The 49,402-nt window shown below is 58.5% G+C and carries 44 protein-coding genes and 2 pseudogenes; 22 read left to right on the top strand and 24 right to left on the bottom strand.

The window, feature by feature from the left end:
• Positions 1-189 (top strand): hypothetical protein (locus tag ACVWYY_RS09520; RefSeq protein WP_457440366.1); only part of this gene is annotated, 189 nt, incomplete at its 5' end.
• Here ACVWYY_RS09520 and ACVWYY_RS09515 read toward each other — a convergent pair.
• Positions 186-1,265, bottom strand: a complete 1,080-nt coding sequence (locus ACVWYY_RS09515; protein ID WP_457440364.1) for a VOC family protein — start codon at positions 1,263-1,265, stop codon at positions 186-188. The genes ACVWYY_RS09520 and ACVWYY_RS09515 overlap by 4 nt on opposite strands.
• 413 nt (positions 1,266-1,678) lie before the next feature.
• Between ACVWYY_RS09515 and pflB the strand changes: the two genes are divergently transcribed.
• From pflB to cysW, 10 genes are all read left to right on the top strand, one after another.
• A complete protein-coding gene (pflB, locus tag ACVWYY_RS09510) occupies positions 1,679-3,985 on the top strand; it encodes a formate C-acetyltransferase (RefSeq protein ID WP_457440363.1) in 2,307 nt (768 codons plus the stop codon).
• A gap of 81 nt (positions 3,986-4,066) precedes the next feature.
• On the top strand, positions 4,067-4,477 hold the full coding sequence (locus tag ACVWYY_RS09505; RefSeq protein WP_457440361.1) for a pentapeptide repeat-containing protein: 411 nt from the start codon (positions 4,067-4,069) through the stop codon (positions 4,475-4,477).
• Positions 4,478-4,701: 224 nt separating this feature from the next.
• The gene (gene pflA / locus ACVWYY_RS09500; RefSeq protein ID WP_414415746.1) at positions 4,702-5,451 is read left to right on the top strand and encodes a pyruvate formate-lyase-activating protein; all 750 of its coding nucleotides are present in this window, start codon (positions 4,702-4,704) and stop codon (positions 5,449-5,451) included.
• A gap of 182 nt (positions 5,452-5,633) precedes the next feature.
• Complete coding sequence (locus tag ACVWYY_RS09495) at positions 5,634-6,044, top strand: OsmC family protein (protein ID WP_414343934.1); 411 nt, start codon at positions 5,634-5,636, stop codon at positions 6,042-6,044.
• Between the two features lie 92 nt (positions 6,045-6,136).
• The gene (adhE, locus tag ACVWYY_RS09490; protein ID WP_457440359.1) at positions 6,137-8,767 is read left to right on the top strand and encodes a bifunctional acetaldehyde-CoA/alcohol dehydrogenase; all 2,631 of its coding nucleotides are present in this window, start codon (positions 6,137-6,139) and stop codon (positions 8,765-8,767) included.
• 10 nt (positions 8,768-8,777) lie between these two features.
• Positions 8,778-11,564, top strand: a complete 2,787-nt coding sequence (locus tag ACVWYY_RS09485; protein ID WP_457440357.1) for a bifunctional acetate--CoA ligase family protein/GNAT family N-acetyltransferase — start codon at positions 8,778-8,780, stop codon at positions 11,562-11,564.
• A gap of 258 nt (positions 11,565-11,822) precedes the next feature.
• A complete protein-coding gene (locus ACVWYY_RS09480) occupies positions 11,823-12,827 on the top strand; it encodes a sulfate ABC transporter substrate-binding protein (protein ID WP_457440368.1) in 1,005 nt (334 codons plus the stop codon).
• Between the two features lie 174 nt (positions 12,828-13,001).
• Complete coding sequence (locus tag ACVWYY_RS09475; protein WP_414343938.1) at positions 13,002-14,045, top strand: sulfate/molybdate ABC transporter ATP-binding protein; 1,044 nt, start codon at positions 13,002-13,004, stop codon at positions 14,043-14,045.
• A gap of 6 nt (positions 14,046-14,051) precedes the next feature.
• Positions 14,052-14,864 (top strand): sulfate ABC transporter permease subunit CysT, encoded by an 813-nt coding sequence (cysT, locus tag ACVWYY_RS09470; RefSeq protein ID WP_011431904.1) that lies wholly within the window; start codon positions 14,052-14,054, stop codon positions 14,862-14,864.
• Positions 14,854-15,693, top strand: coding sequence for a sulfate ABC transporter permease subunit CysW (gene cysW / locus ACVWYY_RS09465; RefSeq protein ID WP_414389084.1), 840 nt, complete (start codon positions 14,854-14,856; stop codon positions 15,691-15,693). The genes cysT and cysW overlap by 11 nt, the downstream gene beginning before the upstream one ends.
• 16 nt (positions 15,694-15,709) lie before the next feature.
• On the opposite strand, the gene msrA is transcribed toward cysW, so the two are convergent.
• Positions 15,710-16,378, bottom strand: coding sequence for a peptide-methionine (S)-S-oxide reductase MsrA (gene msrA, locus ACVWYY_RS09460; RefSeq protein WP_414330118.1), 669 nt, complete (start codon positions 16,376-16,378; stop codon positions 15,710-15,712).
• Between the two features lie 81 nt (positions 16,379-16,459).
• Positions 16,460-17,392 carry an ABC transporter permease gene (locus tag ACVWYY_RS09455; RefSeq protein ID WP_457404102.1) on the bottom strand — a complete coding sequence of 311 codons (933 nt, stop codon included), beginning with the start codon at positions 17,390-17,392 and terminating at the stop codon, positions 16,460-16,462.
• A gap of 279 nt (positions 17,393-17,671) precedes the next feature.
• On the opposite strand from ACVWYY_RS09455, the gene ACVWYY_RS09450 reads away from it, so the two are divergent.
• Entirely contained in the window at positions 17,672-18,133 is a 462-nt protein-coding gene (locus ACVWYY_RS09450) for a sigma-70 family RNA polymerase sigma factor (protein ID WP_457404100.1), read from the top strand.
• Here the strand turns inward: ACVWYY_RS09450 and ACVWYY_RS09445 are convergent.
• The 4 genes from ACVWYY_RS09445 to sfsA form a co-directional block, all read right to left on the bottom strand.
• Positions 18,088-19,281 carry an RNA-guided endonuclease InsQ/TnpB family protein gene (locus tag ACVWYY_RS09445; protein WP_457404099.1) on the bottom strand — a complete coding sequence of 398 codons (1,194 nt, stop codon included), beginning with the start codon at positions 19,279-19,281 and terminating at the stop codon, positions 18,088-18,090. The genes ACVWYY_RS09450 and ACVWYY_RS09445 overlap by 46 nt on opposite strands.
• A gap of 264 nt (positions 19,282-19,545) precedes the next feature.
• A complete protein-coding gene (gene xth, locus ACVWYY_RS09440) occupies positions 19,546-20,331 on the bottom strand; it encodes an exodeoxyribonuclease III (RefSeq protein WP_414408236.1) in 786 nt (261 codons plus the stop codon).
• A gap of 12 nt (positions 20,332-20,343) precedes the next feature.
• Positions 20,344-21,603: a GTP cyclohydrolase II gene (locus tag ACVWYY_RS09435; RefSeq protein ID WP_457440355.1), complete on the bottom strand. Its 1,260-nt coding sequence runs from the start codon at positions 21,601-21,603 to the stop codon at positions 20,344-20,346.
• 98 nt (positions 21,604-21,701) lie between these two features.
• A complete protein-coding gene (gene sfsA, locus ACVWYY_RS09430) occupies positions 21,702-22,421 on the bottom strand; it encodes a DNA/RNA nuclease SfsA (RefSeq protein ID WP_457440353.1) in 720 nt (239 codons plus the stop codon).
• A 302-nt stretch (positions 22,422-22,723) separates the two neighbouring features.
• Between sfsA and ACVWYY_RS09425 the strand changes: the two genes are divergently transcribed.
• The gene (locus ACVWYY_RS09425) at positions 22,724-23,326 is read left to right on the top strand and encodes a LabA-like NYN domain-containing protein (RefSeq protein ID WP_414332504.1); all 603 of its coding nucleotides are present in this window, start codon (positions 22,724-22,726) and stop codon (positions 23,324-23,326) included.
• 46 nt (positions 23,327-23,372) lie between these two features.
• On the opposite strand, the gene cbiE is transcribed toward ACVWYY_RS09425, so the two are convergent.
• The 3 genes from cbiE to ACVWYY_RS09410 are packed head-to-tail and all read right to left on the bottom strand — an operon-like array spanning position 23,373 to position 26,066.
• Positions 23,373-24,632, bottom strand: coding sequence for a precorrin-6y C5,15-methyltransferase (decarboxylating) subunit CbiE (cbiE, locus tag ACVWYY_RS09420; RefSeq protein ID WP_414424347.1), 1,260 nt, complete (start codon positions 24,630-24,632; stop codon positions 23,373-23,375).
• Complete coding sequence (locus ACVWYY_RS09415) at positions 24,633-25,379, bottom strand: coiled-coil domain-containing protein (RefSeq protein WP_414419862.1); 747 nt, start codon at positions 25,377-25,379, stop codon at positions 24,633-24,635.
• A 33-nt stretch (positions 25,380-25,412) separates the two neighbouring features.
• Positions 25,413-26,066, bottom strand: a complete 654-nt coding sequence (locus tag ACVWYY_RS09410; RefSeq protein ID WP_457404138.1) for a cobalt-precorrin-8X methylmutase — start codon at positions 26,064-26,066, stop codon at positions 25,413-25,415.
• A gap of 117 nt (positions 26,067-26,183) precedes the next feature.
• Between ACVWYY_RS09410 and ACVWYY_RS09405 the strand changes: the two genes are divergently transcribed.
• Positions 26,184-27,272, top strand: a complete 1,089-nt coding sequence (locus ACVWYY_RS09405) for an alpha/beta fold hydrolase (protein WP_457440351.1) — start codon at positions 26,184-26,186, stop codon at positions 27,270-27,272.
• Between the two features lie 126 nt (positions 27,273-27,398).
• Here the strand turns inward: ACVWYY_RS09405 and ACVWYY_RS09400 are convergent, their stop codons facing one another.
• The gene (locus tag ACVWYY_RS09400; protein ID WP_414356563.1) at positions 27,399-28,046 is read right to left on the bottom strand and encodes a flavin prenyltransferase UbiX; all 648 of its coding nucleotides are present in this window, start codon (positions 28,044-28,046) and stop codon (positions 27,399-27,401) included.
• A 166-nt stretch (positions 28,047-28,212) separates the two neighbouring features.
• Positions 28,213-28,752 carry an ATP synthase subunit B family protein gene (locus ACVWYY_RS09395; RefSeq protein WP_414380997.1) on the bottom strand — a complete coding sequence of 180 codons (540 nt, stop codon included), beginning with the start codon at positions 28,750-28,752 and terminating at the stop codon, positions 28,213-28,215.
• 532 nt (positions 28,753-29,284) lie between these two features.
• Here ACVWYY_RS09395 and ACVWYY_RS09390 point away from each other — a divergent pair.
• From ACVWYY_RS09390 to ACVWYY_RS09380, 3 genes are all read left to right on the top strand, one after another.
• Positions 29,285-29,527 carry a DUF751 family protein gene (locus ACVWYY_RS09390; RefSeq protein ID WP_041436092.1) on the top strand — a complete coding sequence of 81 codons (243 nt, stop codon included), beginning with the start codon at positions 29,285-29,287 and terminating at the stop codon, positions 29,525-29,527.
• A gap of 581 nt (positions 29,528-30,108) precedes the next feature.
• Complete coding sequence (locus ACVWYY_RS09385; RefSeq protein WP_457440349.1) at positions 30,109-31,644, top strand: site-2 protease family protein; 1,536 nt, start codon at positions 30,109-30,111, stop codon at positions 31,642-31,644.
• 44 nt (positions 31,645-31,688) lie between these two features.
• Positions 31,689-33,539 carry an aspartate kinase gene (locus ACVWYY_RS09380; protein ID WP_457404133.1) on the top strand — a complete coding sequence of 617 codons (1,851 nt, stop codon included), beginning with the start codon at positions 31,689-31,691 and terminating at the stop codon, positions 33,537-33,539.
• A 6-nt stretch (positions 33,540-33,545) separates the two neighbouring features.
• Here the strand turns inward: ACVWYY_RS09380 and psbA are convergent, their stop codons facing one another.
• The gene (gene psbA, locus ACVWYY_RS09375; protein ID WP_457404131.1) at positions 33,546-34,601 is read right to left on the bottom strand and encodes a photosystem II q(b) protein; all 1,056 of its coding nucleotides are present in this window, start codon (positions 34,599-34,601) and stop codon (positions 33,546-33,548) included.
• A gap of 339 nt (positions 34,602-34,940) precedes the next feature.
• Positions 34,941-38,189 carry a carbamoyl-phosphate synthase large subunit gene (gene carB / locus ACVWYY_RS09370; protein WP_457404130.1) on the bottom strand — a complete coding sequence of 1,083 codons (3,249 nt, stop codon included), beginning with the start codon at positions 38,187-38,189 and terminating at the stop codon, positions 34,941-34,943.
• Between the two features lie 278 nt (positions 38,190-38,467).
• Between carB and ACVWYY_RS09365 the strand changes: the two genes are divergently transcribed.
• Both ACVWYY_RS09365 and ACVWYY_RS09360 read left to right on the top strand, forming a co-directional pair.
• Positions 38,468-38,701 carry a FitA-like ribbon-helix-helix domain-containing protein gene (locus ACVWYY_RS09365; RefSeq protein ID WP_071818136.1) on the top strand — a complete coding sequence of 78 codons (234 nt, stop codon included), beginning with the start codon at positions 38,468-38,470 and terminating at the stop codon, positions 38,699-38,701.
• A pseudogene (locus ACVWYY_RS09360) lies at positions 38,673-39,086 on the top strand (PIN domain-containing protein); the annotation flags it as partial. The gene ACVWYY_RS09365 and the pseudogene ACVWYY_RS09360, both read left to right, overlap by 29 nt.
• 318 nt (positions 39,087-39,404) lie before the next feature.
• Here the strand turns inward: ACVWYY_RS09360 and ACVWYY_RS09355 are convergent.
• From ACVWYY_RS09355 to ACVWYY_RS09325, 7 genes are read right to left on the bottom strand one after another with little or no spacing between them, the layout of a single operon-like run.
• Positions 39,405-40,085 carry a Na(+)/H(+) antiporter subunit B gene (locus ACVWYY_RS09355; RefSeq protein WP_457404128.1) on the bottom strand — a complete coding sequence of 227 codons (681 nt, stop codon included), beginning with the start codon at positions 40,083-40,085 and terminating at the stop codon, positions 39,405-39,407.
• On the bottom strand, positions 40,082-40,603 hold the full coding sequence (locus ACVWYY_RS09350) for a DUF4040 domain-containing protein (protein WP_414357736.1): 522 nt from the start codon (positions 40,601-40,603) through the stop codon (positions 40,082-40,084). Before ACVWYY_RS09350 ends, ACVWYY_RS09355 begins: the two co-directional genes overlap by 4 nt.
• Positions 40,604-40,612: 9 nt before the next feature.
• Positions 40,613-40,894 (bottom strand): monovalent cation/H(+) antiporter subunit G, encoded by a 282-nt coding sequence (locus ACVWYY_RS09345; RefSeq protein WP_011431879.1) that lies wholly within the window; start codon positions 40,892-40,894, stop codon positions 40,613-40,615.
• A 19-nt stretch (positions 40,895-40,913) separates the two neighbouring features.
• A complete protein-coding gene (locus ACVWYY_RS09340; protein ID WP_011431878.1) occupies positions 40,914-41,165 on the bottom strand; it encodes a hypothetical protein in 252 nt (83 codons plus the stop codon).
• A complete protein-coding gene (locus ACVWYY_RS09335; RefSeq protein WP_041436089.1) occupies positions 41,162-41,566 on the bottom strand; it encodes a Na+/H+ antiporter subunit E in 405 nt (134 codons plus the stop codon). Before ACVWYY_RS09335 ends, ACVWYY_RS09340 begins: the two co-directional genes overlap by 4 nt.
• Positions 41,550-43,022, bottom strand: a complete 1,473-nt coding sequence (locus ACVWYY_RS09330) for a cation:proton antiporter (protein ID WP_457393236.1) — start codon at positions 43,020-43,022, stop codon at positions 41,550-41,552. The genes ACVWYY_RS09335 and ACVWYY_RS09330 overlap by 17 nt, the downstream gene beginning before the upstream one ends.
• Positions 43,015-43,377 (bottom strand): cation:proton antiporter subunit C, encoded by a 363-nt coding sequence (locus ACVWYY_RS09325; protein WP_414357739.1) that lies wholly within the window; start codon positions 43,375-43,377, stop codon positions 43,015-43,017. The genes ACVWYY_RS09330 and ACVWYY_RS09325 overlap by 8 nt, the downstream gene beginning before the upstream one ends.
• 332 nt (positions 43,378-43,709) lie before the next feature.
• Here ACVWYY_RS09325 and ACVWYY_RS09320 point away from each other — a divergent pair, with 332 nt between their 5' ends.
• Positions 43,710-44,969 carry a molybdopterin molybdotransferase MoeA gene (locus tag ACVWYY_RS09320; RefSeq protein ID WP_457404124.1) on the top strand — a complete coding sequence of 420 codons (1,260 nt, stop codon included), beginning with the start codon at positions 43,710-43,712 and terminating at the stop codon, positions 44,967-44,969.
• A 68-nt stretch (positions 44,970-45,037) separates the two neighbouring features.
• Here the strand turns inward: ACVWYY_RS09320 and ACVWYY_RS09315 are convergent.
• From ACVWYY_RS09315 to ACVWYY_RS09305, 3 genes and pseudogenes are all read right to left on the bottom strand, one after another.
• Positions 45,038-45,942: pseudogene (locus ACVWYY_RS09315) on the bottom strand (IS630 transposase-related protein).
• Positions 45,943-46,108: 166 nt separating this feature from the next.
• Entirely contained in the window at positions 46,109-47,572 is a 1,464-nt protein-coding gene (locus ACVWYY_RS09310; protein ID WP_457440347.1) for a cryptochrome/photolyase family protein, read from the bottom strand.
• 122 nt (positions 47,573-47,694) lie between these two features.
• Positions 47,695-47,910 (bottom strand): hypothetical protein, encoded by a 216-nt coding sequence (locus ACVWYY_RS09305; RefSeq protein ID WP_238376842.1) that lies wholly within the window; start codon positions 47,908-47,910, stop codon positions 47,695-47,697.
• A gap of 191 nt (positions 47,911-48,101) precedes the next feature.
• On the opposite strand from ACVWYY_RS09305, the gene rbfA reads away from it, so the two are divergent.
• Positions 48,102-48,536, top strand: coding sequence for a 30S ribosome-binding factor RbfA (rbfA, locus tag ACVWYY_RS09300; protein ID WP_414328963.1), 435 nt, complete (start codon positions 48,102-48,104; stop codon positions 48,534-48,536).
• Positions 48,537-48,888: 352 nt separating this feature from the next.
• The gene (locus ACVWYY_RS09295; protein ID WP_457440345.1) at positions 48,889-49,347 is read left to right on the top strand and encodes a hypothetical protein; all 459 of its coding nucleotides are present in this window, start codon (positions 48,889-48,891) and stop codon (positions 49,345-49,347) included.
• Positions 49,348-49,402 lie beyond the last annotated feature (55 nt).

The following is a 49,402-nucleotide window of genomic DNA, read 5'->3' as shown; positions in this document are numbered from 1 at the left end:
GTCGGAAGCAGGAACCCGCCGAGACGACTGCGCAAGGAGCCATCCATGCGCAGCGTGGTAGGAATCTCCGGCCTTCAGGCCGGGGAGGATGTCAACGCCTTCCGCATACCCGAATATTGGCTGGAAACTCAGGGGCAATCAATCGTGTTGATTAACTGGAGACATTCCCCTGGTGCTCAAGGGTGTTAGCAGACCAGGGCTTGCTGCCGTTGTCGCTGTTGGCGTTCTAGAGCTTCAAACAGGGCTTGAAAGTTGGCTTCGCCAAAGCCTGTGGCTCCACCCAACCGTTGGATGACCTCGAAAAAAAACGTGGGCCGACCAAACAGAGGCTGAGTGAAGGTTTGCAACAACAGGGGGGGGTGTGGGGAATCAGAAGCAGGCAAGGTGGCATCCAAAAGGAGCTGCTGCTCCACCAAGTCGTGCCAGGAGATGGCGGGGGGCAACCCACCAGAACGGAGTATTGCTCCAGAAGCCAGCTCCCTTGCCAGGTTTGTGTAGTACTCCGGTGGCACCTGCAGAAAGTTTACGCCTCCCTGTCGCAGCCGGCGCACACTGGCGAAGACATCTGAGCTGTGCAACGCCGCATGTTGCAGGCCAGGGCCATGATGGGCATCCAAAAACTCCTGGATCTGGGAAGCGGCACAGGTGGGCTCGTTGATGGCCAACTGGATCCCGGCTTCAGGATCTCCCACCACCACACTTTCTAGGCCAGAGGTGTTGGTGCGGATGCTATAGCGATACAGAGACCGCCAACCCAGCACCTGCTCATACCAATCCGCCGCTGCCTGCAGGGATCCCTGCTCCACGTTCAATACCAGGTGATCCCAGTGGGAAAACAGGTTCTCCTCAGCAGGGGCTGAATCGGGGATCCCTGAGCTGGGGATCAAAGAATGCCTGAGTCCATAAGGAGTGCGCAGGCACAGAGCAGGGCAGCCTTCGTCTTCTGCCGGGATCCACTCCACTTGGGCTCCTCGCCTCTGCAAAAGCTCTGCCAAGCCCAACAGCTCTTGCTCCTCCACCGCCAAGGCCACATCCACCACGCCAGGGGAATGTTGCTGTAAATAGCGATCCACCTCATCCCCAGGGCAAGCAGGCTGAGACAGGCGCAAGCGCAGGGATCCCTGACGCAGACAGAGGGTACTGCCGAGCTGTCCTTCCATTCGGAAGCCCCAAACCTGACAAAAGTGTTCCTGCCAACAGGGCAGATCCCAAAGATAGAAGTGCAGGTGATGGATCCCTTGGACGATTCGATTGGACTGGTTCATAGAGCAAGGCACTGCTAAGGCAAAGGCCGAGTATCCTGACGTTCTCACGGCAACAGACGACCTGGGCCGTCCTACCTCAGCATAGGCCCGCCATTTGCCGATGGAAAAGCGTAAAACAACGTTAAGAAGATATTAAAACAGCATTAAAAAATAGGATGAAAATAAGATTAAAAAATCACGCAACCGAAAATATCCTCAGAGCGCAAGGGACTAAAATTAAATCAGGCGAGGTGTATTTAGAACGCCTAAAAAAGAAACAGAAGAGTTGCTAAAAGCCCTTCGTAGGATCCCTATAAGCCTTGCAGAGATCTATTGGTTCTTTAGCTCTCTTTTAGAGCCTGCGTGGGGCAAAGGCCGGGGTGCTGCCTCGCCCTGTCGATAGATTATCAGGCGTAATAGCCGGGAGGATGGTTATGGTTGCCAGTGTGCAGCGTTCTGTAGCATCACCTACAGAATTGAAGGCGGAACCAAGGACAGGATCCAACGCAGCCGGTCAAAAAGTTTTGAGCGATTTTGCAACGGGAGCCTGGCAGCGCTGCATCGATGTCAGAGACTTTATTCAGCGCAATTACACCCCCTACACCGGTGATGAAACCTTCTTAGCTGCAGCCACCGAGCGCACCCAGCGGCTGTGGGCCAAGGTCAAGGATTTGATGGCTCTGGAGCGAGAGCGAGGGATCCTAGATGCCGATACTGCCGTTCCCTCTACCATCACCAGCCACGCCCCTGGCTATATCGACCCAGAGCTGGAACAAATTGTGGGGCTGCAGACGGACAAACCCCTGAAGCGGGCCATCATGCCCTTTGGCGGCATCCGCGTGGTGGAGTCTTCCCTCAAAGCCTATGGCTACGAGCTGGATCCCCGCACCAAGGAAATTTTTACCCAGTACCGCAAAACCCACAACGACGGCGTTTTTGATGCTTACACCGAAGAGATGCGCCGCTGCCGCCGCTCCGGGATCATCACCGGCCTGCCCGATGCCTACGGTCGGGGTCGCATCATTGGGGACTACCGGCGGGTGGCCCTCTACGGGGTGGATCGGCTCATCGAAGACAAGCAGGCCCAAAAAGCCAGTCTAGACCTGGACACGATGGACGAAGAGACCATCCGCCTGCGGGAGGAGCTCTCCGAGCAGATTAAGGCCCTACAAGAGCTGAAAGAGATGGGATCCCGCTACGGGTTTGACCTGGGCCGTCCGGCAGCCAACGCCCGCGAAGCCATCCAATGGCTGTACCTGGCCTACCTGGCAGCCGTCAAGGAGCAAAACGGGGCGGCCATGTCCTTGGGGCGGGTGTCCACCTTCCTGGACATCTACATCGAGCGGGATCTGCAGGCCGGGATCCTCACCGAGGAAGAGGCCCAGGAGCTCATTGACCACTTTGTTATGAAGCTGCGCATGGTCAGGTTTTTGCGCACGCCCGAGTACAACGAGCTATTCAGCGGGGATCCCACCTGGGTTACCGAGTGCATCGGCGGCATGGGCCTGGATGGGCGGCCTTTGGTTACCAAAACCAGCTTCCGCATGCTGCACACCCTTTACAACCTTGGCCCAGCGCCCGAGCCCAACTTGACCGTGCTCTGGTCGGAGCGGCTGCCGGAAGCCTTCAAGCGCTACTGCGCCAAGGTCTCCATTGAAACCAGCTCCATCCAGTACGAAAACGACGACTTGATGCGCCCCTACTGGGGGGATGACTACGGCATTGCCTGCTGCGTGTCGGCCATGCGCATCGGCAAGCAAATGCAGTTCTTTGGGGCGCGGGTGAACTTGGCCAAGTGCCTGCTCTATGCCATCAACGGCGGTCGGGATGAGATCTCCGGCGAGCAGGTGGCTCCTGCTTTCGCCCCCATCACCGCCGATGTCCTGGACTACGACGAGGTGTGGCCGCGCATGGCGCAGATGATGGCCTGGCTGGCCAAAACCTACGTCAACACCATGAACATCATCCACTACATGCACGACAAGTACTGCTACGAGCGCCTGGAGATGGCCCTGCACGACCGGGACGTGCTGCGCACGATGGCCTTTGGGCTGGCCGGCCTGTCGGTAACTGCCGACTCCCTATCCGCCATCAAATACGCGCGGGTACGGGTTATCCGGGATGAACAGGGCTTGGCCGTGGACTACGTAGTGGATGGCGACTTCCCCAAATACGGCAACAACGATGACCGGGTTGACTCCATTGCGGTGCAACTGGTGCAGACCTTCATGGCGGAGCTGCGCAAGCACAAGACCTACCGCAATGCGGTGCCCACCCAGTCCATCCTCACCATCACCTCCAACGTGGTCTACGGCAAGAAAACCGGCAACACCCCCGACGGGCGGCGAGCGGGCGAGCCCTTTGCCCCAGGGGCCAACCCCATGCACGGCCGGGACACCAAGGGGGCGGTGGCGTCGCTGGCTTCGGTGGCCAAGCTGCCCTACGACGACGCTCTGGATGGGATCTCCAACACCTTCTCGATTGTGCCGGCGGCCCTAGGTCGCACAGCGGAGGAGCGGGTTGCCAATCTAGTGGGGCTGCTGGATGGCTACATGCGGGATGGCGGTTTCCACCTCAACGTCAATGTTCTCAACCGCGAGACCCTGCTGCATGCCATGGAGCACCCGGAGCTCTACCCACAGCTCACCATCCGGGTTTCCGGCTATGCGGTGAACTTCATCAAGCTCACCCGCGAGCAGCAACTGGATGTCATTAACCGCACGTTCCATCAACACTGCTAAAAGACCAGCCTGGGGATCCCTGAAGTCCGCCCATACCGGGGTCGATGGAAGGGATCCCCCATCGATAACCGAGGAGGCCCGATGATCATGACTGTTTGTAGCGCTGCGGATCTGGTCAGCCAGTATGCCTCAGGACGGCGCGATTTTCGGGAGATCGATTTGCAGGGGGCTGAGCTGCAGGGGATCCATTTGGCTGGCGCCGATCTCAGCTATGCCGATTTCAGTGGGGCCAACTTGGCGGGGGCCAATTTGCGGGGGTGCGATCTCAGCTATGCCGACTTCAGCGGAGCTAACCTATCGGGAGCCGATCTGCGGGGATGTCTCCTCTTTGGCAGCGATTTCCGAGGGGCGCTCTTAGAAGGAGCCTTGTTGGATCACGCAGATTTCGATGCCTATACCCATTTCCCGAAGGATTTCGATCCCAAGGCCCACCGCCTGCACGGCATCACGGTGGATACCTCCGTGCCTAGCCCACACGACCCATCGGTCTGAGCTGGGTGGGATCCCCAAGCTGCCCCTTCGGCTTTTTATCCCCTTTCTCCCTTCCAGCCAGGATAGCAGCGGTCTAGCTAAAAGACCCTAGGGATCTAAAAAAATCTAGTCCCAATCTAATCCAAAGAGAAATGGAAACTGTGTTCTATTTAACCTGAGTTAGCAATCTGGAAGAAAACCTCAAGATTGATTGATATTTTGCAAAAGTCATCCAGGATAAAAGTATGGATACCGTTATGAACCCCCTGACACCAATTGCTGGGCGCATTCACTCGGTGGAAACCTGTGGCACCGTCGATGGGCCAGGAATCCGCTTCGTAATTTTTACACAGGGTTGTCCACTTCGCTGTTTGTATTGCCACAACCCTGACTGTCGGGATCCGGAGGCGGGACAGCTTGTTACGGTTGAGTCTTTAATTGCCGAGATCCAACGTTACAAGAATTACTTGCGAGGGGGGGGAGTTACGGCTACCGGGGGAGAGCCTTTAATGCAACCCACCTTTGTAGCTGAGATCTTCCGTCGCTGTCATGAGTTGGGCTTGCACACGGCTTTGGATACTTCTGGCTATGGGCAACTGGAAGCAGCCAAGCCTGTGTTGGAGCATACAGATTTGGTGTTGCTCGATATCAAGTCTTATCTGCCGGAGCTGTATCGAAAGGTCACCGGTGTTTCGCTAGAACCCACTCTTAATCTGGCCCGCTATTTAGACCAGATCCACAAGCCTACCTGGATTCGTTTTGTGCTGGTTCCCGGCTTGACGGATCCCGAGGAAAACATTAAGGGTCTGGCCGAGTTTGTGGCCACCTTATCCAACGTGGAGCGAGTGGAAGTTTTGCCCTTTCACAAGATGGGGGAATACAAATGGCAGCAATTGGGATTGCCTTACACCCTTGCCGATGTCGATCCACCCACACCCGAACAGGTGAATCACGCCTTACAAATCTTTCGGGATCAAGGACTGGTGGCTATTTGACAATTCTGCAGTTGCGGCTTGGGTCAGCATAGCCAGGTCACGCTTAGATCCGAAGTGATTCACAGTTAATCTCTGCACCGTCTCCAGATTGGCCCTGAGCTGACTGGAATCCAAGTTGATCCCCAGGCTAACTTTACGGACTCTATGTGAACTGAAGAATACCCCAAGAGGAGGGATCCCCAATGGAAGTTTGCGTCACCTACCGCGATGGTGTTCAGTTCCAAGCGGAAAGCCGAGGGCACCGCATTCTCAGCGACCAGCCTTTGGACAATCACGGTCGAGATCAGGGAATGACGCCGCCGGAATGGTTTCTGGCTTCTCTGGGCGCCTGTGTTGGTTTTTATGCCGTCAAATATCTGGAAGCTCGGCAGTTGGATCCCAGTGGACTAGAGGTGGTGGTCACGGCGGAGAAAGTTGAGCATCCGGCTCGCCTAGACAACATTCACATTCGTGTAAAAACTGGGATCCCGCTGGACGGAAGGCATCAAAAGGGGCTGGAAAAAGCAGTTGATGCCTGCATCATTCACAATACGCTTACCCATCCCCCCACCTTGACCACCGAAATCCAAGTTCCTGCTCCTGTTGGCGCCTAGATTGCCATTCGGGTTATTCGACTATTTCCAACTATCCGATTGTCAATTGTTCCTATCGTCTAAGTCTTGATGAGTTTTGGAGGGATCCACCGATGCCAGTGACCCATCTAGCCGAGTTGGAAACCCTGATCCAACAGGTGAAGGCTGCCCAAGCTGAATATGCAACTTTCACCCAAGAACAGGTAGACCGGATTTTTCACAGAGCCGCTCTGGCTGCCAACAACGAACGGATCCCGTTGGCCAAGCTGGCGGTACAGGAAACCGGCATGGGCATTGTGGAAGACAAGGTGATCAAAAATCACTTTGCCTCGGAATACATTTACAACAAATACAAACACGAGAAAACCTGCGGGGTTATCGAGCGGGATGAGAGCTTTGGCTACGAGCGCATTGCTGAACCAGTAGGGCTTTTGGCAGGTATTGTGCCGGTAACCAACCCTACCTCGACGACAATTTTCAAGGCTCTGATCACCCTCAAAACCCGCAACGGCATTATCTTTTCTCCCCACCCGCGGGCTAAACAATGCACCATTGCCGCAGCCAAAGTGGTTAAGGAAGCTGCCGAGGCAGCGGGCGCTCCTGTGGGGTTGATCGGCTGGATCGACGAGCCCACCATCGAGCTTTCTCAGGCTTTGATGCAGCATCCTGAGGTGAAGCTGATCTTGGCTACCGGCGGGCCTGGCATGGTTAAAGCGGCCTACTCTTCGGGCCACCCGTCTTTGGGGGTGGGAGCGGGCAATACCCCGGCAGTGATCGATGCCAGTGCCGATATTCCCATGGCTGTCAGCTCGATTTTGTTGAGCAAGACCTTCGACAACGGCATGATCTGTGCCTCAGAACAGGCAGTGGTGGTGGTGGATGCCATCTACGAGCAGGTCAAGGCCGAGTTCGGCCATCGGGGGGCCTACATTTTGGATCCGGAACAAATCGAAGCCGTGCGCCGCATCCTTCTCAAAGACGGTCGCCTCAATCCGGCCATTGTGGGCCAGTCGGTGCAGACCATCGCTGCCCTGGCCGGTATCCAGGTACCCGAAGGCACCAAACTGCTGATTGGGGAAGTGGAGAAGGTGGGGCCGGAGGAGCCCTTCTCCTACGAAAAATTGGCCCCTGTTCTGGCCCTCTACCGCGCCAACGATTTCCACAGCGCCGTAGATGTTGCTGTCCAACTGGTCAATTTCGGCGGGCGGGGACACACCTCTGTTTTGTATACAGATCCCGCCAATCGGGACGATATTGCCTACTTTGAAAATGCCCTGCAAACCGGTCGAGTCTTGATCAACACTCCCTCTTCACAAGGGGCCATTGGGGATCTCTACAACTTCAAGCTAGATCCCTCTCTGACTTTGGGCTGTGGCACTTGGGGAGGCAATTCGATCTCCGAGAATGTGGGGCCGCGCCACCTGCTCAACATTAAAACGGTAACCCAACGTCGGGAAAACATGCTCTGGTTTCGGATCCCGCCCAAGGTTTACTTCAAGCCCGGATGTCTGCCTATTGCTCTGCGGGAATTGGCCGGCAAAAAACGCGCCTTTTTGGTGACCGATAAGCCGCTCTTTGAGTTGGGCATATTGCATCCCATCACCCAGGTTTTGGATGAGATTCGCGTGAGCTGGGATGTGTACCACGATGTAGAGCCGGATCCCACCCTCAGCAACGTCAATCGCGGTCTGGAGCAGTTGCGCCAGTTTCAACCGGATGTGATTATTGCGGTCGGTGGGGGATCCCCGATGGATGCGGCCAAGGTGATGTGGCTGATGTACGAGCAGCCCCAGGTGGAGTTTGAAGGCTTGGCGATGCGCTTTATGGACATCCGCAAGCGGGTTTACGAGCTGCCGCCACTGGGGCAAAAAGCTCAGCTCATCTGCATCCCCACCACTTCCGGCACGGGATCCGAGGTGACGCCCTTTGCCGTGGTGACCGATGACCGGGTGGGGATCAAATACCCCCTGGCGGACTACGCCCTCACCCCCACCATGGCCATTGTGGATCCGGATCTCACCTTAAAGATGCCCAAGAAGCTAACGGCTTACGGCGGCATCGATGCCCTCACCCATGCTCTGGAAGCCTATGTGTCGGTGATGGCCAGCGACTTTACCGATGGGCTGGCCCTGCAGGCCATCAAGCTCCTGATGACCTACCTGCCGCGGGCCTACGAGAAGGGCGCCGAGGATCCCGAAGCACGGGAAAAAGTCCACTACGCCGCCACCATTGCCGGCATGGCCTTTGCCAACGCCTTTTTGGGGGTGTGCCACTCCCTGGCCCACAAGCTGGGATCCACCTTCCATCTGCCCCACGGCCTGGCCAATGCCCTGATGATTACCCACGTCATCCGCTACAACGCCACCGACGCCCCCTTTAAGCAGGCCATTTTTCCCCAATACCGCTATCCCAACGCCAAGCACCGCTACGCGGAAATTGCCGATTACCTGCAGTTGGGCGGGGCGGATGACGATGAAAAGGTCATGCGCCTCATCGAGGCCATCGAAGAACTCAAGCGGAAACTGGAGATCCCGGCCACCATTCGCGAGGCCCTGGGGGAGAAAGAGCGGGAGTTTTACGACCGCCTGGAGGCGATGGCGGAGCAAGCCTTTGACGACCAATGCACCGGCGCCAACCCCCGCTATCCCCTCATTCAAGACATGAAGGAGCTGTACGTTTTGGCCTATCGGGGCTGCCGGGTGGATTCTGCCCTCTACCACCAGCCGGAACCAGTGTTGGCCTAAGGAGTAGGGTATGTGGCAACGACTGGATCCCAGTGTGGATATCTGGAGGGCCCGATCCCATCCCCTGAATCCCATTTTTCTGCCCCGTTCGGTGGCGGTGGTGGGGGCCACGGAGCGGGAGGGCAGCGTGGGGCGGACGGTGTTGTGGAACCTCATTAGCCACCCCTTTGGCGGCACGGTTTACCCGGTCAATCCCAAGCGGCACCAGGTGTTGGGGATCCGGGCCTACGAGCGGCTGTCCGCTCTGCCGGAGCCGGTGGATCTGGCCATTATCGCCATTCCGGCAGCGGGGGTGCCCGAGGTGGTGCAGGAGTGCGTAGAAGCCGGGGTCAAGGGCGCCATTGTTCTTTCAGCAGGCTTCAAGGAAACGGGCCCTGCTGGCTGGGAGCTGGAGAAGCAAATTCAGCAGACTATCCAATCGCGTCAGCGGGACGGAGTCCTTGGGAAGCTGCGCTTGATTGGCCCCAACTGCCTGGGGATCCAAAACCCCCACACGGGCTTAAACGCCACCTTTGCTGCCCAGATGGCCCGGCCCGGCAATGTGGGCTTCATCAGCCAAAGTGGGGCCCTGTGCACCTCGATCCTGGACTGGAGCCTGCAGGAAAATGTGGGCTTCAGCGCCTTTATCTCTCTGGGATCGATGCTGGATGTGGGCTGGGGAGACTTAATCGACTACTTGGGCGAGGATCCCCATACCCACAGCATTGTCTTGTACATGGAATCCATCGGGGATGCTCGCTCTTTTCTGTCCGCGGCCCGAGAGGTGGCCCTGAGCAAGCCCATCATTGTCATCAAGGCGGGGCGCACCCAGGCGGCAGCCCAAGCAGCCGCTTCCCACACGGGCTCCCTCACCGGCAGCGACGCAGTGTTGGATGCGGCCTTCCGCCGTTGCGGCGTGCTGCGGGTGGATCACATTGAAGATCTCTTCGACCTGGCGGAGGTGCTGGCCAAACAGCCCCGTCCTCAGGGCCCTCACCTGACCATCCTCACCAATGCCGGCGGGCCAGGGGTGCTGGCCACCGATGCCCTCATTCGCGCCGGGGGATCCCTGGCCGAGCTTTCTCCCCAAACCCTGGAGCAGCTTAACCAGATCTTGCCCCCCCACTGGAGCCACGGCAATCCCATTGATATTTTGGGGGACGCAGATCCGGGGCGCTTTGCCCAAGTTTTGGAAGTGGTGTTGCAAGATCCCGGCAGCCAGGGCTGTCTGGTCATCCTCACCCCCCAAGCCATGACGGATCCCACCCGCACGGCTGAGAAAGTGGTGGAGACCTGGCGGCGCAGCGGATCCCGGCAGCCCATTCTGGCCAGTTGGATGGGGGGAGCTGGCGTGGATGCGGGCGAGCACATCCTCAACCAAGCCGGGATCCCCACCTACCGCTACCCGGATCAAGCGGCGCGGGTGTTTAGCCATCTGTGGCGCTTTAGTGACAACCTCAAGGCCCTCTACGAAACCCCCACCCTGGCTCCCACCAGGCCAGTGGAGCAGGAAAAAGTGCAGCAAACCCTTGCCCAGGCGAGGCGGGAAGGCCGCACGCTTCTCACGGAGGTCGAATCTAAGGAAATCCTGGCCGCCTACGGGATCCCCGTGGTGCCGACGCGGGTGGCCGAGAGCCCCGAAGCAGCAGTGGAAGCTGCCGAGGCCATGGGTTACCCAGTGGTGGTGAAGCTCTACTCCCACACCCTCACCCACAAAACCGATGTGGGCGGCGTGCAGCTCAACCTGCCCGATGCTGAGGCGGTGCGCCGGGCCTTCGGGCAAATCCTCCGCAACGTCAGCGAGAAAGCGGGGCCGGAGCACTTCCAGGGGGTCACGGTGCAGCCGATGGTGGACACGGATGGCTATGAGCTGATCCTGGGGAGCAGCCAGGATCCCCAGTTTGGGCCGGTGTTGCTGTTTGGCAGTGGCGGACAACTGGTGGAGGTGTTTCAGGATCGCTCCATTGGCCTTCCCCCCCTCAACACCACCTTGGCCCGGCGTCTGATGGAAAACACCCTCATCTACAAAGCCCTCAGGGGGGTGCGCGGACGCCCAGCCGTCGATCTGGAGGCCCTGGAACAGCTCTTGGTGCGCTTTAGCCAACTGGTGGCCGAGCAGCGGGAGATTAAAGAGATCGACATCAATCCGCTGCTGGCTTCCAGCGAGGGCCTGCTGGCTTTGGATGCCCGCGTCATTTTGCGAACCGAGCAGGATCCCCAGGTGCCCTTGGCCATCCGCCCCTATCCCACCCAGTACATCTGGAGCTTCCGGGACGGCATCACCATTCGCCCCATTCGCCCTGAAGACGAGCCTTTGGTGATCGATTTTCACCGCCACGTCTCCGATTACAGCGTCTATCTGCGCTACTTCCACCCGATCAAATACAGCGCCCGCATCGCCCACGAGCGCCTTACCCGCATTTGCTTTAACGATTACGACCGCGAGATTGCCTTAGTAGCAGAAAAACAGGAGCCAGAGGCCAATCGCGTCAGCGGGACGAAGTCCTTAATCCTCGGCATCAGCCGCCTCTCCAGAAAACATGGCTTTCCCCAAGAAGCAGAGTTTGCCATGCTGGTGGCGGATCCCTACCAACGGCAAGGGATTGGCACAGAGCTGTTGACCCGCCTCATTCAGGTGGCCCGCTGCGAAGGGATCCAGCACCTCACCGGCGAGGTTCTTTGCGAAAACGAGGCCATGCGCCGCCTGTGTCAGCGGCTGGGGTTTCAGTTGCGCCCTTCTCCAGAGGATCCCGGGATCCTCAAGGCTGCTCTGGCTTTAATCTCCGATCCGCCAATCCTCGCCACCTGCTCCCCCTAGAGATCCCCAGAGAACTAAAAACGGTTTACCGACTGGCTTACCGTAGAATAAGACGGGAAGAGTCCTGGCGCTTGTCCCCTCCCCTTTTGGGAGGGGGGTTGGGGGTGAGGGCGGACTCCCTCTGAGGAGGAGGAGAAGTTTTTGGGGATTGCTATGAACACTGAAGGGACACCTGCGAACAAATGGGGGATCCCCTCAGCAATCGAGGTGGTCTGGTCTGGGAGAGTTGGGGCCGGGATCCGCAGGCTGCCGGTGAGCATGGGGCGGTGGCTGGGGATGGGATCCCTAATTTTTGGCCTTCTTCTTGGCCTCAGTGGTTGTGTCAGCGGTATGGGCTCAGGGGGATCCAGAGAGGAAGTAGCGATTCTCCTGGCCTCCTTTGCGGTAACTCGAGACGCTTACCGGAAAATCGTTCCTGCCTTTGAGGCCCACTGGCTGGCTAAAACGGGGCAACGAGTGCGCGTAGAAAGCAGCTACGGCGGCTCAGCAACGCAATCGCGGGCAGTTATTGACGGGCTGGATGCCGATGTGGTGGCCTTGGCCCTGGCTTTGGATGTGGAGCGCCTCGTGGCTGCGGGTCTCATCCAGCCGGGATGGGAAGCCCGTACCCCCAACCAAGGGATCGTCACCCGCTCGGTGGCGGTGATTGTGACGTGGGAAGGCAACCCCCAGGGGATCCGCTCTTGGCAAGATCTGGCTCGGCCCGGCTTGCAGGTGGTTACCGCCAACCCCAAGACCTCAGGGGGCGCCCGCTGGAACTTTTTAGCCCTCTGGAGCGCTGTCCCTGAACCCCAGGCTCTGGCCTTCACCACCCAGGTCTACAAGAATGTCCGCATTTTGCCGCGGGACTCACGAGAGGCCACCGATGTTTTTTTCCAAAAAGGGCAAGGGGATGCCCTGCTCACCTACGAACATGAGGTGATCCTGGCGGGCTTGCGCGGCCAATCCCTGTTCTATGTGGTGCCGGATCCCAACATTTCCATCGACAACCCCGTAGCCGTGGTGGATGCCAATGTGGATCGCAAAGGTACCCGTGCCGTGGCCGAAGCCTTTGTGGACTACCTATTCACCCCAGAAGCGCAGCGGGCCTTTGCCGAGGTGGGCTTTCGCCCGGTGGAGCCGACGGTGGCCCAAGAGTTTGCCTGGCGGTACCCTCCTGTTGAGAAGCGGGTTACCGTCGCCGACCTGGGCGGATGGGAGGTTGTCCAAAGCCGCTTTTTTGCCGATGGGGCCTTGTTTGACCGCATCCAAGCTCAGTTGTAGGGAGTCTCCCTTGTTTTGGATCCCCGTTCAAGTTATCCTGGGAGCTGTATCAACGGTTTGTCGACAGGTTTACCGTAGATTAGCCGCGGGTTTAACTTCCCTCACCCTCTCCAGAAGACTCAGCCGGCAACCATCCAGCAACTTCTCAGGCAAACCACTAGCTAGGCAGAACCTATGGGTATCACCATCGAAGGGGTATCGAAGCGTTTTGGGCAGTTTCAGGCCCTTCACCCCACCGATCTCACCATTCCCACGGGATCCCTGGTTGCCCTCTTGGGGCCGTCGGGTTCTGGCAAATCCACCCTGCTGCGCCTGATTGCCGGCCTAGAAAAGCCGGATACGGGGCGGATTTCCCTCACCGGGCGGGATGCCACCCATGCCAGCGTCCAGGAGCGCAACATTGGTTTTGTTTTTCAGCACTACGCCCTGTTCAAGCACATGACGGTGCGGCAGAACATCGCCTTTGGCTTGGAGATCCGCAAGGCTTCACGGGCCGAGATCCGGGCGCGAGTGGATGAGCTGTTGGAGCTGGTGCAGCTATCGGGGTTCGGGGATCGCTACCCCTCTCAACTCTCTGGGGGGCAGCGGCAGCGGGTGGCCCTAGCCCGCGCTTTGGCGGTGGAGCCGCAGGTGTTGCTGTTGGATGAGCCCTTTGGGGCCCTGGATGCCAAAGTCCGCAAAGAGCTGCGCAAGTGGTTGCGGCGCCTGCACGATGAGGTGCATGTGACAACGGTATTTGTAACCCATGATCAAGAGGAAGCCATGGAGGTGGCGGATCAGATCGTGGTGATGAACCAGGGGCGGATCGAACAGGTGGGATCCCCGGCAGAAATCTATGACCATCCAGCTACACCCTTTGTGATGAGCTTTGTCGGCCCGGTCAACGAGCTTTCTCCCCGCTCCCAACTCTTTTGCCAGCTTCCCGAGGTGCAGGCCGGCCCGCATCAGCTTTTTTTGCGCCCCCACGATGTGCAGATTGAGGTCAACCCCGGCAGCAGTGGTGTTTCTGCCCGCGTTAAGGAGATCATCCACCTGGGTCGGGAGATTCAGGCGGAGCTGATTCTTAGCGATGGCGGATCCCTGTGGGCCCATCTCAGCCGCGAGCAATATGCCAACCAACCCCTGCAGGTGGGGCAGCAGGTCTATGTGCGCCCCAAGGTGGTGAAAGCCTTTCCCGTCAAAAAAACCGAGATGACCGCAATGCCGGTGGGAGCTTGAGAAACGTTGCTGCAAGCTTTGTCTCAACTGTCTTGGCCGTGGCGGCTGACCCTGGGCTATCTCTTCTTGATGTTGATTCTGCCGCTGGCTGCCTTGATTGCCAAGTCCAGCAGCGTGGGCTGGGCGGAGTTTTGGCGGATCGCGACGGATCCCGTGGCCCTCTCCGCCTATGAAGTTACTTTTGTAACCGCGTTGCTGGCGGCTCTGATCAACGGCGTGATGGGCACCCTGACTGCCTGGGTGCTGGTGCGCTACGCCTTCCCCGGCAAAAAGCTTCTCGAGGGGTTGATCGATCTGCCGTTTGCTTTGCCCACCGCCGTGGCCGGCCTCACCCTGGCAACGGTTTACAGCAGCAACGGCTGGATTGGATCCCTTTTGGCCCCCTTGGGGATCCGCATCTCCTTTACCCGCTTGGGGGTGGGGGTGGCGATGCTGTTTATTTCTTTTCCCTTTGTGGTGCGGACGGTGCAGCCGGTGTTGCAGGAGCTGGAGAAAGATGTGGAAGAGGCAGCCTGGAGTTTGGGGGCTTCCCGCTTTCAGACCTTCCGGCGCGTGGTGCTGCCCCAGATTCTGCCGGCAGTGCTCACCGGGGTGGCCCTGGGGTTTTCCCGCGCCGTGGGGGAATACGGCTCTGTGGTGATCATCGCTTCCAGCATTCCCTTTCGGGACTTGATTGCGGCGGTGCTGGTGATTCAGCGGCTGGAACAACACGACTATGCTGGGGCAACCGTGATCGGAACGGTGATGTTGGGGATCTCTTTCCTGTCGCTGGTGGTAATTAACCTTCTGCAAGCCTGGGGAAGCCGCCATGAAACCTAAGGGGGTATCGGGTGTCAAGCCGGAGCCATCGACAAACCCTTGGCTGTCGGGCCTGTTGATCGGGATCGTCGGGCTCTACATCGCGCTGCTGCTGGGGATCCCGGTGGTGAACATCTTCTATCAGGCGTTTCGAGAAGGGATCCCAGCCTTTCTCCATCGCCTGACAGAGCGGGAGTTGCTCAGTGCCCTGCGATTGACGGTGCTAACCGCCCTGGTCGTTGTGCCCCTCAATACCTTTTTCGGCCTCTGTGCTGCCTTGGCCATTGCTCATCGGCGTTTTCCGGGGCGGGCGCTGCTGCTGAGCCTGATCGATCTGCCCTTTTCCATTTCCCCGGTGGTGGCTGGCCTAATGCTGGTGCTCATCTTCGGGCGTCAGGGTTGGCTGGGATCCTGGAACTTGCGGGTTATCTTTGCATTTCCGGGCATTGTGTTGGCAACGGCTTTCATCACCCTTCCTTTTGTGGCGCGGGAAGTGTTGCCGGTGTTGGAGGAGGCAGGCACCGACCAGGAAGAAGCCGCCAAAACGCTGGGGGCGACCCCCTGGCAGATCTTCTGGAGAATCACCCTGCCCAACATCCGCTGGGGCCTTCTGTACGGCGTCATCTTGACCAATGCCCGCGCCATGGGGGAGTTCGGCGCTGTGGCTGTGGTTTCCGGCAACATCATTGGCCGCACCCAGACCTTGCCCTTGTTCGTGGAAGATGCCTACCGCAGTTATGCCACCGGCTCAGCCTATGCGGCGGCGGTGGTGCTCTCCTTGCTGGCGGTGGTAACCCTAGTGGCTAGGGAGTTCCTTGAGCGGGGATCCCATTCCCGCCGGATCTTTTGATCCGTCAGGGTGTGGATCAGACGGGCTCGGTGAGGATCTCTGGCAGACAAACCTTAGTGCCCCCCAGGCCGCAGTAGCCGCGCGGATTCTTGGCCAGATATTGCTGGTGGTAGTCTTCGGCGTAGTAAAACTCAGGCGCGTCTAAGATCTCGGTGGTGATCTGGCCGTAGCCGTGGGCCGTTAGGGCCTGCTGATAGAGATCGCGGGTTTTTTCCGCCAGCTCCCGCTGCGCCGGAGAATACACATAGATGCCGGAGCGGTATTGGGTGCCCACATCATTGCCCTGGCGCATCCCCTGGGTAGGGTCGTGATTTTCCCAAAACACCTTCAGCAGTTGGGCATAGCTGACCTGAGCTGGGTCGTAAACCACCCGCACCACCTCGTTGTGGCCAGTCAGGCCAGTACAGACCTCTTCGTAGGTGGGGTTGGGGGTAAACCCGCCAGCGTAGCCCACCGCTGTGCTGAACACCCCTGGCACCTGCCAAAACTTGCGCTCTGCCCCCCAGAAGCAGCCCATGCCGAACATGGCCAGCTCCATGCCCTCGGGAAAAGGCGGCTGCAGCGGATGGCCATTGACAAAATGCCGATTCACGATCACCATCGGCTCGGCCCGGCCCGGCAAGGCTTCTTCCGGTTTGGGCAGGGACAGTTTCTTGCCAAGTTTGCCAAAGCCAAAGAGCACCATAGGGACAGCCCGATACATTCGTTAACACTTATCAGCCTAGCTCAGTTGGCTCCTCATGTGTTGGAAAAATCCTTGATCGGGTCAGCTCACCGATTCAAAAGCCCCCAGCCGCTTGGCCACTAGCAGATAGACGGTCATGATCCCCATCGGCACAACCGTGAAGGCTGCCGCCAAGGGAATGTTGCCAGAGGTGCCCTGAAAGGCGAGAACTGCCTGCCCGATGAAATAGCTGGAATTGCCCAGAGAATAAGGCACCACAAAATCTCCTAGCGTTAAGGAAAAGGTGAAGACCGACCCGGCCAGGATCCCTGGCAAGGCGAGGGGAAGAGTAACATGGCGGAACGTTTGCCAACCCTGAGCTCCCAAATCTGCAGAAGCCTCAATTAAGCTATCAGGCACTCGCTCCAAAGCCGCCTGGATCGGCAGAATCATATAGGGCAGCCAAACATAGAGAAACACCAAGAAAATACCCAAGTTGGATACGGCCAGCGATGGCCCACCGATCCCGGGCAACTGCAAAATCTTTTCCACCCAGCCCTGTAGGCCCACATGGGTGAGTAGATAGGTAAGGATCCCTTCTTTAGCCAAGATCAACTTCCAGGCATAAACCCGAATCAAATAACTAGACCAAAGCGGTAGGAGCACCAACAAATACAAAAAGCCCTTCCAGCGAGGAGAGGCCAGTCTGACCATGGTATAGGCCAGAGGAAAAGCCAACACAATGGCAGCCAAAGTGACTGCCAAAGCCATAGTCAAGCTGCGGACAAAGATATCCACATTGGCCGGAGTGAGCAGCTCTCGATAGGTGGCCAAAGTAAACTTTCTCAGGATCAGGCCGGTAAAGGGATCCAGATGATAAAAACTTTGCAGCAGCAGCGCCAGCAGCGGCCCCAAGTAAAAGACCAGCAACCAAATGAGAGGTGGCCCCAACAGAATGGCAAGGGTGAGCGTCGGGTGACGATAGAGGAATCCAAACAGATCGGGTTTATCGGTTATTTGAGTTGTTTTGGTCATGGCCAGGCAGCTATGAAGATTAGCTTTTCATTCCCTTTTTTGGTGTTATTGGAATTGTAGGTCGATGATCCGATAGAATCCAATAGAGTTGGGATTGAGAAAGTGCGAATAGGCAAGAGGAATACCTGCTGGCGAGCATCCTTCGAGGGAAAACGGCAATCAGAAGATGCCGGTATCTTGGCGGGAAGTGGAGGGCCATCGCAGGCAGGGATCCTTTGAACCTTTTGGGGGCATTGGGAGTCAGACAAAGCAAGGTTGAGAACAAGGGAGCGTCCTCTCGTGCAGGCGGCAAAGGATACATCCGATTGGGAGCTGATCCAGCGCTGCCTCAACGGCGACAGCCAGAGCTTTCGCCAACTCTACCGCAAATACCAGCAGTCGGTACGGAATATCCTCTATCCCTTGTGTGGAGCCGATCTTTTGGATGACCTGGTACAGGAAGTGTTTATTCGTGCCTGGAAAGGGTTGCCTCGGTTTCGCGGCTCGGCCCAGTTTTCCACTTGGCTGTATCGCATCTGTTGGAATGTGGCCTCAGATCAGCGGCGGCGCTGCGCCCGGCAACACTCCCAAACCCAAAACCTGGCCCTCGGATCGGATGTCGCTCACCCTGGCCCCGACCTGATGCACTTGCACTACCAACAGGCTCTACAGCAAAGCATGGCTCAGCTTAGCCCTGAACACAGAATGGTTGTAAACTACCCGACCCTGACTGCTTCGCAGCACAGGGCGGGCTTTCGGTAGCCCTGCAGTTGGCAAGCCAACCACGAACCTCTAGGCTGGTTTACAGCAGCCCCCAAAAGCGCAATCACATTCGCACCATTCAAATCCGCATCCCCTTCCCATCCACAGTGTCCACACTTAAACTTCTTTCCACTGCGGTAGGATTGCGCAGGGTCGGGATGAATGTGCAAACACCGGTGGCAGGTCTGCGACGTGTAGGCAGGCGGCACCAGAATCAAAGCAACCCCCGCACGCAGAGCCTTGTACTCCAAAAATTGACGGAGTTGATAAAACGCCCAACTGTTGGCCCTGCGCCGTTCGGCTTTGCTGCGTGGCTGTTGATTGACTCTTTTCCGGATCCCTGTCAAGTCTTCCAGAGCAAGAGCGCTGTTTGTCGCCTTTGCCCTAGAGACAATAGCTTTGGAGATGCGATGATTGACCCACGCCTGAAAGCGCCTCTCCTTGCCAGACAGCCGTTGCAACAGTTGACGGCATCTGCGCCGCGAACTGCGGGTGCCCTTACTGGCTTTGCGTTGAAGTACCGCCCTCAGCTTGGAGTAGTGGTCTCGGATTCGGTTCAACTGCTGTCCATTCCAGTTGTCCCCCTCTGACGTATGGGCAATATCCGTCCTTCCCAAATCCACGCCCAGCACTCTATCCGTGCCTTGCGGTGGGGATGGCTCCGCTTCCACACAGATCTGAATAGAGTAGGAGCCGTCTTTACGCTTGACCAGAGTGGCAGATTTGGGATTGGAGCCTGCCAACTGTTCTCTCTGGTAGCGGCCAATCGCCAGCTCAAAGCGCTCTCGACCCCCAACCGTGGTCAGCGACACCGTCCAGTCTTTCTCGCGGAACGAAAAGATACGGGCATCGTAGGTCGCAAAGCCTCTCTTGAACGCTTTGACCGGACGGTTTTTCTGTCGGGCAACTTTACGGGCACCGGCCAGCCGTCTGCAGACCTGCTGAGCCAAGTTACTGGACAAGCCAAACCGAGCGCGAATCTGGTAATAGCAAAGGGACTGGAGTTTGACTGCGTTGACTACTTTTTCTGGTGTGTTTTGGTTGACCCAGTTCAACGCCTGCACAAAGGCATCCATTGTCGCATCCAACTTTGCGGCTTGCGACTGGGACACCTTGAGCTTGCAGGAGACGGTCAGGACTTGAGTCATGGTTCTATCATAACTTCCGCATTCCTCCCGGCACTGACCCTACGGGTACAGTGCGGGGCTCCTGCGATTTCTAGCTGAAAATTCTCGAAGAGGCCGCTCCATTTTAATTGGATGGCTGGTTGGTATGAGCTGTTATGGTCATTTAAACAGGAATGAAACATTTCCGCCTGGCTCCCCTCTTCCTCTGAGAGAAGGGGTGAAGGCAGTGGCAGGGAGCGTTTGGGGAGTGTCTCAACCTAGCTTGAAATGACTATAACAAGGCGCTTAAATATCCAGGGCAACAATGACAGGGGCATGATCGCTGGGTTTTTCGGCCCGCCGTGGCTCAACATCGATCCAGCAAGCGGTGGCTTTCTCCTGTAGCTCACGAGACAGATAATGATGATCAATGCGCCAGCCGCGATTCCTTTGAAACCCCCCCGAGCGATAGTCCCACCAGCTAAAATGGCCGGGATCTGGGGTGAACCTGCGAAACGCATCTTCAAACCCTAAAGCCAGGATCTCCCGCAGGGCTTGTCGCTCCGGTTCGGAAGCCATGATTTCTCCCGCTTTTTGGGGATCATAAATATCCCGATCTTCCAGGGCAATGTTGAAGTCCCCGCAGAGCAAGATGGGATCCCCTTGGCTCAGGGCAACCGCGAGGTAATCCTTCAGTGTGGCCAGCCAACGCAATTTGTAGGCATATTTTTCCGATCCCACCTCAGAACCGTTGGGCACATAAAGGTTGAGAATACGGATCCCGCGGTAGATGGCGCTCATCAGCCGCTTTTGCTCGTCCAAATCTGCCGCCGAAGGCAGCAGCGCACCAAACCCCCGTTCTACTTTTTCCGGGGGATCCCGGCTGATCAGAGCCACACCGTTGTAGGACTTTTGCCCGTAGACCTCCACATGAAAGCCCCGCTCCTGAAAGGCCGCCCGGGGAAAGTCTTCATCCACCACCTTAGTCTCCTGCAGGCAGAGCACATCCAGGGATCCCTGGCTGTCCAGCCAAGCCAAAACCTGAGGCAGCCGGGTGCGAATGGAGTTGACATTCCAGGTAGCCACTTGCATGAGGGATCCCGCTCACTCCACCAAGGCTCTTCCTCGGATTTGGGCCAGCCGCTCCGCATCCAGTACCTCACCCTCAGTGTAGTAGCCGGCAGCTTTTTTGGCCTCGATCTCCACACGGGCATCCGCCGGGATCAGCTCTTCTGGGATGGGCACCCGCTGCACGACCTCAATGCCGGAGTTGGTGATGGCTCGATACTTGAGGTCGCTCATGGAAATCAGGCGATCGATTCGGGTTATGCCCAGCCAATGGAGCACATCCGGCATCAACTCCTGGAAGCGGATGTCTTGCACCCCTGCCACACACTCGGTACGGGCGAAGTAGGCATCAGCCCGATCCCCTCCTTCCTGGCGCTTGCGGGCGTTGTAGACCAAAAATTTGGTCACCTCTCCCAAGGCGCGGCCTTCTTTGCGCAGGTACACGATCACCCCAGCTCCACCGGCCTGGGCCGTCTTAACGCATTCCTCAATGCCATGCACCAGGTAGGGGCGGCAGGTGCAAATATCCGAGCCAAACACATCGGAACCATTGCATTCGTCGTGAACCCGCACCGCCAGGGGCAAAGCCGGGTCGGTGATGGCGGCCACTTGCCCGATGATGTACACCGTCTGGCCACCGATGGGCGGCAAAAACACCGATAGGTCTGGGCGAGTCACCAATTCTGGAAACATGCCTCCCGTCTGCTCGAAGAGGGTGCGGCGCAGCAGGCTTTCGCTCACCTGCAATCGTTTGGCGATCCCCGGCAGGTACCAGACCGGCTCGATTGCGGCTTTGGTGACCACCAGGCTGCCATTGTCTTTGAGGATCCGGCCATCCACCCGCAACCGCCCTTTGTTGACCGCCTCCTGCAGTTCGGGCATGTGGATGTGGGCCTGGGTAATGGCAATGGTGGGACGAATGTCGTAGCCCTGGGCATAGAGGGGAGCAAAGACTTCCCCCACAACTGCTCCCCAGGGATCCAAAGACACAATCCGGTCTGGATCTCCCCAGCTTGGGTGAGGGCCAATCGACACCACCGGGGCAGTATTGGTTAAATCGGCGCGGTGATCCGCCTGCAAAGAGCCACTGGCTACAGCCAATGCCCGATAGACAGCGTAGGCTCCCGCATGGGTGCCGATGACATTGCGATGGGCAAGATTGGTCAGGCTACCCACCACCGGCCCCCGCTGCAGTGGATCCAAGGATCCCCAGCGAATCGGCTGGGCTTGCGTCCCATAAGGGGAGGGATGGGAGGTGAGAACAATGTGATGAGGACGGGAGGAAGGTTCGCTCATGGTCCTCAAATGCCTGGAAAATGGAAGAATCTGGAGAAAACAGAATTATAGGCGATCCCCAGCCGTTTCAAGAGAGCTTGCCCCTTCTTTTGGGGTGCTTAGACAACGATTTTGGCCAAACCCAAGGGGCGGATCCCTGCCGGCGAAACCTCGACCCGATAGGGCAACATCTCTACCCCGACCTGCAGGGCCTCACGAAACAGACGGGCATAGCGGGGATCCCGTTCTTCGCCGGGGGCAAACTCGGTGCAATCGGCGCGATTGATCCAGTACATCAGCAGGGCACGCTGACCCTGTTGGCGGATCTGGATCAGATCTTCCAAGTGTTTTTGGCCGCGGGTGGTCACCGTATCGGGAAACAGCGCACGGGATCCCTTGGCCCAGGTGGTGTTCTTCACCTCCAGATAGGCCGAGCCAGCGTCTCCTGTCAGCAGAAAGTCGATTTTGCTCTTGCCGCAGGTCACCTCCCGTTGCCGGCGAGAAAACCCTGCCAATTGAGGAAACCACCCTCGCTCCAGCCCCCAGTCCACCAGGCGATTGGGCAAGCTGGTGTTGATCCCCACCCATACCCCATCCACCTGGATCATTTCCCAGGTGTAGGCCAGTTTCCGTTTCGGCTCTGGGTGATGGGAGAGGTACACAGGTGCCCCCACCTGACAGACCCCACTCATCGGCCCCGTGTTGGGGCAATGGGCGATGATCTGTTGCCCGTTTTCCAGCTCCACATCGGCCAAAAACCGCTTGTAGCGGCTGCGCAGCACCCCTCTGTGCAAGGGGCTCGAAAAGCGGTAAGGCACCGGCCCATCCCCGCACTCCATCCCCAAAGCCTCTCCTTTCGTAGGTATTTTTCTTTAGGATTTTGGAAATCTTCTCCGGGGATCGTCTCTCCTGCGCTAGGGTAAATCATGTGTCCCAAGGCTTGGGGCAGCCTTTTACGGCTTTTTCCGACTTCATGGGAATTCTGCAGATCACTCTGGGAAGCAGTAAGATCCCTATCGCACAAGAGAGGCGTCTGCATTAGCTGTAGTCAGTGCTGCCGGAAAGAGCTGTATTGGCGATTAAACCCATTTAACACCTCTTTTTTCTGCCCTTTTGTCAAAACTTGGAGAAGAAAACCCGAATGCTGCGTCTTGATCCTGATCCCGGCTTTCAGCCTGCGGATCCCTTGCAGGACAACCGTGGGCGTGTGGCCATATTCATCGACGGGTCTAATCTGTTCTACGCCGCTCTGCAACTGGGCATTGAGATCGACTACACCCGCCTGCTGAAGACGCTGAGTGGTCGGTCGCCCCTTTTGCGCTCTTTTTTCTACACCGGCGTCGATCGCAACAACGAAAAGCAGCAGGGGTTTTTGCTCTGGATGCGCCGCAATGGCTACCGCGTGGTTACCAAAGAGCTAACCCAGTTGCCCGATGGATCCAAGAGAGCCAACCTGGATGTGGAAATTGCCGTGGATATGCTGTCGCTGGTGCGCTGGTATGAGACGGCTGTGCTGGTGAGCGGCGATGGAGACTTGGCCTATGCGGTCAATGCCGTTAGCTACCAAGGGGCACGAGTGGAGGTGGTTAGCCTGCGTTCCATGACCAGCGATCAACTGATCAACTTGGCGGATCGCTACATCGACCTGGAATCCATCAAAGACCAAATCAAGAAGACCAACCGTCCCTCCTCCGCCTACCTGTACCGACCGGGGTTCACCGCCGATGAGGAGGACGAGGGATAACTTTCCCTCCCCCACAGGGAGAAGGGAAAGCAGAGCAACGGGGGGCTTACTGGGCTTTCCAATTTGAAGGGATCCCTTGCAGCAGGTAAACCGGGTTCAGGGGGGCAAAGCGGGTGCCCTCGGCCAGGACGGCAGAGCGGGAGATCTGAACGTGATCCACTCGGACTTGCCAGCCCCGAGAACGCAGCCATTGCAGGGCTTCACTGCAGGTTTCTAGGGTAGCGAAGTTGGCCACTAAGATCCCTCCAGGCCGCAGGCGGGCTTCCACCACCGGCAGCAGGTCGCGGATCCCTTTGCCGCCACCGCCCAGCACCACCCGATCCGGATCTGGCAGGTCGGCCAACACTTGGGGGGCTGCCCCCGGGATCACCTGCAGGTTCTCCAGTCCAAAGCGTTGCCGGTTGCGCCGAATCAGGCAGATGCCGGCGGCATTCCGCTCAACGGCGTACACCTGAAGTTGGGGGGAAAGACGGGCTATTTCGATGGCCACCGAGCCGGTGCCGGCACCGATGTCCCACACCACGCCCTCCTGGGGGAGCTGCAGGGATCCCAAGGTGAGCAGGCGGATGGGCTGCTTGGTGATCAAGCCGGGCTGGTCGGGAAAGGTGTAGAACTGGTCGTCCGGGATCCCTACCAAAGGCCAGCGATGGGGATCTGGCTCCGGTTCTACCCGTCGCAGCACCACCACGTTGGGGTTGGAGAAGGATGAATTCTGACCTTCCTGGAGGGGCACGATCTGCTCTTGAGGGGATCCCAGTTGACTACAGACCCAGGCTTGGTAACGCACCGGCAGCCGCAGGTCGGCAATGAACTGGGCCAAGACGGTCGGTGTATGCTCCGGATCGGTGAGCACCACGATCACAGGGGATCCCTGCTTGAGAACGGCTTCCAACCGCTCCACTCCCCGCCCGTGCAGGCTGAGGATGGTCGCCTCCTGCCAGGGGATCTGCAGGCGGTTCAGGGCCAGCTGCACCGAGCTCACCTGCGGATAGAAGGCCAACCGCTCCGCTGGGAAATACTCCGTCAACAGCCGCCCGATCCCGAAAAAAAGCGGATCCCCGCTGGCCAACAAAACTAGGGATCCCTGAGCCATCTCCTGCTGCAAAAGCGGGATCCAACTTTCCACCGGCCCGGTGAGCGGGATCTTGCGGGCCGGATGATCGGTAAAGTGCCGGAGCAGATGAGGGGCTCCTGCCAAAACCCTGGCTTGGGAAAGGGGGGGGATCCCCCAGGAAGCCACAGAGCCATCCCCCGCTACCCCTACGACCGCAAGCTGAGGTGACCGCCCAGGTGCTGCCGTAGCCATTTAACGTTCGACAGGTGGGTGGTATTGGCGCATGTGATTGAGAAAATCCAGTCGCAGCTCCGCCACTTCCCGTTGCATTTCCCGCATCTCCCGAATAAAGCTGAGTTGAGCCTCGATCAGGCGGCCATCGCGCTCCCGAAATTGCTCCATCATCATGGCTTGCGCTTCCCTCAGTTCGGCAAACCCAGCCTGCATATCTCGGCGGCACTCCTGTATGGCCACCTCCAGCTCGTCTCCCCGCTCTTCGTTCTGTCGAATCCGCTCCTGGTTCTGTTGGATCAACGCCCTGATCTCCTGGATTTCGGTCTGGAGTTGGGCTTCCATAGCCTGCCGCTCGGCCCGCATTTCGGCCATCTGGGCCTCAAAGCGCTCGGCAGATCGTTGCTGCTCGGCCCGCATTTCGGCCATCTGGGCCTCAAAGCGCTCGGCAGATCGTTGCTGTTCAGCCCGGATCTCGGAGATTTGGGCTGCAAAGCCCTGCCGCATCTCAACCATCTGAGCCTCAAAGCGCTCGGCAGATCGCTGCTGCTCGGCCCGCATTTCGGCCATCTGGGCCTCAAAGCGCTCGGCAGACCGCTGCTGCTCAGCCCGGATCTCGGAGATTTGGGCTGCAAAGCCCTGCCGCATCTCAACCATCTGAGCCTCAAAGCGCTCAGCCGACCGCTGCTGCTCGGCCCGCATTTCTTGGATTTGTTCTTGTTGTTGCTGAAGGTTGCGAATCAGCCACTCCTCTTGTTCTGGGGTCATGGGAAAGGTCTGAAGATATCCCTTCAATTCTAGTCAGTTGGGGATGGGATCCCGTTGAGCTGCCAAGAGAAGGGCATTGACAATGGCAGCAGCAACTGGGGATCCCCCTTTGCGGCCCTCCACCCGAATCTGGGGAACATCCGTTTGCGCCAACGCCTGCTTGGCCTCTTCCACCGCCACAAATCCCACCGGCACTCCGATCACCAAAGCCGGCTTGACCCGCTTTGCCCGAATCTCCTCCACCAAAGCCAGCAACGCGGTGGGGGCATTGCCAACGACAAACAGGGCTTCTGGATAGCGGCGTGCCAAGTTCACCATCCCATTGGCGGCGCGGGTTTGACCGGGCCAACGGGGCTCCTCCACCCAGTCCAAAGCACAGTAGAGGGGGATCCCTTGGGCTTTCAGACCTGACTGGATCCCAGCTGCCACCATCCTGACATCGACAATGACAGGCTGCTTTTGCCGTAGGGCTGCCAGGGCGTGTTCAACGGCGTTGGGGCCGAAGAAAAAGCGATCCCGCAGCTCAAAGTCGGCAGTGGCATGAATGGCACGGCGCACCACCTCATAAGGGATCCCTTGCCAGGGGTGGGGGCCGATCTCCTGATCGATCTGGCGGAAGCTGGCAGCAGTGATTGGGTCTACCTGGAAGGCTTCATTCATTGGGTCTGGAGTCAGGGGCACAGTCATGCTGGCATGTCCTAAAGAAGAACCGGTGGCAAAGTAGCTTTGGGCGAGCCGAGAAAACCACTAAGATTGGTCTAGCCTAAATTGGAGATGAGCCTATTGTTGTCACCCACTCCTCCCTTGCACAGACTCAACTCCCATCCTTCCCCTTCTGCTCGGGTCAGCGCCAATTCCGTCGGCAATCCCGGTTTCTCCTCTGTTGATGCGCCCTCCTCTTCCCCAACGGGTAGCGACAGGGATCCCTTGTCGGCTTTGCCTCGCTACGGCTACTCCCAAACCTGGCATTGGCGGGGCTGGCCCATCCATTTCACCTACACCCCCAGTCGTGCCCAAACCCCTGCCGGTGTCGTCAACTTGACGGCAGCTCCGGCCCTTTTAATCCATGGATTTGGAGCGTCAGTGGGTCATTGGCGCCACAACATTCTCCCTCTGGGATCCCAGCGCTCCGTCTATGCCCTCGACCTGCTGGGATTTGGCAAGAGTGCCAAGCCGGAGATTGCCTACAGCGTTGATCTGTGGGTGGAGCAGGTACACGAGTTTTGGCAAACTCACATTCAGCAGCCCAGCATCCTGGTGGGCCATTCCATCGGGGGCTTGGTGGGAGTCATTGCCGCCGCCCGCTATCCCCAGATGGTGAAGGGCCTGTGCTTGATTAGCTGCGCCGATGGGCCCCATCCGGAAGAATTGCCCTCTCCCTGGGATGCTCTGGTGCGAGCCCTCTGCGAAGGGATTCTGTCGTTGCTGGGGTGCCCCCTCACTTATCCCCACCTCTTCAACTGGCTGCGACAAACCGAGGTGCTACGAGCTTGGATCAAGAATGTCTACAAGCGGGATGAGCAGGTGGATGACGAGCTGGTGCAGATCTTCCAGAGACCGGCCTTTGAGCCGGGGGCAGCCCACGTGTTTTTGGACGGTCTGAGGGCCATTCTCTGCCGCCGCTTCGACAGCCCCAAACGCCTGCTGCCCACCCTAAAAATGCCTATCTTGCTACTTTGGGGCCGAGAAGATCCGGCAGTGCCCAGTTTTTTGGCAGACCAATTTAAGCGCTGGCAACCTGCCCTCACCTTGGTGAAGCTGCCGGGAGTAGGCCACTGCGCCCACGACGAGCTGCCTCACTGGGTCAACACCCTCATCGGGGAATGGGCGGCCAGTCTGGAGACCTGCCCTGACTTGCCCACCCCCCTTCAGCGGGATCCCCGAGTCGGCTAGCTCAGCAAGTGATCTGAGCTATTCCCGGCAAGGTGCCACAAGTGAGGGCTATCGGCACAGGGCCCCCCCCAGCTTGGAACACCCCCAAGCCAAATCCCAGCCTGCCGCCGGGAAAAGGGATCCCGCTCAGAGATCAGGGGGCAGCTTGAGGATCTGATGCTGGCGCATCCCCTGCCAGCGGCGAATGAGATCGCCATCAATACCGAACTGATCCAACGCCTTCACCACCACAAAATCCACCAAATCTAGGATGGTACGCGGCTGGTGGTACCAAGCCGGAATGGCCGGGACAATACGCGCCCCCGCTTCTGCCAGGGTGGTCAAGTTGCGCAGGTGGATCAGGCTAAAGGGGGTTTCCCGCGGCACCACCACCAAGCGTCGTCCCTCCTTGAGCTGCACATCAGCAGCCCGCTCCAGCAGATCCGAGCTCAAGCCGGCAGCCAACTTGGCAACTGTACCCATGCTGCACGGGATCACCAACATCCCCTGCGTGCGATAGGAGCCACTGGCAATGGTTGCCCCCACATCCTGCCAGCGATGACAAACCAGGGATCCACCGCTGCTCTCGGCTTGTTGTCGCCAAAAGTGGGCCTGCTTGCGGGGGTCTGTCGGCAGCAGCACCCCGTGTTCTCCCTGCCACACCTGATAGGCCGCTTTGGAGACCACCACTTCGACACAGTAGTCCAGGCTGAGCAGAACATGCAGAGCACGCACAGCATAGAGCATCCCTGAAGCGCCTGATACGCCAAGGATGATGGGCAGAGAGGATGTCAAGGGCCGCCGGGGAACGTCTTCTGCTCAAGTCTAGCGAGGGGAGCTGTCCCTCGCCTGCTCAGGGGATCCCTAACCCACTGCTCCCAAAGACTTGCACAACGTGGGATAAAAATGCTCCTGGCACAGGTTGAAGGCAGCGCTCAAGCCCCAGTCTGACTCTTCTCTGTTAGGTCTGCAGATTTTGCCGCCCGTTGCGGATCACCCGCAAGGACTCCACCAACCGCAACTCCAAGTCTTGCAACACCTGATCCACGTAACGGTGGGCCTCCCGCTGCAGGCGCTCCGATTCCTGCAGTGTCTGTCGCCGCACCTCCTCACTATGTTGATAGGCTTGTTGCAATAACTGCTCCGCCTGAGCTTGGGCCTGTCGCAGAATCGCCGATTCGTTGAGGAGCTGCTCAGCCCTACGTTGGGCTGCGGCCACAATTTCTTGGGCGTAGCGATTGGCCTCTGCCAAGATCCGATCCCGCTGGCGCAGCAGTTCCTCCGCTTCCTCCAGGGCTGTCGGCAGGTTCAGGCGGATAAAGTCTAACTGCTCCAGAATCTTTTCCTCTTCAATAAGGGTGCGAGACCAAAACAGGCGAGGGCTACTGAGAATGGCTGCCTCCAATTGATCCAGGGCCTCCTGGACGCGCATCAGAGCCAGGGTCTGATCCCCAAAGGGTACGCCGGCACGATTGGAAGGATCAGAGGGCAATTCTCGCATCAGTCTATGAAGAGGGGAGGCTGCACTGAGCAAAAGAGCAGATCAGGCAGGATAACGCCTACCATATCAGGTTCTCGGTTTCCTGAATCTGCGCAGTCTCCCCTTTGCTCCAACCACTCTTCGTGAAGTAGATGTTCTTTTTGATATGAGGGGACGATGGACTTTCTCCCTCGCGGAGGCTGTGAGCCAAGCGGCAGAGAGGCTGCTTACCGGTCGGTTGGTGCCACAGCGGCTGGGGAGCCGAGGTTGCTCGGCTGCCAAAAGAGCGCCAATGGAGGAGATTTATAGTCATAATGGAGGAGATTTATAGTCATTTTCATTTCCGTTGCATTGCTCTCCAACCCCCCTCTCCCAGAGAGATGAGCTGGGGGGTCGCAGCAGCGGCGCGGAGCGTTTGGGGAGTGTCTCAATCTAGTTTGAGATGACTACACTTTTTGAGTTGCCGCCAGTTCCCTGAAGATGGCCAGCCTCCAGATGGTTGACAGCTACCTATGGCACACTGAGAAAAAAGGAGTTGGAGCCCCAGCCTCTTATGCCACAACCGCAGCCCCCCAGAAGACTGGAAGACCAGTTTGTGGAGAATGTCTCCCGTTATCCCACTTACTTTATTACCGTTTTGCTGGGGGGGATCTGGGCTGGCCTCCAGCCTTTTGTCGGCCTGTATCGCAAAAGTCCAACAGCGGCGGCTATGGTTACGCTGGGATCCCTTTTGTTGCTTCTATTTGTTTATTTCACCCTGCGAGGCATGACAGGGAATACCTTTTGGCCAGAATAGATACTGGGTTGAGGTTGGGGCCCATGGGCGAAGCTGTGCAGTGGACGCCGGCAGCATAAGCACGCCTCAAGGGGATCCCTCTTTTTCGCCCCACTGCTGACAAGAAGTAAAGTGCTCCGCACCGCTCGCGCGAATGAAAAGTTTGCCCCGGAATGGTGGCGGTCTATGGGCAGGCCAAGCCTCAATTGGCTCTTCAGGGATCCCGGCTGCAAGCTGTAGCGAGGGGATTGGATTTGCTGCTAGCTTGGTAGAGCATGACTCTAGTCAATAATAAGCTCAACTATACTGAAAATAATGTATAATATGTTCAGTACGGATTACTACCAGTTGATCTTTCTGTTTACTTTCGAGTCTGCCAACATGGTAGCCAAAGCAAAGCAGAAAATTGGTAGTAAGACGACACGGAAACTGCGCTTTGGGTATTCTACTCAAAGCTTTGCGGGATACCGCCATTCTGTTTGGACTCCGTCCCGCTAACGCGAATGGAAACAAACAGAATGCCATCGCTGCATAGTTGAACAGTGATGTTCAGCAGTGTTCAGCGTAAATGTATCAGGTGTTCTCCTCCGTTTTTTGAACTCATGGCAGATTGGATCCTGTTGGCGCTGGTGGGTTCTGCAACCTACCTGCTGCTGCAAAAAAGTGTGGCCCGCCTTTCGAAGGTGCCGTGGCGGATCCTGTGGCTGGTGATGATGCTGCCCCCTTTGGTTTGGGTGCTGGGGCGTCAGGTGTTTCAGTACGAATTGCCTCCCTTGCTGATGTTGCTGCTGTTTCTCACCTCCTACTTTACCAGCATGACCTTGGTGAGACGAGGGGGTATTCGACCCTCAACCGGAGGCCCTCGGCCAGAGGTGGAAAACTCCTCTCCAGAAGCGGATCCCTCGCCGGCTGGGGAACCTGAGCCAGAGGAAGAGGAGGAAGACGGCGCCGCAGATCCGGTCTCGCTGGCTCTTGCCCACACCCCCATCTCCGAAGTGCCGCGGGAGAAGCTGAGCCATTGCTTCCCCTGGAACGTCTTTTATTTGCAAAATGTGGAGTACCGCCCCCAGGCGATCATCTGCCGGGGCAACTTGCGGGCGGATCCCAGTGAAGCCTATGAGCGGGTGCAGCAAAACGTGGAAACCACTTTCGGCAAACGCTTTTTGGTGGTGCTGCAGGAGGGGTTTGCCGGTAAGCCCTTTTTTGCCTTGGTGCCCAACCCGGCGGCGCGGCGCTCCCCGGCGGACAGTCGAGAGTTGCCGCTGCTGGCTTTGGGGCTGTTGCTATTCACCTTCTGGACGACCCTCAGTGCTGGGGCCCACGCGGCTGGGGTTAGCCCTGACCGGCTGCTGCATTTGCCCTCTCTGATGAAAGGATTGCCCTATGCGGTCGGGATCCTTGCCATTTTGGGATCCCATGAGTGGACTCGTTACTGGGTGGCCCGCCGCCACCACATCAAAACCTCGCTGCCCTATTTCATCCCGGTGCCTTTTGTCCTAGGGACTTTTGGGGCGTTTATCCAGTTGAAAGAGCCGGTGCCCAACCGCAAGGTGTTGTTTGATATCGCCGTCGCCGGGCCGCTGGCAGGGAGTCTTGTTGCTTTGGGCATGTTGTTGCTGGGGCTGGTGTTTTCGGCGCCTGTAGATCCTCCCGCGGTGCCCGAGGGGCAGCCGACCCCGATTAGTTTTCATCGCATTGACCCGCGCCTATCGGTGCTGCTGGCAATTCTGGCCCGCATGGTGCTGGGGGATCAGTTGCAGCCGGGGCAGGTGATCGAGCTGCACCCGCTGGCCTTTGCCGGCTGGCTGGGCTTGGTGGTGATTGCCTTTAACCTCATGCCGGTGGGCCAACTGGATGGAGGGCACATTGTCCACGCAGTGTATGGACAGCAGATGGGAGCGAATGTGGGCCGGGTAGCCCGCTGGTTGGTGCTGCTGCTGGCTTTGACGGTGCAGCCTTGGCTGTTGCTCTGGGCGCTGCTGCTGTTTGTGATTTCCAGTGCTGACGAGCCGGCCCTCAACGATGTGACGGAACTGGACGAGGCCCGGGATCTGCTGGGGCTGGGGATGCTAACGCTGCTGGTGCTGATCCTGCTGCCGGTGCCGCCGTTTTTGCAAAATGGACTGGGCTTGGCCTAGATCCGGGGTAGGATCCAAACCGCCCCTGACCTCGTTCTCCTCTCATGCAACGCAGCTTAATTGTTCAAAAGTACGGCGGTACCTCTGTCGGCTCTGTGGAGCGTATCCAGGCCGTGGCTCAACGGGTGGCCCACACGGTGAAGGCAGGGCATCGGGTGGTGGTGGTGGTCTCGGCGATGGGGGATGAAACCGATCGCCTTGTGGATCTGGGGGAACAGATCTTGCAGGGATCCCCGACCACACCGGCCCAGTTGCGGGAATGGGATATGCTCCTTTCCACCGGTGAGCAGGTGAGCATTGCCCTGGTGGCCTTGGCGCTGCAACGCTTGGGGTGTCCTGCCCTTTCCCTGACAGCAGCCCAGGTGGGCATTGTCACCACTCGGGATCACAGCCGGGCCCGCATTTTGCACATCCACACCGACCGCCTGTGGCAGCACCTGGAGCGGGAAGAGGTGGTGGTGGTGGCCGGGTTTCAGGGCATCACCAGCCTGGCGGAGCTGGAGATCACCACCCTGGGTCGGGGGGGATCCGACACCACGGCAGTGGCCTTGGCAGTGGCCTTGGGAGCAGAGCTGTGCGAGATCTACACCGATGTGCCGGGGATCTTCACCACGGATCCGCGTAAGGTGCCTGAGGCCAGGCTGTTGCCGGAGATCACCAGTGATGAAATGTTGGAGCTGGCCAGCTTGGGGGCGCAGGTGCTGCATCCCCGCTCGGTGGAAATTGCCCGCAACTACGGTGTGAAGCTGCGGGTGCGCTCCAGCTTGGAGCCGTTGCAGGCGGGATGCGAGGGCACTCTCATTCTTTCTCCTCCCCCCCGTCCTCGTGCTGCCGACAGCAGTATCGAGCTGGGCCTGGCGGTGGATACGGTGGAGCTGGATCGGGATCAGGCCAAGTTGGTGTTGGTGGGGGTGCCGGATCGCCCTGGCATTGCCGCCCAGCTCTTTCAGGGGATCGCGGCGGCAGGGGTGAATGTGGATTTGATTTTGCAGTCCCTCCAGTTCACAGCCGCTCACGCCAGCGGGACGGACTCCTTGCCGCAGGGATCCGTGCCCCAGCCCACCAATGACATTGCCTTTACGGTCAGCCGGTCGCAGGTGGCCGAGGCTGCAGCCGTTGCCCGGCAGATTGGCCAAGAGCTGCAGTGTGCAGCGGTGATTGTGGATGAGGCGGTGGCCAAAGTCAGCATTGCCGGAGTGGGGATGATGGGCCGACCTGGGATCGCGGCGCAAATGTTCCAGGTGCTGGCCGAGGCCGGGATCAATTTGCAGATGATCTCCATGTCCGAGATCAAGGTGAGCTGTGTGGTGGCTGCGGAGCGGGCCGGTGATGCCGCCTTGGCTCTGGGAGAGTCGTTCCAGGTGATCCCCCACTTGCATCGGGCAAAGATGCCGGCTGCCCCTCAAGACAGCCACCCGGTACGCGGTGTTGCCTTGGATTTGAAGCAATCGCGGCTGGGCCTTCGCAAAGTGCCGGATCGTCCGGGAACTGCCGCCCATTTGTTCGGGCGCTTGGCGGCTGCCGGGATCATCGTGGACACCATCATCCAAAGCCAGCGGGGCTACCACAACGGGATCCCCAGCACCGACATTGCCTTCACCGTGCCTCAGGATCAAGCGATGGCTGCTGAGGCGGTCTGTCGGCAGGTGGCCGAAGAGCTCCAGGCGGCAGGCGTTGACGCAGATCACGACATTGCCAAGGTCAGCATTGTCGGCGCTGAGATGGAAACCTATCCCGGCGTCGCTGCCCGTCTGTTTGCAGCTCTGGCCGAGGCGGGAATCAACATCGAGATGATCGCCACCTCGGAGATCAAGGTGAGCTGTGTAGTGCGCCGGGATCGAGGGATCCCGGCCTTGCAAGCTATTCACCGCGCTTTCCGGCTGGACTGCCCCTAGCCTGCCTCAGGGTCTGGCCGCCAGCAGCAAGGGAAAATGATGGGCGTTGGGGGCGTGCATCACCTGGATCCCCAGATTGGCGCGGTTGAGGAGATCGGCGTAGGTGGGGATGAAGCGGCCCTGGCTGTCCAGGATGGACTGGTTGAAGTTCAAGCCGTTCAAGTTAAAGGCCATTATGCCGATACCTATTGCCGCCGCCCAAATCCCCACTGTGGGCAGGGCCGCCATCCAGAAGTGGACGGAACGGCTGTTTCTCAGGCCCAGGCCGGGGAACCCCAGCCGCCCCAAGAACGCGTAGTGCCCGGCCAGGAAGTTGTAGGTGACTTCCTCCTGCCCGAAGCGGTAGCCGGCATTTTGTGACTCTTCTTCCGAGGTCTCGCGGATTAGGCTGGAGATCACCAGGGAGCCGTGCAGGGAGGCCAGCAGAGCGCCGCCAAAGACGCCGGCCACCCCCAGCCAGCTAGCAGGGTGCATGAGGATGTTGTGCTCCGCCTGGAAAGCCAGCATGAAGTAGAAGGTGCCGGCGATCCCCAGGGGCAAGCCTTCCGAGAAACTGCCCTGGCCGATGGGGTAGACCAAGAGCACTGCCGTAGCCGCCGCCGCCGGAGCGGAAAACGCCACCGCAATCCAGGGGCGCATACCCAAGCGATAGCTCAGCTCCCATTGCCGGCCCAGATAGCACCACACCCCGATCAGGAAATGGAGCACGATCAGTTGGTAGGGGCCGCCGTTGTAGAGCCATTCATCCAAAGAGGCGGCTTCCCAAATGGGATAAAAGTGCAAGCCGATGGCCGCCGACGTGGGCACCACCGCCGCCGAGATGAGATTGTTCCCCCCTATCAAAGAGCCGATCACCGGCTCGCGGATCCCATCCACATCCACCGGCGGAGCAGCAATAAAAGCGATTACAAAACAAAAGGCTGCTGCCAACAAGGTCGGGATCATCAATACGCCAAACCAGCCGATGTAAAGCCGGTTTTCGGTGCTGGTTATCCATTGGCAAAAGCCATTCCAACTCCAGAGCTGCCGCGCAGCCAAGGAGCGGCGAATTACCGTACTCATAGGCCAACTCCTAAAGAGACAAAACCATTCTTTGCTTTGTCGGCTTCCTTGAACGGGGCAAAACTCTTCCCGCGCCGACCGCCAAAAGCGTCTCCTTCTTTCAGGCTAGACAGTTTTAGGGACGCCGACAGGGATCCCTAACTTCCGCAACGGGAATGTGAAAAAAATGGATTTGTCGATACAAATCAGCACCCGCCTGTTGCAATTGGGATATCTTTGAGAGCTTCCCGGCAGTTGATGGCAGCCAAGCTCGAGCAGATGTTTCTCAAGAATGGGTTCAAGAAAGAGAAGTCGTTCAGGATCCGCTTTTTCTCCTGCCGGCAAGACCCTATGGGCTCTTCATGGGGCTTCCAGAAGTTTGCTTGGGGCATTCCTGGGTGGAAAAAAATCCTGCAAGCACTTCACCTGCAGGGATCCCGACTGCAAAGCACGGATGGCAGCCGCAGTGGCTTTGGCCCCTGCCAGGGTTGTCACCAGAGGGATCTTGTAGGCCAGGGCAGTGCGGCGGATCTTTTGGCCATCTTGCTGCGCCTCGACACCGGAAGGGGTGTTGATAATGAGCTGAATCTGGTGATTTTTGATGGCGTCGATGACGTGGGGCCGTCCCTCGTGCAGCTTGAGGACTTTGTCCACCGGGATCCCGTGCTCGGCCAAAACCTTTTGGGTTCCTTCGGTGGCCAATAGGCGAAAGCCCAGCTCCACAAACTCGCGGGCTACCGGGATGACCGCCTGTTTATCCCGGTCGCTGACGCTGATGAACACCGTCCCCTGGAGAGGCAGATTCTGCCCCGCCGCCAGTTGGGCTTTGGCGTAAGCGCGGCCAAAGTCCGTGTCAATGCCCATCACCTCGCCGGTGGAGCGCATCTCCGGCCCCAGCAGCGTATCGGTGCCGGGAAACTTGTGGAAGGGCAAAACCGCTTCTTTGACGGCAATGTGGGAGGGGATCACCTCCTGGGTAAAGCCCAGCTCGGCTAGGGTTTTGCCGCTCATCACTTGAGCAGCGTAGTCTGCCAGCGGATGGCCGATGGCCTTGCTGACAAAGGGGACGGTGCGGGAGGCGCGCGGATTGGCCTCCAGGATATAGACTTGACCTTTTTGGACGGCGTATTGCACGTTGATCAGGCCCACCACCTTCAGAGCTTGGGCCAACTTCACCGTCCACTCGCGGATCACCCGCAGCACCTCGGGGCTGAGGGTGCGGCTGGGCAATACACAGGCCGAATCGCCCGAGTGGATCCCGGCCTGCTCGATGTGCTCCAGAATGCCGCCGATGGTAACAGCGCCGGTGCGGTCGGCAATGGCATCCACATCCACCTCCACCGCCTCTTCCAGGAACTGATCCACCAGCACCGGACGATCCGGATCCACCGCCACCGCCAGTTGCATGTAGCGCTGCAGGTCTTGGTCGGAATAGACGATCTCCATAGCCCGTCCCCCCAAGACGTAGCTGGGCCGCACCACCACCGGATAGCCGATGCGGCGGGCAATTTCCAGGCTTTCTTCCACGCTGCGGGCGATGCCGTTGGCCGGCTGGCGAATATCCAACTCCCGCAAGATGCGCTCGAAGCGCCCCCGATCCTCAGCAATGTCGATGGAATCGGGGGAAGTTCCCCAGATGGGAGCCTGGGCTGCCGCCAGCCCCTGCGCCAGCTTGAGGGGAGTTTGACCGCCAAATTGCACGATCAGGCCGACCGGCTGCTCAGCATCCACCAAGTTCATCACCTCTTCATGGGTGAGCGGCTCAAAATAGAGGCGATCAGCGGTGTCGTAGTCGGTGGAAACGGTTTCCGGGTTGGAGTTGACCATGATCGCTTCGTAACCCAGGCGGCTGAGGGCAAAGGCAGCATGACAACAGCAGTAGTCGAATTCGATCCCCTGGCCGATGCGGTTGGGGCCACCTCCCAAGATCATCACCTTCTCTTTGCGGGCCGGGAAAATCTCCGACTCGCTCTCGTAGGTAGAGTACTGGTAGGGGGTAGCAGCCTCAAATTCGGCGGCGCAGGTATCTACAGTTTTGTAGGTGGGGATCACCCCCAGGCTTTTGCGGCAGGCCCGCACCTGATGTTCCGTGGATCCAGTGAGGTGGGCAATTTGTCGGTCGCTGAAGCCCATTTGCTTGAGGTGTCTCAAGTCGTCAGCGCTCAGGGATCCCAGCTCCCGCCCCTTGAGGGCTTGCTCCACCTCCACCAACTCCTGTAGCTTGTCGATAAACCAGGGATCGATGTGGGTGAGCTGGGCAATCTCCTGGGCAGAAAAGCCCATGAGCAGAGCGGTGCGGATGGTGAGCAGGCGGAAGGGGTTGGGGGTGCGCAGGTTGGCCCGCACTTCCTCCGGCTTGGGGAAAACCTCCGGCCTATCGCTGCCAAAACCGGGACGGTCGATTTCCAAAGAGCGCAGGGCCTTCTGGATGGATTCTTGAAAAGTGCGGCCAATGGCCATCGCCTCCCCCACCGATTTCATCTGGGTGGTGAGAACCGGCTCTGCGCCGGGGAATTTTTCAAAAGCAAAGCGAGGGATCTTGGTGACCACATAGTCGATGGTGGGCTCGAAGCTGGCCGGAGTTTTGCGGGTGATGTCGTTGGGGATCTCCGGCAGCGTGTAGCCCACTGCCAATTTGGCGGCAATTTTGGCGATGGGAAAGCCGGTGGCCTTGCTGGCCAAAGCAGAAGAGCGGGAGACCCGCGGGTTCATCTCGATCACCCGCACCTCGCCGTTGGCAGGGTTGACGGCAAATTGCACGTTGGATCCCCCGGTCTCTACGCCAATTTCGCGCATGATGGCGATGGCATAGTCCCGCAGCCGCTGGTATTCCTTGTCGGTGAGGGTTTGGGCCGGGGCCACGGTGATGGAGTCGCCAGTGTGCACCCCCATCGGGTCGATGTTTTCTATGGAGCAGATGATCACCACGTTATCCGCCAGATCCCGCATCACCTCCAGCTCAAACTCCTTCCAGCCGATGACCGATTCTTCCACCAAGATTTGGGAAACGGGGCTGGCCTCCAAGCCGGCAGCGCAGATCTCTTCAAACTCCTCCTGGTTGTAAGCCACCCCACCACCGGTGCCCCCCAGGGTATAGGCCGGGCGGATGATGAGGGGATAGCCGATCTCCTGGGCAATCTGCTTGGCTTCTTCCAGGGTGTGGGCCAGACCAGAGCGGGGCACGGCCAAGCCAATCCGCTGCATGGCTTGCTTGAAGAGATCCCGGTCTTCGGCTTTTTCAATGGCCTCCCGCTTGGCCCCAATCAACTCCACCCCGTACTGCTCCAGGATCCCTTGCTGGGCCAGTTGCACCGCCACGTTGAGGGCCGTCTGGCCGCCCATGGTGGGCAGCAAAGCATCAGGGCGCTCCCGCTCGATAATTTTGGCCACAAAGTCCACCGTCACCGGCTCGATGTAGGTGCGCTCCGCCATACTGGGATCCGTCATGATGGTGGCGGGGTTAGAGTTGACCAAAACGACCTCATAGCCCTCTTCCCGCAGGGCTTTGCAGGCTTGGGTGCCCGAGTAGTCGAACTCACAGGCTTGGCCAATGACGATCGGCCCCGCTCCAATGAGCAAGATTTTGTGGATATCGGTGCGGCGCGGCATAGGGATCCCAGAGGTGGCAGAGTCAGCCTTCTATTGTAGAGGTCACCTGCAGGTCAAGTTGCTCATCGGGATCCCTCTTTTTTGAGTGTTGCGCTTTCAAAGGCTATGCACAGCAGGCAGAGCTTGGATCCCTGGCAGGCAGGAGTTCTCTGGGGCAACCCGCAAAAGGGCAGCTTCTTCATCAGTATCAATAGACGGGAAAACTTGAACTTTAGATGATGTCAATGCTATCGTCGCAGCAAAGCCGCCCAGGGATCTGCCGATCGAGGAAACGCTCTATGGCCACGTTAATTGTTCGCAATGTTGACGAAGCCATTGTCAAAGCTCTCAAACAAAGGGCTAGTCGTCACGGCGTTAGTGCAGAGGCCGAACACCGCAAAATCCTAGAGCAAGTCTTACTCCAGCCTGCGAAACAGTCCTTTGCCGAAGTGCTCAGATCGATACCTAACGTTGGCAACGATTCAGACTTTGAGCGGGTGCAAGATAACACTGCCCATGACGTATTTGCTTGACACTAACGTCATCAGTGAGCTGCGCAAACACAGTCAAGCCAACTCCGGGGTTCAAGAATTTCTTCAAACTGCCATTGAGCAAGAGGCCCGCATCTACATCAGCGTGATCACGCTGGGCGAACTCCGCCGAGGCGTTGAACTCATGCGCGATCGCGGCGATCATCTGCAAGCCAACCTTCTGGAGAGGTGGCTGCAAACGGTTGTCGATGACTATGCCGATCACATTCTTGATTTCACAATTACCGAAGCCCAGGTATGGGGAAGCCTGTGCGTACCTCACTCTCAAAATGCGATTGACAAACAACTGGCTGCTACAGCCTTGGTTTACGGACTTACCCTGGTTACTCGCAATGTCCGTGATTTTGCCGGGACAGGGGTACCTCTCAGTGACATCCTCCCGACGCTGACCCTACGGGTACAGTGCGGGCTTCCTAACCTCGCGGTTAGGCATTCCTGCCCCACGCCACTTATCGTAGGTCATAGACCCCCGACAGACCGACTTGGCAGGCGGTTTCCGTTCCCCAGAGTCCCTGGGTACTATACTGCATTGTTGCACAGGCCATGGCTGATGGTAAATACTTGTCTTATCCCATCGAGAGAATCGACAAGTGCGGGGAGTCCATGTATCCCGACGCTGATGCTTTGCATACAGCGCGGGACTTATAGCTCCCCGCGCCCCTCCTTTGTTAACCCATTTAGACCCTCATAACAAGCCGCGGTAGCGAATAAAGATCAAAACTGCCGCCCAGGATCCCAGCGCCACTTTGATCGCCACCAGAATATTGAGAATCGGGATCCAGCCGCCGCTAAACAGAGCTCCCAACTCCCCTCTGGGCAATTCCCAGCCGGCCAGAGCCATCACAGCCACCCCGATAAACGTCACCACCGACAGCTTCTCCCACATCGCAGCCCGCCACCGTTTGTAGATGGCCTCCATCCAGGCGGAAGAGGCGGTGATCGCCACCAAGCCAATGGCTGTCCCTCCTGCCACCCCAGCAGCAAAGCCCCCGCCCGGCGTCAGGTGCCCTCGAATGGCCAGCTCCACCGCAATCAAAGCCGAAATGGTGGCCCCCACTCGCGCCAACACAATCGAGGGAATATCGGTAAATTGAGCTACATTGGCCGTCGGCTGCTCATCCGCCAGCAGGTATTGGGCGCCCAAAATCGCCGTAGAAAACACCACCACTTCAAAGACCGTATCGTAGAGGCGGTTGCGCAGAATGAGACCCGTCACCGTGTTGGGCACACCGCTTTCGCTGGCCAGAATCTCCACTGCCTCGACTAAAGCTACGCCCGCTGCGCGATTGGGGGAAACGGATCCCGCCTCGCCCACAATGAGCTGTAGGGCTGCCAGCAGCACCGCTATCCCGTACACCCACTTCATGTCGCCATCACCTCAGCGGCCAGAGCTTGCTGCGCCAAAATGGCCTGCAGGCGGGGTACGCGTGTAACCAGGCGATACTCTGCTGCTTCTCCACCGGGCTCAAGGGCAATGGTGTGTACCTCTCGGCTGCGAAGAGCAGCCACCAACGCCTCCGAACTCCCATAGGCGGCCAACTCCAAGCGCATGTGATACCGCTGTAGCCCTTGGCGCATCTGCTGTAACAACTGCCGTGCTGCTGAGGTACTGGCCTCCAGCACAGGGCTGCCTTCGAGAACGCCCAGGCGCATGCTCAGCGAAGAGCGCACCGCAATGGCGTAGAGGGTAATAGAAAGCATGGTGCCCACCAGTGCCTCGGTCAGGGCCACATCCGCCGCCCCAAACAGCGCATAGATCAGGGCGGCAATCGTCCCCAGGATCCCTCGCATCACCAGGGCGTGATAGGGATTGGTCTGGGTCACCACCAGGCTCGCCGTCAGGGGCAGAAGCAACGCCATCACCAGCAACAGGGTCTCTTCCATCCTGGTCTCCTACAGGGACTTGCGCTGCGAGCAAAACGCCAGCACATAGCCCAGAATGGTATTCCAAATAGCCAGGGAGATCAGTGCCAACACCAACAGGGGCCATTCCCGTGGGATCCGCAACAGCAGCCCCAGCATGATGCTCATCGAGCCCAGGGTGTCCGACACCGAAAGGCCGTGCAGCTTAAATAAAATCGAGCGATCCCCAAGGAGCGGCGCCGTTCCCCACAACCAAAACAGCACACCAATCCCAAACAACAGATAGCTCAGACCTTCCACCCAGACTTCCATACCTACCCCCAGGGCCTTTCTAAAGCATTTCCAGCCGTTTCAGTACATGAGCCAAGAGCATTAAGGCCGCATTGCCCACCGACAAAATCAAAACCCCCACAATCCCGATCATCCAATCATCCCGCACCACCGACACCACCAAAATCAGGATGGCCGTCTTTGTGGCCAAGCTGGCAAAGGCGAGCATCGTCTGCCAAATATCTTCCTTCAGCCAAGCGGCATACAGGGGCAAGCACAGCGTTAGGGTCAGGAGAAACAGCAGTAGGTTCACACGTCCTCCCGCGGCTTGAGCACATGGACTTCATAAGTGCCTTGGGCATTGCAATTGAGCACGATGGTTTTGGGCGTGAAGGTAATTAAAAAAATATCCAGAAACACCAGCCCTGCTGAACGGTTGGGCAGGGTTTGTTTGTATACAACTTCCTCAACAGTGTGGGGCTTGAGGATCATCTCGAAGGCTTCCCAGTAGGCTCTTGGGATGGCGAGAAGAATTTCCTGGAGCACTCGCCCCCAATCCCGCCATTGCACCGGTGCGGAAGCCTGGCGCGGCAGCAGCAACGTTGCCGCCACCCCGATGGCCACATTGTCCCAGCTCAGATTGCCCGTCAGCAGAAACCAAATCAAGAGGCGCAGGCCGATCTCCAATAGACCCAACTCAGGGTAGCGTCCCATAGTTCCCCACAGCTAACAGAGCCCAAACCAGCACCAACACTATGCTCAAGCCGCCCACCACTGCTTCCAGCCCTTCGTTCACCGACCCTCCCTTCAAAGGGATCCGCTCCCAAAACCAGCCTAGGGGGATCCCAACGCCCAAACTGAGGAGCGCCTTGAGAAGATTGTCAGCGCCATAGGCCGCCGGTAGCCAGCCCCAGAGCAAGCCCCCACCCCAAAGCACCAGTGCCACTTTATCTTGCCAAGGAGTTGCAGAGGTGGTTGCCCCCTTCATTGGAGAAACAGGTGCCCGCAGCACTCGCACGCCTAAACAAGTGGTGCCGACGGTAACCCCCACCAGCAGCCACTCGTGCCAGGGATCCAGAGCAGACAAGCTGAGGGCCTTGGCCGCATACCCCAAACTGCCGGGTACCCCTGCCAGGGAAGCCGTCCCTAAGAGCAGCATCGGCCAACGCCAGGGATGGGTCACGCTTGTTCCAACAAACAGCAAGGGCTTTGCCAACCCATGGGCAAGACCGTACAAACCTGCCCATTGAGGGGCAGCAATCACAAATCCCATCTGCGATACCGAGCTCCAGGCGAGAAGGTGCTGGGGCGTGCTCGCCATCAAGGCCAGTAGGATCCCGAAAACGGCTGAACCAGCGCTCAAGTAGGGCAACCCCTGGGCCAAGACCGGCGAAGCCTCGCTGCAGCGCACCAAAGCCATGGCTCCTGCTTTGGTCGTAAAACCGCTGAGCACCGCCGCAACAACGGGATCCGCGGTAACGTAGGTGAGGGGCAGCCACAGGCCGGCAACGAAGATCGCCCCCTTGGCCAAAAGACCCACAGCAATCAGCGCCAAGGCCGTGGGGTCGGCCATAGCCAAACTGCTCATCGCCAGGGATCCCGTGCGCACATAGACCAGGATTGCGCCCATCAGGTAGAAGAGCATGGCCACATTGCTCATGAAAAGGTAGCGCAGCCCCACCCAGAGCTGGCGATCGCGGTGCGGAGCATTTTCTTCCACTGTGGGTTGGCCCTCAGCCCGCCGCCCGTAGGTCAGCAGCAAAAACACGCCGATGCTGAGCACCTCCAGGGAAACGTAGACGCTGATCAGGTCAGCACTGATGATGACGGCGTTGGCGCTACCGTGCACGATCAGTAGCTGCATGGCCAGAAAGCGGCTGCCCGCAAAGCGTCTATCCAAATACAGCGCCACCCCCAGCGTGACCAGGCCGTGGGCCAAGAGCATCGCTGCTCCATTGGCATCGATCCGCAGCGTCACCCCGAAGTGATCCAAAAGCTGCAGCTCCAAGGGCGCAGCGGTTGTGCCGGGCAAGCCCCCCTGCTGCACCGCATAGGCCACCGTCAGCGCGGCCATCCCCACCAAGCTGGGACGGGTTAGGGCTGGCATCAAGTAGGTTGTGAAGGCCAGCAGAAAGGGCAGCGCCACCCATACCAGCGTCAGCTCAGTCATCGGTAGAAGTGCTCTGCGCCCCTGACGCGACTGCCTGTTCGATGCTCTCGACTTCGAGGGTGGGATGATTGCGGGAGAGCTTCATCACCCCCACCAACATCAAGGCTTGTACCGATAGGCCAATGACGATGGCCGTGAGGATGATCCCCTGAGGCACCGGGTCGGCATAGTCCAGCTCGCGCCAGGGTTTGTAGATGGGGGTGAACACACCGCTCCGGGCTGCCCAGATCACGAAGAAGGCGATGACCCCGGTGCTCATGACATCCATAGACAGGATCTTCATAATGAGGTTGCGCTTGACCACGACTCCCCAGAAGCCAAGGAAGATCGTGAGGATGACGGCGGCACTTAACATGGACACCTCGCTTGCTGCGCTCGAGCTATCTGGTCGCTCAGTCGTTCTAAGGCTACGCCCGCTACGTGACCAGTATCCAGCTTCCGCAGCCGCGGCAGCCAGATAGCCTGTGGCCGGCTGCAACGCTGCCGGGATCCCCATCTCCCCAGCAAGACCGGGATCCCGAATTCGAAAGAGCTGCAGCTCCCAATGGGCAACTTGCTGCGACTTCTTGCCAGCTCTGGAGCTTGGTGGGATCCTGGTCATACACCTCTCATGCCAAGGTCGGAATTCATGGCTGCTGTTCGCAGTTTAAGTTGTAATTTAATGGCCTTGGCGGAACCGACTTCTGGATGCTGAAGAAAGGTGTTGGAGAAGGGGGTTTAAAAGCCGTGATGCTGCCGGTGGCGGAAGCAGAAGCCCTGATTTTGCAGGCGGTTCAGCCGCTGGGCCCAGAGTGGGTGGAGCTGGGATCCGCCCAAGGCCGCGTTCTCAGCCAAACTGTGTATAGCCCCCAGGATTTTCCGGCCCATCCCACCTCCAGTATGGATGGCTATGCCGTGCGCCATGAAGATGTGCAAGCGGGGATCCCTTGTGAGCTGCAGGTGATTGAGACTCTCCCCGCCGGAAAGGCACCCACCCGAGAGCTCCAGCCTGGACAAGCGGTGCGTCTCTACACCGGCTCCCTCTTGCCCAGCGGTGCGGACACCGTGGTGATGCAGGAAGACACGCAGCAACCTTCGCCAGGAACCGTTCGCCTCTTGCAGCGTCCGCAGCGGGGCCAATTTGTCCGGCCTCAGGGAGACTTTGCCCGCCAGGGGGATCCCCTCCTGCCGGCAGGGCAGGCTTTGGGCGGAGCGGAGCTAGCCGTTTTGGCCGCCATCCGACAGGCGATGGTGCCGGTGTTTCGTCAGCCCCGGGTAGCCCTGTTCTCGACAGGGGATGAGCTAGTGCCCATCCAGCAGGTGCCGGGGCCGGGGCAGGTCGTGGATTCCAACCAGTACGGCCTGGCGGCTCTGGTCAAGGCAGCGGGTGGGATCCCGATCCAGTTGGGCATCGTGCCGGATCGGCTCCAGGTGTTGCGGCAGGTCGTCCAGCAGGCCCTGGCCTCCGCCGATGGGGTGATCTCTTCCGGAGGGGTATCGGTGGGGGATTTTGACCTGGTGGAAAAGGTGCTGGAGGAGTTGGGAGGCGAGATTTTCATCCGCAGCGTGGCCATCAAGCCGGGCAAACCCCTGACGGTGGCTCGTTTTCCCAATCCCCACGGCCCCCCCAAGCTCTACTTTGGCCTGCCGGGCAACCCTGCCTCTGCCCTGGTGACCTTCTGGCGCTTTTTGCACCCGGCCCTGCGAAAAATGGGCGGATCCCTGCCCCCCTACTGGCAGATCCTCTCCGCCTTCAGCCCGGTGGATCTGCATGCCGACGGTCAGCGGGAACACTACCTCTGGGGACGGCTGCAGGTCAAGCCCGAAGGGATCCAATTTCAGCCCGCCGCCAACCTCAATTCCGGCAATCTCATCAGTCTGGCCGGCTGTAATGCCTTGGCTGTGCTGCCAGTAGGGACAACCCAGATCCCTGCTGGTTCGCCCGTTCAGGTGCTGCAACTGCCCTGAAGATCCCTAGCCCTCCTCTCGCTGCTGCTGGAATAGCCGCCATAGTCAATCCAAATAACAATGAGACGCTAGCCAGTACAACAGTTCCGTCTGCAACAGCGGACCGCAGGCCCTATCACTTCATCCACAGAAGTTCCTCTATCAGCATGCATCCTTGCCCTCTTGAGAGCACTAAAGTCACCCTCAATCTCATTCAAGTCTGGCGAGGGCCTCAGCAAAAAACCACCTCCTGCCCTGCCGCTTTCATCAAATCCTTTATCCTTCCCTTCCGTTCGCCGAGCAGGCCCTAGGCCTTTGAATCGGCCCATTGCCCAGAGTCAATACAGATGTCCTCTCCAAACTCGGCATTTAGTGTCCCTCAAATTCTTCCGCATTCGAGCTACTTGAAAAAGCGTCGGGGCTATCAAACCCCCTCTCTCCTTCCTCCTACCGGCTACTCAGCTCTCTCTCTTCCCATAAACTTTCTCCCCTCTCTTTGGCCAAGCATAAAACAGGTGCGTATCTCCCCAAACCCTGTCTCGTCATTCTCTCATCATTCGCGTCAGCGGTGCAGAGCCCATTGTAAGCTAAACTCTCACTTCCATACTTCTGAACCAACTCCCTCAAGACCCTAGAGTCGTTGATTCTCTCTTGGATTCTCTCTTGCCAATCCCGCTCTCGGTGCCTTAACTCTTTTTTTTCGCGTTGTTTTCATCTTCCTAAGAGCATAGTAAATAGCGCTGGGATGGACGCCAAACCTCTGAGCTCTATCCTTCAGTCGAGCTTCTGGGTACTGTTCTACGTCTTGCTGCAGAGCGACCAAGTCTATCTTTCGCTTCCGAGTCTTGACTTTTGTCGGCCTCAGGTCTTCTCGGTTCAGCCAGCGATAAACCGTTGCACGACTGACTTTGTACATCTGTGCAGCTGCAGTGGGGCTGCCCCCTTCCTGGACATACCCTACGACTCTCTCTCTCAGGTCTAAGCTATAGGTCATGAAGCTTCCTCCTGAGGTCTACCCCCACGTCATCTTGCCTTTAACACCGTCTCATTGTCAACTGAATTGACTACAACTACACAGACCTGCTTTGTGGTCATTTCAAATGGCACCTGTCTTGCCTTTTGTCTGCCGTCGTCGAGAGAGGGGGCAGCGGCACAGAGGACTAGGAAGGAGGGGGGAGACCGTCTCGAACAGACCTAGAGTAGGCCTGCTGCACCGCCTGGTAGCGCCGTTTGAACGCCTGCTGCTGCACCTTGTGATCCACAATGGGATCCGGATAGCCACAGCTTCGCCGTTCCCGCAAAGCCCAGGATCCCTTGGGGTCATCCCCCACCCACAGCAGAGCCGGCGTATCCAGCCCTGCCAGCTCCGGCAGATAGCGGCGGATGTACTCTCCTTCCGGGTCATAGCGGGCCGCTTGGTTGGCCGGGTTGAAAATGCGCAGGGGCTTGGGATCCGTGCCCACACCGGCGCTCCACTGCCAACCGCCGTTATTGGCCGCCAGATCCCCATCCACCAGCTTTTGCATAAAGTAGCGTTCTCCCCAGCGCCAATCGATGAGCAGATCCTTGGTTAAAAAGCTGGCTACAATCATGCGGCAGCGGTTGTGCATCCAGCCGGTTTCGTTCAGTTGGCGCATGGCCGCATCCACAATGGGGTATCCCGTCTGCCCCGCACACCAAGCCTGAAACCAGTCCTGCCGATTGTCCCACTCCAGGGCGTCGAAGGCTCGTCGATAGGCTCCGGTTTCCACGTGGGGCCAGTGGGCCAAGACATGCTTGTAAAACTCTCGCCAGCACAGCTCCTGCCGCCAAGTTTGCAAGCTGCTTTCGGCTTCTTCGCTGCGCACCTCGGCCTCTACTTCTCGCGTGGCCTGCCAAACCTGGCGAATGCCGAGGGTTCCCCAACACAAGTGGGGGCTCAGTAGAGAAGTGCCCGGCTCAGCCGGGAAGTTGCGGGCTCGCTCGTAGTCCAAAATGCGCAAACCCTGACAAAAGTCTTCCAAAAGGGCTTGAGCCGCTGCTTCCCCCGCTGCTGGGATCCGCTGGTCGCAGACAAAGCCCAAATCTGCCAAAGTCGGTAGAGGCTGCGCTTTTAGTCCCGATACCGGCTGCAGACCCTCGGGGGTTGGGTAGGGATCCCGCTTGGGCAAGCTCGCCCACCTGCGCCAGAAGGGAGTGAAGACCGAATAGGGCTCCCCCGCCTGGGTCAACACTTCCCCCGGCCCGTGCAGCAGCATATCTTGGTAGGAGAAGGACTGGATCCCGGCTGCGGCCAAACTGGCCTGCACTCGACTCTCTTGCTGTAGGGCGAACGGCTCCCCATCGGCATTCCAAAACACGGCCCTGGCTCCCAGGTCTGTGGCCAAGCACCGCAACTCCACCGAGGGATCCCCCAGCCGCCAGATCAGTGGGATCCCCATCTGGGCGTAGCGCTCTTGGAGCTCTTGCAGAGCCTGAAGCAAAAAGGCCACCCTAGCTGGGGCCATGTCCGACCGTCTCAGCATCTGCGGGTCGAAAATGAAGACAGGCACCACCTGAGAGCTGCGCTGGGCTGCCTCATGAAGAGCTGTGTTGTCCCCTAACCGCAGATCGCGACGATGCCAAAGCAAAACGGGGGAAGTCATAGGCTGCCAAGCAATGGGATCCCATCTTGGCCGGTTGCCACCGCCCCTTTCAACTCACTCCCCCCAAGGCTGGGAGCCGGGGCGGCCAGAAGCTACATTCTAAAGAACCTTGAAGAACCCTATCAAAGCTCTAGACTGTCGAACACCCGACTGGGACAATAGCGGCAGCGCTCCTCTGGCTTTTGCTGGCCATCGCTGTATCCCATCGCGTAAGCTGTATCCCCCAACATCACCACCAGCTGAGTCAGCTTCAGGGAAAGCAACGGGTCAAGCGGCTCCGTCACATTCAGCATAAACTGCTCAATGGAGCGCCGCAGCGCCTCTGGCGTCTTGATCATCACGTCTCCATCCATCCATCGATGGCTTTAGGTATTCATACTCAAGGCAAGATGGACATGGACTCAGGATAAAGGTGGAAGGAAGAGATGCTCGTAGCATTGGCTACTGTTCTTGGGATCGAGCCGGCAAGGGCTGAGCTCCACACCAGCCAGAGCAGGCTTGCGGATGATGTTAGCCTAGGTATCTAAAAATGGCGACAGCGCGACGGGTGGCACGGGTAGCAGAGCTGATCAAACGAGAGGTCAGCCAAATCCTGCTCTCGGAGATCAAAGATGACCGGGTTGGGGCAGGGATGGTCAGCATTGTGGATGTCGAGGTTTCCAATGACCTGCAAAACGCCCGCATCTTCGTCAGCATTTATGGGGATGAGACAGCTCAACACCGAGCTATGGAAGGGCTAGCAGCGGCCACACCCTTTGTGCGGCGGGAAATCGGCCAGCGCCTCAGCCTGCGACGGGTGCCAACGGTGGTGTTTTTGCAGGATCGCTCTTTGGAGCGGGGATCCCGCGTTTTGGCTCTGCTTAACCAACTGAGACAGACCTCTGAGGCCCAGGAACCGGAGGGATCCCAAGCTGGGGTTGAGGACACCGCCGAGGGCGAAGAAAACGAATCGAGCGGCGAATAGTTGCACCATTTCGAGGGATCCGCGCTGGAGCTCAGCCTGCTTTGCACGAGAGAGCAAAGGATCTGCCTTGATGGCCACTAGATAGAGGGGCCTTTGCTTTGCAGCAATGCGGACAACATCCAAGAAAAGTTTTTGACGTTCGCGTAAGCGGGCCGGAGGCCCTGAAGTTTTTGGATTTGTTAGGCTTAAGGGAGCTATACAGCCCTTCCCCCGATCGTCTATCCGTACAGGACTCCATGTCTGCGGCACACTTGCGCAAACCAGAGCGCTCTGCTCCAAAGGGCAGCGGCGTTGTTGTGGTCAACCTGCGAAAGGGCTGTAAGGTTGCTGTCCATGCCTTTCCTGCCTTTTCATGGATGTTCAAAGCCCACTGCAACCGGATCCCTCTCTAGGGGGTGCTACTCCACTCCAAGCTCTGCAGGCCCTAAACCAGAGTGTTACCGAAGCTTTGGTTTCCTGCTTGAAAGGGCAACCCCAACAGGCCACTCAGCACCTTTTGCTGGCTCTGCCGCAGCTCATGGCGGCTCTGGGGGCCTTGAGGCAAAAATCTTCCCTTCGCGTAAGCGGGCCGGAGGTCTTGGACGAGCCTGCAGGCTGCCCTTCAGAAGCCCAGCCCAAGCGCATCCTTCACATCGAAGGCAACCGCGTGGAAGTGTGGGTGGATAACCAAATTCGCAGCAGTTGGAGCATTTGGTCGGTGGGAGATCTCAAGGAAGTCTGTCGGCTGGCAGAAGAGTTCGACTGTGGCCTCAGCTATTCTCTAGGAGGAAACTCAGCTAGAAATCGCAGGAGCCCCGCACTGTACCCGTAGGGTCAGTGTCGGGAGGAATGCGGAAGTTATGATAGAACCATGACCCAAGTCCTGA

It is taken from the genome of Thermostichus sp. MS-CIW-34 (assembly GCF_054060435.1).
This window is presented reverse-complemented; position numbering and strand designations above follow the sequence as displayed.

Bases quoted from the DNA above. Each gene is read 5' to 3' on its own strand.
- ACVWYY_RS09295 (WP_457440345.1), top strand. From the start codon at position 48,889: ATGGATGTTCAAAGCCCACTGCAACCGGATCCCTCTCTAGGGGGTGCT.
- ACVWYY_RS09445 (WP_457404099.1), bottom strand. From the start codon at position 19,281: ATGACTCAAGTCCTGACCGTCTCCTGCAAGCTCAAGGTGTCCCAGTCG.
- msrA (WP_414330118.1), bottom strand. From the start codon at position 16,378: ATGGTGCTCTTTGGCTTTGGCAAACTTGGCAAGAAACTGTCCCTGCCC.
- ACVWYY_RS09495 (WP_414343934.1), top strand. From the start codon at position 5,634: ATGGAAGTTTGCGTCACCTACCGCGATGGTGTTCAGTTCCAAGCGGAA.
- cysW (WP_414389084.1), top strand. From the start codon at position 14,854: ATGAAACCTAAGGGGGTATCGGGTGTCAAGCCGGAGCCATCGACAAAC.
- carB (WP_457404130.1), bottom strand. From the start codon at position 38,189: ATGCCGCGCCGCACCGATATCCACAAAATCTTGCTCATTGGAGCGGGG.
- ACVWYY_RS09385 (WP_457440349.1), top strand. From the start codon at position 30,109: ATGGCAGATTGGATCCTGTTGGCGCTGGTGGGTTCTGCAACCTACCTG.
- ACVWYY_RS09335 (WP_041436089.1), bottom strand. From the start codon at position 41,566: ATGGGACGCTACCCTGAGTTGGGTCTATTGGAGATCGGCCTGCGCCTC.
- ACVWYY_RS09350 (WP_414357736.1), bottom strand. From the start codon at position 40,603: ATGGAAGAGACCCTGTTGCTGGTGATGGCGTTGCTTCTGCCCCTGACG.
- rbfA (WP_414328963.1), top strand. From the start codon at position 48,102: ATGGCGACAGCGCGACGGGTGGCACGGGTAGCAGAGCTGATCAAACGA.
- ACVWYY_RS09320 (WP_457404124.1), top strand. From the start codon at position 43,710: ATGCTGAAGAAAGGTGTTGGAGAAGGGGGTTTAAAAGCCGTGATGCTG.
- psbA (WP_457404131.1), bottom strand. From the start codon at position 34,601: ATGAGTACGGTAATTCGCCGCTCCTTGGCTGCGCGGCAGCTCTGGAGT.
- ACVWYY_RS09330 (WP_457393236.1), bottom strand. From the start codon at position 43,022: ATGACTGAGCTGACGCTGGTATGGGTGGCGCTGCCCTTTCTGCTGGCC.
- ACVWYY_RS09515 (WP_457440364.1), bottom strand. From the start codon at position 1,265: ATGAACCAGTCCAATCGAATCGTCCAAGGGATCCATCACCTGCACTTC.
- ACVWYY_RS09410 (WP_457404138.1), bottom strand. From the start codon at position 26,066: ATGACTGTGCCCCTGACTCCAGACCCAATGAATGAAGCCTTCCAGGTA.
- ACVWYY_RS09485 (WP_457440357.1), top strand. From the start codon at position 8,778: ATGTGGCAACGACTGGATCCCAGTGTGGATATCTGGAGGGCCCGATCC.
- ACVWYY_RS09325 (WP_414357739.1), bottom strand. From the start codon at position 43,377: ATGTTAAGTGCCGCCGTCATCCTCACGATCTTCCTTGGCTTCTGGGGA.
- ACVWYY_RS09505 (WP_457440361.1), top strand. From the start codon at position 4,067: ATGATCATGACTGTTTGTAGCGCTGCGGATCTGGTCAGCCAGTATGCC.
- ACVWYY_RS09345 (WP_011431879.1), bottom strand. From the start codon at position 40,894: ATGGAAGTCTGGGTGGAAGGTCTGAGCTATCTGTTGTTTGGGATTGGT.
- ACVWYY_RS09355 (WP_457404128.1), bottom strand. From the start codon at position 40,085: ATGAAGTGGGTGTACGGGATAGCGGTGCTGCTGGCAGCCCTACAGCTC.
- ACVWYY_RS09435 (WP_457440355.1), bottom strand. From the start codon at position 21,603: ATGAGCGAACCTTCCTCCCGTCCTCATCACATTGTTCTCACCTCCCAT.
- adhE (WP_457440359.1), top strand. From the start codon at position 6,137: ATGCCAGTGACCCATCTAGCCGAGTTGGAAACCCTGATCCAACAGGTG.
- cbiE (WP_414424347.1), bottom strand. From the start codon at position 24,632: ATGGCTACGGCAGCACCTGGGCGGTCACCTCAGCTTGCGGTCGTAGGG.
- ACVWYY_RS09415 (WP_414419862.1), bottom strand. From the start codon at position 25,379: ATGACCCCAGAACAAGAGGAGTGGCTGATTCGCAACCTTCAGCAACAA.
- ACVWYY_RS09425 (WP_414332504.1), top strand. From the start codon at position 22,724: ATGCTGCGTCTTGATCCTGATCCCGGCTTTCAGCCTGCGGATCCCTTG.
- pflB (WP_457440363.1), top strand. From the start codon at position 1,679: ATGGTTGCCAGTGTGCAGCGTTCTGTAGCATCACCTACAGAATTGAAG.
- sfsA (WP_457440353.1), bottom strand. From the start codon at position 22,421: ATGGAGTGCGGGGATGGGCCGGTGCCTTACCGCTTTTCGAGCCCCTTG.
- pflA (WP_414415746.1), top strand. From the start codon at position 4,702: ATGGATACCGTTATGAACCCCCTGACACCAATTGCTGGGCGCATTCAC.
- ACVWYY_RS09455 (WP_457404102.1), bottom strand. From the start codon at position 17,392: ATGACCAAAACAACTCAAATAACCGATAAACCCGATCTGTTTGGATTC.
- ACVWYY_RS09305 (WP_238376842.1), bottom strand. From the start codon at position 47,910: ATGATCAAGACGCCAGAGGCGCTGCGGCGCTCCATTGAGCAGTTTATG.
- ACVWYY_RS09380 (WP_457404133.1), top strand. From the start codon at position 31,689: ATGCAACGCAGCTTAATTGTTCAAAAGTACGGCGGTACCTCTGTCGGC.
- xth (WP_414408236.1), bottom strand. From the start codon at position 20,331: ATGCAAGTGGCTACCTGGAATGTCAACTCCATTCGCACCCGGCTGCCT.
- ACVWYY_RS09475 (WP_414343938.1), top strand. From the start codon at position 13,002: ATGGGTATCACCATCGAAGGGGTATCGAAGCGTTTTGGGCAGTTTCAG.
- ACVWYY_RS09365 (WP_071818136.1), top strand. From the start codon at position 38,468: ATGGCCACGTTAATTGTTCGCAATGTTGACGAAGCCATTGTCAAAGCT.
- ACVWYY_RS09390 (WP_041436092.1), top strand. From the start codon at position 29,285: ATGCCACAACCGCAGCCCCCCAGAAGACTGGAAGACCAGTTTGTGGAG.
- ACVWYY_RS09395 (WP_414380997.1), bottom strand. From the start codon at position 28,752: ATGCGAGAATTGCCCTCTGATCCTTCCAATCGTGCCGGCGTACCCTTT.
- ACVWYY_RS09480 (WP_457440368.1), top strand. From the start codon at position 11,823: ATGGGGCGGTGGCTGGGGATGGGATCCCTAATTTTTGGCCTTCTTCTT.
- ACVWYY_RS09310 (WP_457440347.1), bottom strand. From the start codon at position 47,572: ATGACTTCCCCCGTTTTGCTTTGGCATCGTCGCGATCTGCGGTTAGGG.